We start from the raw sequence: 57671 nt of genomic DNA, 5'->3' as shown, positions 1-57671 counted from the left end.
CTCTCCGGCGCCCGGCGTCCCGGACACATGGGGCGGCGGTCACCAGACCGCCGGGACCTCGCCCAGGTGACCGAGGTAAGCCCGCACTTATTGGACACCGCGTCCACCAGGCCCGGGGGGCGGCGTGTACGCCGCGGGGGGCCAGCGGCTAGATTGCTGGTGACCGGTGAGTAACACCGTTGGCCGCTGAGAAGGAGTCCCGCACATGCCCGAGGCAGTCATCGTCGCAACCGCGCGCTCGCCGATCGGGCGCGCCTTCAAGGGGTCGCTCAAGGACATCCGGCCCGACGACCTCACCGCCCAGATGGTCACCGCCGCGATGGCGAAGGTCCCGCAGCTGGACCCGAGCCAGATCGACGACCTGCTGCTCGGCTGCGGCCTGCCCGGCGGCGAGCAGGGCTACAACATGGGCCGCGTGGTGTCGGTCCTGCTGGGCTGGGACAACGTGCCCGGCGCCACCATCACCCGGTACTGCTCGTCCTCGCTCCAGACGACGCGGATGGCGCTGCACGCGATCCGCGCCGGGGAGGCCGACGTCATCGTCTCGGCGGGCGTCGAGACCGTCAGCCGGTTCGCCAAGGGCAGCAGCGACGGCCTGCCCGACACGCAGAACCCGCTGTTCGCCGACGCCCAGGGCCGCACCGCGAAGACCGGCGAGGGCGGCGCCCCCGTGTGGCACGACCCGCGCGAGGACGGCGCGCTGCCCGACATCTACATCGCGATGGGCCAGACCGCCGAGAACGTGGCGGCCCTGCGCGGCGTGTCCCGCCAGGCGCAGGACGAGTTCGGCGTCCGCTCGCAGAACCTCGCCGAGAAGGCCCTCGCCAACGGGTTCTGGGAGAAGGACATCACCCCGGTGACGCTGCCGGACGGCTCCGTCGTGGCGAAGGACGACGGCCCCCGTCCGGGCACCACCTACGAGAAGGTGTCGCAGCTCAAGCCGGTGTTCCGCCCGGACGGGACGGTCACCGCCGGCAACTGCTGCCCGCTGAACGACGGCGCCGCCGCGGTCGTCGTCATGAGCGACACCAAGGCCGCCGAGCTCGGCATCACCCCGCTGGCCCGCATCGTGTCGACCGGCGTCACCGGCCTGTCCCCCGAGATCATGGGCCTCGGCCCGGTGGAGGCGTCCCGCAGGGCCCTCGCCAAGGCCGGCATGACGATCGACGACATCGACCTTGTCGAGATCAACGAGGCGTTCGCCGCGCAGGTGCTGCCGTCCGCCGACGAGCTCGGCATCGACCACGACAAGCTGAACGTCAACGGCGGCGCGATCGCCGTCGGCCACCCCTTCGGCATGACCGGCGCCCGCATCACCTCCACGCTCCTCAACGGCCTCCGCTTCCACGACAAGCAGTTCGGCCTGGAGACGATGTGCGTGGGCGGCGGCCAGGGCATGGCCATGGTCCTGGAGCGTCTCTCCTAGAGGTAAGACCGACCTTGCCTGGGGAAACGGAACCCAGACCGGTGCACGGTGGCCCGCGCGGAACCGCCCTCGGGCGGCTTCACGCGGGCCACCTGCGCGTTTCCGGGGATCATCCCCGTTACCGATGATCTACGTAACGTCATGGATAGGTCCCCGTTAGGGGGTTGTCACATGCGGAGAGGTGTTGCAGAGTCGGCAGGAAGAACCCCGCGACCTGGAGGTGCCGATGTCACTGAACCACTCGCCGGAAACGCACAGCAAGCTGATAGCCCGCATTCCGCAAGTCACCGGACGTGACATCCCCGAGTGGTTCACCACGATCGAGAACGGGCCCTCGTTCACCCGCTGCGAGGAACGCAGCACCTGGCTGGCCGAGGAGCACAACCTCTCCCACGGCTACGCCGCGGCCCTGGTCCGCGAGCACGAGCGCACGCGCCGCGCCCGCCACTACTGAGCACGCGCCTCCCCCGGGAGGGCGCGCCGATCGAACTTCACAACGTTGCGGGTTCCCGCCAACGGGTGTCCCCGCCGTCGTGCCGCTGCGCGCCACGACCCTGGCGCAGAGACCCCGCACAGATCAGCCCCACGCCGTCCGGCGCGGGGCTGATCAGCGTGTGGGCCGCTAGTCGCGCCCGGAGAAGTAGCTGAGCAGCCGCAGGACCTCCAGGTAGATCCACACCAGGCTCAGTACCAGCCCGAACGCGCAGAACCAGGCGAACTTCTCGGGCGCGCCGGTGCGGACGCCGGTCTCGACCGCGTCGAAGTCGAGCAGCAGGAAGAAGCAGCCGACGAGGATCGCGGCGACGCTGAAGACGTAGGCGAGCGGGTTGCCGGGGTCGCGGATCCCGATGCCGTGGTCGCCGCCGAACATGTGCACCGCCCAGTTGACGATCATCAGTCCGATCAGGGCGAGCCCGGCGGCCATGACGAACCGGGCGAACGCGGGCGTGACCCGGACGATGCGCAGCGCGTAGACGGCGAGGGTGGCGCCGAACGCCAGCGCCGTCCCGACGACCGCCTGGAAGACCACCCCGTGGTAGATGTCGTTGTAGGAGTGGCTGATGAGCCCGACGACGACACCGTAGACCGCGGCGAACGCCAGTACCGTCGCCGCGTTCGCCTTGCGGCCGAACGCGATGAAGGCCCAGATGCCGATCTCGGCGATGAGCGCCACGACCAGGACGGGCGGAACGAGCGAGGTCGGTACGAGCGCCCACGCCAGCGCCGCCGTGACCACCAGCGTCACGAGCGTCAGGAACCCGCGGACGACGACGTCGTCGATGGTCATCGTCCTGCCGGCGGGCGGCGCGTACACGGCCCCTCCGTGGGGCTGCGCGCCGTACCCCCCGACCCGCGGGTCGAAGGCACTCCCCCTGAACACGGGGTTTCTACTCTCCATCAGATCTCCACTTCGGCCGACACGACCCCCGTCTAATCCGCAGCAGTCCCCCCACTTGATCAGCCCCAAACCGCAGAACCCACACGACGACCTCACACAGGAGAACGCGAAGGCGAAGCCGAGCACACGCGAAGGCGAAGCCGAGCCGGGTGGGAACCTCAGCCGGGGGAGGGCGATGGCGAAGCCGAGCCCACGCGAGGGCGGAGCCCGAGCATCGGGGGTTCCAGGGGGTCGCCCCCTGGGCAGACACGGCGAGCCCCCGGCGAAGCCGACGAAGACGGCGAGCAGGGTTCGCCGCACGTGCCCCTGGTCGGACTCGAACCGACACACTGGCTCTTTTAGGGAGCCCGCCTCTGCCGTTGGGCTACAGGGGCGGGGTCATCATATCGAGTCAGTGGTCGTCGCCGCCGTCTCCAGGGGCCGTGATTGTGGAGCTCTGGCGGCCGGGTCCGGCCAGTGGAACGGTCCGGCCGGTCAAGCCCCGCTGTCAGATGTCGCGCTGGCGGCCTGCGGCGAGCTCGAACTCCTGGCGGGGCCATTCGAGTTCGCCCAGCGAGACGATCTCGCGGCGGAAGAACGCGGAGAGCGTCCAGTCCATGGTGATGCGGAACTTGCGGTTGACGGTGGGCATGCGCGACAGGTGGTAGGTGCGGTGCATGAACCACGCGGGGAGGCCGCGCAGTTTGAGCCCGTAGACGTTGGCGACGCCCTTGTGGAGGCCGAGGCCGGCGACCGAGCCGACGTAGGCGTGCACGTACGGTTTGCGGGGTTTGCCGCGCAGGTCGGCGACGATGTTGTCGGCCAGGCGTTTGGCCTGCCGGACGGCGTGCTGGGCGTTGGGCGCGGTGAAGTCCCCGGTGTCGGTGAGGTCGGGGACGGCGGCGTTGTCGCCGGCGGCGTAGACGCCGTCGAGGCCTTCGACGGTGAGTTCGGCGGTGGTCTTGATGCGGCTCTTGTCGTCCAGGGGGAGGTCGCTCTCCTTGACGACGGGGTGCGGTTTCACGCCGGCCGTCCAGACGAGGGTGCCGGCCTCGAACTCCTCGCCGTCGCTCAGCACGATGCGCCGCTTCTCGGCGGACTTGAGCAGCGTGTTCATCTTGACCTCGATGCCGCGGCGGCGCAGGGCCTCGGCCGTCCAGCGGCCCATCTCGGGGCCCACCTCGGGGAGGATGCGGTCGGTGGCCTCGACCATCATCCAGCGCATCTCCCGGTCGTCGATCGTGGGGTACCACTTGCAGGCGTCGCGGGCCATGTCCTCCAGTTCGGCCATGGCCTCGACGCCGGCGAATCCGGCGCCGACGAACACGAACGTGAGGGCGCGCCTGCGGACGGTCTCGTTGTCCGGGTTGGACGCGGCGATGTCGAGCTGGTGCAGGACGTGGTTGCGCAGGAAGATCGCTTCTTCGACGGTCTTGAAGCCGATCCCGCATTCGGCGAGGCCGGGGATGGGCAGGGTCCGCGAGATGGAGCCGAGGCAGACCACGATCATGTCGTATTCGATGTCCCGTTCCGGCACGCCGGCGGTGTGGGCTCCGGCGGGGCGGATGGTGACGCGTCTGGAGGCGTTGTCGATCCGTGTCACGAACCCGTTCACGATGCGGCAGCGGTTGAGGACCTTGCGCAGCGGCGCGACGACGTGGCGGGGCTCCAGGTTGCCCGCGGCCGCCTCCGGCAGGAACGGCTGGTAGGTCATGTAGGACTGCGGGTCGATGACGGTGACGGCGACCTCGCCGCGGCGCAGTTCGCCGCGCAGCCTCTTCTGCAGGCGCAGGGCCGTGTACATGCCGACGTAGCCGCCGCCGACGATCACGATCTGTTTCGTGCGCTGGATTGGCATATCCGGAGCGATACCCGCTTCTGTCGCGGCCTCACGTCTTGGGGTGAGTTGCGAACTTCCTCGCCACGCCCGACATCTCATTCGATGTTCCACCAGAAAGACACTGCGAGGTCAGGGCCCGACGGGGGCGCCAAGCGGACGCGGGCGGTGGACCGGTGCGGGGGCCGGTCCACCGCGACACGGCCGCTTGGCCAAGGCCCTGCCTCGCAGTCTCATTGGGGGACGCGATGTTACGGATCATCGGGAGCACCCTCGCCGTCGCGGCCGTCACCGCTCTCGCGGGGTGCGGCGAGGCCGGCTCGAACGCGGGGCGCACGTCGTCCGAGGGGGGCGCCCCGACGCTCGCGCCGTCCGGCGGGACGAGCGCCGGCACGCCCGGCCCGCCGAACCAGACCGAGTCCGTGGACGCGCGGTGGGAGTACGGGCCGGTCTGCCAGCACGGCGAGATCCGGCTGACGCCCCTCGGCACGACCCCTCCGGCCTAGTGGTGGTCGCGGGCGCGGACGAACACCGCGTCCAGCATGTCCTCGGTGACGCGGCCGGTGAAGGTGTTCTGCTGGCTCGGGTGGTAGCAGCCGAGGAGCAGGACGGGGTCGCGCCGGGAGGCCGACGGCGTCGGCGCCAGTTCGACCTCGGCGCCGTGGCCGAACTTCGGCCGCGGGCGCGGCACCGCGTACCCGGCCTGCTTCAGCGCGGGCCACACGCCCTGCCAGGCGAAACCGCCGAGGCACACGACGCAGCGGACGCTCGGGGCGACCTGCTCGACCTCGCGTGCGAGCCATGGCAGGCAGGTCGTCCGCTCCAGCGGCGTCGGCTTGTTGTCGGGCGGGGCGCACCGGACGGACGCCGCCATCCGCGCGCCGATCAGCCGCTGCCCGTCGCCCGCGCGGACGCTGGTCGGCCGGGCCGCCAGCCCGACCCGGTGCAGGGACGCGAACAGCCAGTCGCCCGAGCGGTCGCCGGTGAAGATGCGGCCGGTGCGGTTGCCGCCGTGCGCGGCGGGGGCCAGACCGACGATCAGGATGCGCGGCCGCTCGTCGCCCCATCCGGCGACGGGACGGCCCCAGTACCGCTCGTCCGCGAACGCCCGGCGGCGCTCGACGGCGACCTTCTCCCGCCATTCCACGAGCCGGTCGCAGGCGCGGCACACCGACTGCCGGGCGCACAGCTCGTGCAGATCCGGGGCCCCGGCGGCCAGTTCGGCGACGTCGCCGGCGTCGTGCGCGACGGGGGTCGCGGGGGCGGCGGGGTCTTCCGGCCACCCTGACCCGGGCGGCACGAACGGAGGGTTGGCGGGCGGCATACCACCGATCGTCCCACGCCACGGCCGGTGGCCGGGTTCCGCCCATGGCCGGTGGGAGGCGGGTCCGGTCGGTACGATGCGTTCGCCGGTCGGGGAGGCGGGTGTCTCGGCACGCGCGTTGTGCGAAGCGGGAGGCAGGAGTGTCGCAACCGGGCTGGTACCCCGACCCCTACGGCACGGGCAGCCTTCGCTGGTGGGACGGGGAGAACTGGACCGAGCGGCTGAACCCCGAGCCCGACCGCCCGCCCCGGCTCCCGCGCCGGGAGCGTCCGCAGGACACCGGGTCCGCGGGAGGGACGCACGACGCCGCCCCGCACGCGCCGACCTGGGACCGCGCCCCGTCCGTCCCCTCCCTGGACGTGCACGTGCGCGGCCTGCGCCTGCACGCCGACGACCAGGGCGTCGCCTACGGGGACGTCTCACTCGCCTGGCCCTACGTGGAGTGGGTGGCGTACTGGGCGGCGGAGCGCCCGGCGGCCCCCGGCCACGTCCCGGGCACCCAGTGGGTCTTCCAGGCGGGGCGGTACCCGTTCCGCGGCGGCCCCCGCGTGGAGGTGGTGATCGAACCGGGCGCGCTGCCCGGCCGCGCGGCGGGGCCGGACGGCGAGCCGGAGCGCGTGTGGGGGCGGTTGATCCAGCTCTGCCAGGAGTACGCGGAGTCGCGGCTCGTCGAGGAGCTGGCCGCCCGCGTCCGCGCGGGCGAGTCCATCGACGTGGCGCAGGGGCTGACCGTCCATCCGGGCGGCGTGCGCGGCGACCGGGTGTCGCTGAGCTGGTCGTCGATCTCCACCGCGACCGTCGACCGGGGCCGGGTCTGGATCCAGCAGGCCGGCGGCACCGCGCCGATCCTCTACGTCCCGCAGCAGAACCCGAACGCGGTGCTGATCCCCGCACTGCTGGCGCGGCTCAAGTACTGAGACCGAGCCCGTCTCGGATCACGGCCAGGGCCGCAGCAGCCGACACCCATCCTTGCCGGCCGAGGACTCACAGCCTGTCTCGAAGTGGTCTCGGCCACGCGCGCGAACGCGTGACCTGCCCGGTGGCGCGAAGCCGGAGGCGAGCGAAGTGGTCCGGGACTCGATCAACACAGCGGTCAGACCAGCGACCAGGCGATGCCGTCGAGGATGTCGTGCTCGCTGACGACGACGGCCCCGAACCCGTACTCGCGCATGATGCGGTCGAGGATGAGCGCGCCCGCACCGATCACGTCGACGCGGCCGGGGTGCATGACGCCGAACTCGGCGCGCTCGGCGCGGGTGGCGTGCAGCAGCCGCCGCGTCACCTCGTGCACCTGTCCGGCGGTGATCCGCGCCAGGTGGATGCGGTCGGGCTCGTAGCGCGGCAGGTCGAGCGCGATGCCGGCGACCGTGGTGACGGATCCGGCGAGCCCGACGAGGGTGCGCGCCTCGTCCACCGGGACGGTCTCGCGGACGGCGGCGAGCGCGGCGTCGATGTCGGCGGCGGCGTTGGAGATCTGCTCGGGCGAGGGCGGGTCGTCCCTGAGGTGCCGCTCGGTCATCCGCACGCAGCCGATGTCGATGGAGCGGGCCGCGTCCGCCGAGGAGCTGCCGAGCACGATCTCGGTGGACCCGCCGCCGATGTCCACGATCAGGTAGGGGCGGGCGGGGCGCAGCTTCGCCAGCTCGCGGGTGGCGCCGGTGAACGACAGCCCGGCCTCCTCGTCCCCGGTGATCACCTCGGGGACGACGCCGAAGATGTCGACGACGCCGCTGACGAAGTCGGCCCGGTTGGCGGCGTCGCGGGTCGCGCTGGTCGCCACCACCCGGGTCTTGACCGGCCCGTGCCCGTCGCCGTGCCGCTCGATCAGCTCGGCGTACCCGCGCATCGCGGTGAAGGTGCGCTCCAGCGCGGCGGGCGACAGCCGCCCGGTCTGGTCGACGCCCTCCCCCAGCCGGACGATCTCCATCCGGCGCTCGACGTCGGTCAGCGTGGCGACGCCCTCGCCGTCGCCGCCTCCGGCGGCGATGTCGGCGATCAGCAGGCGGACCGAGTTGGTCCCGCAGTCGATGGCCGCGACGCGCGTCACCGCGCCTCCCCCGGTTCAGGTTCCGATTCGACAGTTTCGGCGGTGTCGCCGGATTCGATCTGGACGCAGGCCCCCGAGCGCCACCAGTCGGGCAGCGCGTCCAGGGCCTCGCGGCCGAACGGGTTGACGCCCGGCACCGCCAGCTCGTGCGCGACGAGGGCGTGCAGGCACTTGACGCGCTCCGGCATCCCGCCGGCGCTCTGCATGCCCTCGGGAAGCGGTTCGACGCCGTCCTCGCGGGCGGCCTCGTCGCGGCGGCGCAGGTAGTCGTCGTGGGCGGCGGCGTACCGCTCCGCCAGGGACGGGTCGTCGGCGAGCCTGGCCTGCATGTCGCGCATGACGCCGCTCCCCTCCAGCGTGCCGATGGCCGAGGCCGCCTTCGGGCACGTCAGGTAGAACAGCGTGGGGAAGGGCGTCCCGTCCGGAAGCCGCGGCGCCGTCTCGATCACGGCGGGCAGCCCGCACGGGCAGCGTCCCGCCACGCGCCGGACGCCGCGCGGCTCGCGGCCGAGCTGGGCCGCGACCGCGGCCGTGTCACGTGCGTCGATCATATCCACCCGCGCATCCGGGGATCCGTTCTCCTCCGCGCCTCAAGGAACGTCAGCGGGGCCTGTCGGCGGCCTCCACCGACCGCCACAGCGTCTCGTACCAGGGCGGTCTGCTCTCCGTCCCGCCCCTGCGGGACTGCTGCCCGTCCCCTTCGCCGCCGTCCAGCACGATGTAGCACTTCACGTCAGGACGACAGTAATGGAGCCGCCGCGTCGCCTCACGCTCAATGTACGACTTGTCGCCCAGCTGTTGCTTGCGCTGGGCGAGGATCTCGACCTGGCGGCGGGACATCGCCTCCTGGCGGCGCAGGTCGGCGATCTCCTTGCGCTGGGCGATGTACTCCCGGACAGGGTAGGCGAGGCTCAGTGCGATCGCGCACATCACCACCGCGAGGATCGCGGCACGGCTCGTCAGCGCCGGGTTGGAGCGGCGGGCCCGGCCGCCGCGCGCCCCGCGCCCGCCCGGTCCGCGGTCGGCGTCGCCGCGGCCGGTCTCGTGGTCGTCGCCCTGCGCCATCGTGTCCCCTGCCTGTGACTCGGCTGCCGGAAACCGGTGCCCGGCGGGGCGGGGACGCCGCCCCGCCGGGCCGCGCGGCTCAGCCCTGCGCGTCGAAGCGCGGGAACGCGGCGGCGCCGGCGTAGCGCGCGGCGTCGTCCAGCAGCTCCTCGATGCGCAGCAGCTGGTTGTACTTGGCGACCCGGTCGCTGCGGGCGGGGGCGCCGGTCTTGATCTGGCCGCAGTTGGTCGCGACGGCGAGGTCGGCGATCGTGGTGTCCTCGGTCTCGCCGGAGCGGTGACTCATCATGCAGCGGTAGCCGCTGGTCTGCGCGAGCGAGACGGCGTCGAGGGTCTCGCTGAGCGTGCCGATCTGGTTGACCTTGACCAGCAGGGCGTTGGCGGCGCCGGACTTGATGCCGCGCCCGAGCCGCTCGGGGTTGGTGACGAACAGGTCGTCGCCGACGAGCTGGACGCGGTCGCCCACGGCGGCGGTGAGGCCCTCCCAGCCGGCCCAGTCCTCCTCGTCGAGGGGGTCCTCGATGGAGACGAGCGGGTAGTCGCCGAGCAGCTCGCCGTAGTAGGCGGCCATGTCGTCGGCGGACCGCTTGGTGCCCTCGAACGCGTACTGGCCGTCGGCGTGGAACTCGGTGGCGGCGACGTCCAGCGCGAGGGCGATGTCGCGGCCGGGGGTGAAGCCGGCCTTGCGGATCGCCTCCAGGATGAGGTCGAGGGCGTCCCGGTTGCTCGGCAGCTCGGGGGCGAAGCCGCCCTCGTCGCCGAGGCCGGTGTTCAGGCCCTTGGACTTCAGCACCGACTTCAGCGCGTGGTAGGTCTCGGCGCCCCAGCGCACCGCCTCGGCGAAGGTGGCCGCGCCGATCGGCGCGATCATGAACTCCTGGATGTCGACGTTGGTGTCGGCGTGCGCGCCGCCGTTCAGGATGTTCATCATCGGGACGGGCAGCAGGTGCGCGTTGGGGCCGCCCACGTACCGGAACAGCGGCAGGCCGGCGGAGTCGGCGGCGGCCTTGGCGACGGCGAGGCTGACGCCGAGGATGGCGTTGGCGCCGAGCGCGGACTTGGCGGGGGTCCCGTCGAGGTCGATCAGCAGCTGGTCGATCAGGCGCTGGTCGGAGGCGGGGTAGCCGACGAGCTTCTCGTCGATGGTCTCGTTGACGGCCTTGACGGCCTTCCGGACGCCCTTGCCGCCGTAGCGCTCGCCTCCGTCGCGCAGCTCGACCGCCTCGAACTGGCCGGTGGAGGCGCCGCTCGGGACCGCCGCGTGCGCCTCGGTCCCATCGGCGAGCAGCACCTCGACCTCGACGGTCGGGTTGCCGCGGGAGTCAAGGATCTCCCGGGCGATTACGGCCTCGATCGACGACACGGGGAACCCCCTGATGGTGCGGATGGTCGGTGCGGTCACCGAGCCTATCCGCGCGGCCCCGCCGCCGCCCAACCGCCTCGCCGTTGCCCGCCGGGAAACGAACATAGGGGACGGCGGTGACGAAACCCGCTACACCTCGGCGACCGCATCGCGCCAGGAAGACGACTTGACGCGGAGAACGCCCGCCTTATCTACTAAGCAGGTCAAACAGACTTGATTGATAGGGAAACATGACAATGCATCGTGGACTCCGCGGGCGCATCGCCGCCGTGGCACTGACCGCTCTCGTCGCCGCGGGCACGCTCGGCGCCTGCGGCGGCGGCGATGAGGAGTCCGGCGGGGACGCGGCCCCGCTCCGGCTCGGCTACTTCCCGAACATCACGCACGCGACCGCCCTGGTCGGCGTCGAGAAGGGCATCTTCGCCAAGCACCTCGGCGCCGCGCCGAAGACCGCGACGTTCAACGCCGGCCCGGCCGCCGTCGAGGCGCTGTTCTCCGGCGCGATCGACGCGACGTTCGTCGGGCCCAACCCGTCCATCAACGCCTGGTCCAAGTCGCACGGCAAGGCGGTCCACATCATCTCCGGCGCGGCCTCGGGCGGCGTCTCGCTGGTGGTCAAGCCCGGGATCAAGGGCGTCCAGGACCTGCGCGGCAAGAAGATCGCGACCCCGCAGCTCGGCAACACCCAGGACGTCGCGCTGCGGTACTGGCTGAAGAAGAACGGCCTCACCGCGAACAAGGACGGCAGCGGGGACGTCAAGGTCGTCCCGCAGGAGAACGCCCAGACGCTGCAGACGTTCGCGCAGGGCGACATCGACGGGGCCTGGGTGCCCGAGCCCTACGCCTCGCGGCTGATCCTGGAGAACAAGGGCGAGCGGCTGCTGGACGAGAAGTCGCTGTGGCCCGGCGGCAAGTTCGTCATCACCAACCTGCTCGTCAGCCAGGAGTACGAGAAGAAGCACCCCGACCAGGTCAAGAAGCTGCTCCAGGGCGTCGTCGAGGCCACCGACTACATCAACCAGAGCAAGGCCGACGCCGAGAAGGTCACCAATGACGCCCTCGCCAAGCTGAGTGGCAAGCCGCTGAAGCAGGACGTGCTCACCGCGGCCTTCAAGGAGATCGACTTCACCACGGACCCGGTCGCGTCCTCGCTGGTCGCGGGCGCGGCGCACGCCGAGGAGATCGGCCTGCTGGAGAAGACCGACCTGGCCGGCATCTACCACCTGGCCCCGCTCAACGACGTGCTCAAGACGGGCGGGAAGGCACAGGTCAGCGACCGATGACCGCGGACACGGCGGTCCGCCTCACCGAGGTCTCCAAGGCGTTCGGGACCGGCGGATCCGCGCTCCTCGCGCTCGACGGGGTCTCCCTGGACGTGGCCCCGGGCGAGTTCGTCTGCCTGGTCGGCGCGTCCGGCTGCGGCAAGAGCACGCTGCTCAACCTGGTCGCCGACCTCGACCGCCCGAGTGCCGGGACGATCGACAAGGACGGCGCGCGGGTCGCGCTGATGTTCCAGGAGCCCGCCCTGTTCCCGTGGCTGACGGTGACCGGCAACCTCGAACTCGCCCTGAGGACGCGCGGCGTCCCCCGGGGCGAGCGGCGGAGCCGGGCGGCCCGGCTGCTCGACTCGGTGCACCTCGGCGGGTTCGCGGGCAGGCGCCCGCACCAGCTGTCGGGCGGCATGCGGCAGCGGGTCGCGCTCGCCCGCGCCCTGGCCCTCACCGAGGACGACGCCGGCGAGGGGCAGGGGACCGTCCTGCTGATGGACGAGCCGTTCGGCGCGCTCGACGCGATGACCCGCGACCTGCTGCACGACGAGATCGAGCGGATCTGGCGGGAGCGCGCCCTGACCGTGCTGTTCGTCACCCACAACGTCAGGGAGGCGGTGCGGCTCGGCGACCGGGTGGTGCTGCTCAGCAGCCGGCCCGGCCGGGTCGTGGAGGAGTTCCCCGTCCCGATGGAGCGGCCGCGGCGGATCGACTCCCCCGAGGTCGCCTCCCTCGCCGGGACCATCACCGACCGGCTGCGCGAGGAGGTCGTCCGGCATGGCGCATGACACGGTGAAGGGCGAGAGGCGGCTCGACCGCGAGCTGGCGGGTCTGGACGCGCTGGAGCTCGGCGGCACCGCGCGCACCAGGCTCCTCCAGCGGGCGTGGTCGGCGGTGTGGCCGATGGTCGCGGCCGTGCTGATCGCGCTCACGGCGTGGCAGCTGGTCGTGTGGAGCGGCTGGAAGGAGCCGTGGGTGCTCCCCGGTCCCCGGGACACGCTCCCGGTGTTCTGGGACCAGCTCACCTCGGGGCGGTTCTGGGACGCCGTCGCCCTGACGATGCGGCGGGCCGTCGTCGGCTTCGCCTTCGCCGTGGCCGCCGGCGTGGTGGTCGGCGCGCTGGTGGCGCGGTTCCGGGTGCTGCGCCGGGCGTTCGGCTCGCTGATCACCGGCCTGCAGACGATGCCGTCGATCGCCTGGTTCCCGCTCGCCATCCTGCTGTTCCGGCTCAGCGAGAGCGCGATCCTGTTCGTGGTGATCCTCGGTGCGGCCCCGTCGATCGCCAACGGCCTGATCGCGGGCGTCGACTACACGCCGCCGATCCTGCTGCGCGCCGGGAAGGTGATGGGCCTGCGCGGCCTCGCGCTGTACCGGCACCTGATCATGCCTGCCTCCCTGCCCTCGTTCGTGGCGGGGCTGAAGCAGGGCTGGGCGTTCGCGTGGCGCAGCCTGATGGCGGGCGAGCTGCTGGTCGTCATCGGCGACACGACCTCGCTCGGGGTGCTGCTGTCGCAGGCCAGGGAGCTGAACAACACCGCCGACATGATCTCCTACATGCTGGTGATCCTGATCCTCGGCATCGTGATCGACCAGTTGTTCGGCCTGGTGGACGGGGCGATCCGGCGCCGCTGGGGCGTCGACGAGGGGTCCTGAGAATCTTTTACCCGCCGACCCGGATGGGGTTCGCCCAACGCAGGTAGGTACTCCCGGTACTGATCTGACGTGCAGCGCACCCGGGAGGTCGTCATAGGCGTCCGGCTCCGCCGGCCGTCGCCGAGCGGCTGGATCTGGCGAGCCGTGCTGCGCCACCCGGAGATCCGGTTCCGGGTGACGGCGGCGGCCTCGCTGATCGCCTTCGTGCTGTCGTCGGCACTGAGCGCGGTGCTGCTGATCCAGCTCAACCAGGACGCCTACCAGGACCTCGTGCGGGCGCTGGCGCGCGACAACCGGCGGACGGCGACGTCGATCGAGACCGGGCAGCTGACCTTCGACATCTCCCCCACCACCGACAGCCTTCAGCAGGTGGTGAACCAGCGGGGCGAGGTGGTGGCGGCCACCCCGCGGATGCGGGGCCGGCCCCGGGTCTCGTTCCCGCCGCCGGCGCCGTTCGAGGAGCGCCGTGTCGGGCGCGTCTGCGGCGTCGACGCGCCGGACGGGCACTGCTTCGTGATCGTCGAGCGTCGGGTGGGGTTCGGACCGGACGCGCTGTTCATCAACTCGCTCGCCCCGGCGCCGGGGATCCTGCCGCGCCCCGTCTCGGGGGTGCTGATACTCCTGGGCATCCCCTTCGTCACCCTGCTCGCCGGCTACGGGACGTGGCTGTCGGTGAGCCGGGCCCTGCATCCGGTCGAGGGGATCCGCCGCGAGCTGGACGAGATCACCGCCACGGACCTGGAGCGCCGCGTGCCGGAGCCGCACCGCCGCGACGAGGTGGGGCGGCTCGCCGAGAGCGTGAACGCCACCCTGGACCGCCTGGAGGAGGCGGTCGCGCGGCAGCGCGCGTTCGTCTCCGACGTGTCGCACGAGCTGCGCAGCCCCCTCACCGCGCTGCGCATGGAGCTGGAACTGGCGCTGTCGGCCCCCGAGGACACCGACGTCCCCGCCGCGCTGCGCGCCATCCTGGTCAACACCGAGCGGCTGTCGGCGGTGGTGGACGACCTGCTCGCGCTCGCCCGGCTCGACGCCGACCGCACCGCCTCCCACCTCGAACGGGTGGACCTCACCGAGATCACCGACCAGGAGGTGCTGCGCCGCCCGCGCCGCGTCCAGGTGACGGTGCTGGCGGAGGGCCCGGTGACGGTGCGGGGCGGGCGCAGCGACCTGGCGCGGCTGCTGACCAACCTGATCGACAACGCCGACCGGCACGCCGAGCACGAGGTGACGGTGATCATGCGGACGGAGCCGCCCGCCACCGCCGTGGTCGAGGTGATCGACGACGGCACGGGCGTCGCGCCGGAGGACCGCGAGCGGGTCTTCGACCGGTTCGCTCGGCTGGCCGAGGGCCGGCACCGCGACGCCGGCGGCACCGGCCTCGGCCTGGCGATCTCCCGCGACATCGCCGAGGCGCACCACGGGTCGCTGATCCTCACCGACCGCATCGACGGCGTCCCCGGCGCCCGCTTCGTCCTGCGCCTGCCCCTCGACGACTCCCCGGGGTAGCCGCCCCCGAGGGGGCGGCCGCCTCCGGGGGCGGGGACGTCAGGCCAGGTCGGCCGCGGTCACGGAGACCTCGATCTCCTCGGAGGGCTCGACGCCCATGGCGCGGGCGATCTTGCGGAAGGCGCGGGCCTCGTCCGCCCGGCTCCGCCGCTCCAGGGTGCGGGCCAGGGCCTCGTAGGCCCAGCCGTTGCCCGGGTCGAGCTCGACCAGGCGGCGGAGCGTCTCCTCGGCGCGGCCGAGCTGGGCGCTGTGGAAGTAGGCGCGGCCGAGCAGCTCGACCGCGGCGCGGTTGCCCGGGTCGTCCGCGACGATCGGGGCCAGCATGCGCGCCGCGCCCGCGTAGTCCCGGGCGTCGAAGAACAACGTCGCGCGCTCGAACTCCTCGTAGGTGGTCATGCCCGCTGAACCGGGGGCGGCCGGGCTTTGTTCCCGGCCCGGCCGCCCGGGGCGCTCAGGTCATCCCGAGGTCGGCGCGCAGCCGCTCGCGCTCGGTCTCCAGCAGGTCGATCTGCCCCTGCAGCTCCTCGCGCTGGGCGAGGTACTGGCCGGAGTCCACCATGTCCGTGGGGTCGCCGGACGGTTCGGGAAGGTCCGCGCGCAGCCGCTTCAGCGAATCCTCGATGTCGCGGAGCCGGGCGCGCCGGTCGTCTTCGGTCTCACTCTGGTTCATCGGCCTCCTCCTCCGTCCGGCTCTGCATGCCCGCGCCGGCGCCGTCCTCACCTCGGGGGCGGTGTCAGATCCGCAGGACGGTCTTGCCGCGCGCGCCGCCCAGCCGGTTGTCGGCCAGGGCGTCGGCCGCCCGCTCCAGCGGTACCTCCCGCTCGACCCGGACGCGCAGCGCGCCCGCGTCGATCAGGTCGGAGAGGCGTTCCAGCAGCTCGGCGGACGGCTGCGTCTGGAAGTTGACGCCGCGCAGCCCCCTGGCCTCCAGGGCGTCGGGGTTCACCGACCAGGTGGTGGAGATGTAGGTGCCGCCGGGCCGCAGCAGCTGGGCGAGGTGCTCGGCCGACCGGGTGTCGCTCGCCGTGTCGAGGACGGCGTCGATCCCGTCGGAGTGGACGGCGAGCACCTGCCGGTTGAGGTCGCCCGCGGAGTGGTCGACGGTCTCGTCCGCGCCGAGGCGCCGCATCGTGCCCGCCATGTCGTCGCGCGCGGTCGCGATGACCTTGGCGCCCGCGCGGGAGGCGAGCTGGACCGCGCCCTGACCGACGCCGCCGGTCGCGCCCACCACGAGGACGGTCTGGCCGGTGTCGATCCGCGCCTGGTCGACCATGGCGAGCGCGGTCGCGCTCGCGGTCGGCACCGCCGCCGCCTGCGTGTAGATCATCCCCTGCGGCATCCGCGCGACCGGGCCGTCCTCGCGGACGAGGGCGTACTCGGCGTAGCTGCCGAGCCCGCGCTCCACCATGGCGAAGGCCCCGTAGACCTGCTCGCCGTGCCGCAGCCGGGTCACGCCCTCGCCGGCCTCCTCCACGACGCCCGCGCCGTCCCGGCCGAGGACCAGCGGGAACGGCACGTCGACGGAGTCCTTGAGCATGCCCTCGGCGATCTTCCAGTCCAGCGGGTTCAGCCCGGCGGCGATCACCCGCACCAGGATCTCGCCGGGCCCCGGCTCCGGACGCGGCAGGTTCATGAGCGCCGGCGTGGCGCCGTACTCCGACACGGCGATGGCTCGCATGACGATCGTCCCCCGAAACGGATCAGCGCGGGTGTCGCGTCCCGCTGTCGATCTTCCCGTCTCGATCTACCCCGCGGCCGGACGATCACACGTCGGCGCAGGTCACGCCGGGGCCTGCTGCTGCGGTCCGCCCGGTTCCGGGGTGGGTGCGGCGGGCGGGAGGGTGGGCGGGCCGCCGCCGCGCCGCCGCCCGCCGGGCTCGCGCCCGGCGCCCTTGCTGAGGTGCAGCGTGATGGTGCCGCCGGGTTCGGCCGACGAGGGCGACATGCCGGCGACGGTCCCCTTCGGGAACCGGCGCGACCCCACCGGCGCGCCGATGCGGGCCCTGAAGCCCGCGGCGCGGAGCCGGGCGACGGCCTCGCCCGGCTTCATGCCGCGCACGTCGGGCACCCTCGCCCGGTCCTCACCGGAGCCCCGGCTGAAGTAGCGCGACGGCGGCCGGTGGAACGAGCCCGGATCGGTGTGCGACAGCGCTCCGAGCATGCTCTGCCGCCAGATCGGCGCCGGAATCGTCGCTCCGAACACCGAGCCGTAGCACCGGCCGTCCATGCACAGGTTCTCCATCGGGTGCTTGTAGCCGCCGCGAGGGTCGCCGACCCACACGGCCGCCGCCAGGTCCGGGGTGTACCCGGCGAACCAGGCGGCCGAGAAGTTGTCGACGGTCCCGGTCTTGCCGGCGGCGTCGCGTCCGAGGCCCATGCCGCGCGCGGTGCCCTTGGTCAGGACGCCGCGCAGGACGTGGTTGACGGCGTCCGCGACGCCCTCGTCCATCGCCCGCTCGCAGTGCCGCCCCGGCACCTTCAGCCTCTTCCCGGACGCGGCGCGGATCTCCCGGATCGCGATCGGCTCGCAGTAGCGGCCGCGGGCCCCGAAGGCCGCGTAGGCCGCCGCGAGCCGCAGCGGGGAGACGGGGTTGAAGCCCAGCGTGAACGAGGGGTACTGCTCCAGCGGCTTGCCGTTCGCCTGCTTCATCCCGAGCCGTTCGGCCATCTTGACGGTGTCGCAGAGGCCGACCCTCTTCTCCAGAGCGAGGAAGAAGGTGTTGACGGAGTGGTGCGTCCCGGTGACGAGGCTGAACTGCTTGCCACCCTCGCCGTCGGCCGAGTTGCGCAGGGAGGCGGACGGGTCGCCGACGCGGTCCCCGTCGCAGTTGCGGTAGCCGACGGGCGTGTAGGCGCGCGGCGCCATCATCCGGGTCCCGAACGGCATGCCCTCGTCGAGCGCCGCGGCCAGCGTGAACGCCTTGAACGTTGACCCGGCCTGCATGCCGATGCTGGAGCCGTGGCTGGCGTCGGCGGCGAAGTTGATCCACGTCCTGCCGCGGTCCCGGTCGGGGCCGAGCTCGCGGTCCACGACCATCGCCTTGATCTCGCCGGTGCCCGGCTGCACCATCGCCTCGGCGGCGGCCTTGTGCGCGGAGTTCTTCGGCGGGACGTGCCGGTCGACGGCGCGCTGCGCGGCCTTCTGGGCGCGCCGGTCCAGGGTGGTGCGGATCGTCAGCCCGCCGCGCTTGAGCAGCTTCTCGCGGTCCTCGGCCGTCCTGCCGAACACCGGGTCGGTGAGGATCTCCCGCTGGACGTAGTCGCAGAAGAACGGGGCGTCGCTGGTGACGCAGCCGCTGCGCACGTTGTCGACGTCCAGCCTGACGGGCGCCCGCTTGGCCGCGGCCGCCTTGGCCGGATCGAGCCAGCCGAGCTCGGCCATCCGGGTCAGCACGGTGTCGCGGCGCTCCCGGGCCGCGCCGGGATGCCGGATCGGGTCGTAGGCGTAGGGGTAGCGGACGACGCCGGCGAGCAGCGCCGCCTCGGGCAGCGTCAGCTCGGAGGCGTGCTTGGAGAAGTAGTGCCGCGACGCCGCCTCGACGCCGTAGGCGCCGTCGCCGTAGTAGGCGATGTTGAGGTAGCGGCGCAGGATCTCGTCCTTGGTGAACCGCTTCTCCAGCGCCACCGCGTACTTCAGCTCGCGGATCTTGCGGGCGGCCGAGACCTCCCGGGCCTCCTGCCGCTCGGCGTCGGTGTCGGCCTGGGTGAGCAGCAGGTTCTTCACGTACTGCTGGGTGATCCCGGAGCCGCCCTGCGTCACCTGGCCGCTGCTGAGGTTGCTGGCGAGCGCCCGCAGGGTGCCCTGCGCGTCGATGGCGCCGTGCTCGTAGAAGCGGCTGTCCTCGATCGCCAGCACCGCCTGGCGCAACACCGGGGCGATTTTGTTGAACGGGACGTCGACGCGGTTCTGGTAGAAGAACGTGGCGAGGGTGGAGCCGTTCGCGGCGAGGATCTTCGAGCGCTGCGGGACGCCGGAGGTCGACAGCCCGTCCGGCTCGGACTCGAACCAGCCGGCGGCGTCGCGGGCGCCGACGCCCGCGGTGCACGCGGTCGGCAGCAGCATGAGCGCGACGAGCAGGCCGGCCAGGCCGCCGAAGGCGCCGAGCCCGCGCACGGCGCGGACCTTCTCGGCACGGGTCGTGGACGGGGTCAGCAGGCGGCGCGGGCGGCGGCGCCGCGCGGCGGGGGCTCCCGTCCCGGGATCCCCCGCTTCACTTCCGGCCTCGGTCGGCACGGGCTCAGAGTAGACGCGCCTTCCCGAGCGGACCACCCCATCGGTGAGGTTCCGCCCGTTATCCCCCGATTCAGGCGTCGCGCCGCTCGCGCCGCTCCCACGCTCGGACACGGTCCCGGAATACCCGGGAAACGGCGCGCAATTCCGACTCCGCGTCCACGCCTCGCTCAGTCGCCTCCCGGACCAGCGCGAACAGCCGTCCGCCCAGCTCGGCCGCGGCCTCCTCCGCCACCCCGTCGGCCAGGCCGGACGGGGCGTCCATGCGCGCGGCGCGGCGCTGCAACTGCGCGGCCAGCGACAGCGCGGGCTGGCCCATCGGCACGCCGTCGAGCGCCGAGGCCTCCGCGCCGCTCTTCTCCGCGCGCTCGGCCGCCTTGATCTGCTCCCAGTTGGCGTTGACCTCGTCGGCGCCGGAGACCGTGACGTCCCCGAACACGTGCGGGTGCCGCCGGACGAGCTTGTCGACGATCGCGCCCGCCACGTCGTCGATCGTGAACGCGGTCCCGTCGTCGCGCTCGGCGGCCACCACCGAGTGGAACGCCACCTGCATCAGCACGTCGCCCAGCTCCTCGCGGAGCGCGCCGTAGTCGCCGGCCTGGACGGTGTCGAGGACCTCGTAGGCCTCCTCCAGCAGGTACGGGACGAGGGTGGTGTGCGTCTGCTTGCGGTCCCAGGGGCATTCGCGGCGCAGCGTCTCCATCACCGACACCAGGTCGAGCAGCCGCGCGCCGGGCAGGTCGTAGGAGCCGTGCAGCACCTCGACGTCCAGCGGGTCGTCGACGACCAGGGCCCCGATCCCGCGCATCAGCGCCTCGTCGCCCTCGGGCGCGGCCACCCACAGCACGTCCGCGCGCCGGGCGTCGGCCACCAGGAGGGCAGGGTCGGGCTCCTCGACGAGGTCCGGGACGACGCCGGCGTCGAGGAGCGCGGGCAGCAGCGGGTGCCCGTCCCGGAGGCGGACGGCGTCGGCCGACCGGAGCGCGTCCCAGGCCCGCCACGTCAGCAGGCCCGGCGCGACCCGGTGCGTGGTCGCCAGCAGGGTGAGGCTCATGGGCCTCAGATACCCGAATCGGGGCTGGACAGCCGGTAGACGATCGGGGCGACCTCGAACTTGGCGGGGTCGTAGTGCCCGTAGCGCGGGTTGACCTTGATGTGCATGCCGGCGGCGGTGCGCTGGAACAGCTCGTTCCACTGCCGGCCGGCCTGCTCGGTCGCCGGGTTCAGCCGGTTGTTCAGGTCGGCGCCGAACCGCTGCATGACCGCCAGCTGCGTCGCCACCAGCCGGGCCAGGTCGCGGGAGTGGGCGCGGGGCAGCCCGCTCGCCAGGGTGATCGACTGGGCCCCGCCCTGGTGGTCCAGGGCCTGGAGGGCGCCGTCGACCTGCCCTCCGGTCACCTCGACCCCCGCCCGGCGCGCCACCTGGTCGGCGACCCGGAAGTTGATCAGCAGGGTGAGCGCGCCCTGCAGGTCGGACTCGGAGTCGCCCGCGACCTGCGGCGCCGGGTTCGCGGGGTTCGCGCGCAGCTCGTTGGCCGCCGGGTCCGAGCGGAACTGCACGCGCCAGTCGCGGACGGTCTGGCTGAGGGTGGTGACGGTGATGCGGTCGTCGCCGACGAGTGCGGCGGTGCCGACCTTCGGGGAGCCGCCGCAGCCGGCCAGCGCGGCGGCCGCCAGCACGGCCGCCACCGCCGCCTTCACGGACTTACCAGGCACGGATTCCTCGTCTCGTCGCTCGATCGGGGCGGCGCCAGCCTAGCGCCGCGCCGCGGACTCCAGGAACAGGGCGTCCACCAGGTCGGTCGCCCACCTCAGCAGCTCCTGGTCGCGCAGCGGGCGGCCGCCGAGCGGCGCGGTCTTCGGCGCGGGCACGAGCAGGGTGTCGGTCGCCGGCTTCAGGATGCTCTTCGGGTACAGCCGCTGCAGCCTGACCTGCTTGGAGTCGGGCAGATGCACGGGCGTGAACTTCACGAAGGTGCCCTGGAGGGTGACGTCGCTCAGCCCCGCCCTGCGGGCCTTGGCCCGGAACCGGGCGACCTCCAGCAGGTTCAGCACCGGGACGGGCAGCGGACCGAACCGGTCCTTCAGCTCCTCGTGCACGGCGGCGATCTCGTCCTCGGAGGTGATCGCGGCGATCCGCCGGTAGGCGTCCAGCCGGAGCCGCTCGCCCGGCACGTACTCGTGCGGCAGGTGCGCGTCGACGGGCAGCTCGACCTTGGTCTCGACGGCCTCGGGCTCGACGCCGCCCTCCTTCAGCTCCCGCACCGCCTCGCCGACCATCCGGACGTACAGGTCGAACCCGACGCCCGCGACGTGCCCGGACTGCTCGGCGCCGAGGATGTTGCCCGCGCCGCGGATCTCCAGGTCCTTCATCGCGACGTACATGCCGGCGCCGACCTCGGTGTGCTGCGCCAGCGTCGCGAGCCGCTCGTGCGCGGTCTCGGTGAGCGGCTGCTCCGGCTGGTAGAGGAAGTAGGAGTAGGCCCGCTCCCGGCCGCGCCCGACGCGCCCGCGCAGCTGGTGGAGCTGCGACAGCCCGTACATGTCGGCGCGGTCGACGATGAGGGTGTTGGCGTTCGGCACGTCCAGGCCGGACTCCACGATGGTGGTCGCGACGAGGACGTCGTAGTTCTTCTCCCAGAAGTCGACCATGACCTTCTCGAGCTCGTTCTCGTTCATCTGGCCGTGCGCGACCGCGACCCGCGCCTCCGGGACGAGCCGCGCCAGGTTCGCCGCCACCTTGTTGATGGAGCGGACGCGGTTGTGCACGAAGAACACCTGGCCCTCGCGCAGCAGCTCGCGCCGGACCGCCGCGGCGATCTGCTTCTCCTCGTACGGGCCGACGAACGTCAGGACGGGGTGGCGCTCCTCCGGCGGGGTGAGGATCGTCGACATCTCCCGGATGCCGGTGAGGCCCATCTCCAGCGTCCGCGGGATCGGCGTCGCCGACATGGCGAGCACGTCCACCTGCGTCCGCAGCCGCTTCAGCTCCTCCTTGTGCTCGACCCCGAACCGCTGCTCCTCGTCGATGACCACCAGGCCGAGGTTCTTGAAGCGGGTCTGCGACGACAGGATCCGGTGCGTGCCGACCACGACGTCCACCGAGCCCTCCGCCAGCCCGCGCAGCGTCTCCTCGATCTCCTTGTCGGCCTGGAACCGGCTGATCGGCTTCACCGCGACCGGGAACGCCGCGAACCGCTCGCTGAACGTCGACATGTGCTGCTGCACCAGCAGCGTCGTCGGCACGAGCACCGCGACCTGCCGCCCGTCCTGGACGGCCTTGAACGCCGCCCGCACGGCGATCTCGGTCTTGCCGTAGCCGACGTCGCCGCAGATCAGCCGGTCCATCGGGACGGCCCGCTCCATGTCGCCCTTCACCTCGTCGATGGCGGCGAGCTGGTCGGGCGTCTCGTTGTAGGGGAAGGCGTCCTCCAGCTCCCGCTGCCACGGGGTGTCGGGCGCGAACGCGTGGCCGGGGCTCGCCATCCGCGCCGAGTAGAGCCGGATCAGCTCCCCGGCGATCTGCTTGACCGCCTTGCGGGCGCGGGACTTGGCCTTCTGCCAGTCGGCGCCGCCGAGCCGGTGCAGGCTGGGCGCCTCGCCGCCGACGTAGCGGGTGAGCTCCTCCAGCTGGTCGGTCGGGACGAACAGCCGGTCGCTCTTGGCGTACTCCAGGATCAGGTACTCGCGGGTGGCGCCCTGCACCGTCCGGCTGACCATCTCCACGTACCGCCCGACGCCGTGCTGCTCGTGCACCACGTAGTCGCCCTGCTTGAGCTGGAGCGGGTCGATGCCGCCGCGCCGCCGCGACGGCATGCGCCGCGCGTCCCGCGTGGACGACTTCTGCCCCGACAGGTCGGTCTCGGTCAGCACCGCGAGCCCGACCGACTCCCAGACGAACCCGTTCTCCAGCAGCCCGGTCGTGACGGTGACCACCGCGGGCTCGGGCGCGGCGGCGACGTCGGCGAGCCGTGCGCCGACGCCCTCCTCGCGGGCGAGCTGGGCGAGCCGCTCGGCCGGCCCGTGCCCCGCGGTGACCAGCACGACGCGCCAGCCGCCGTCCGTCCAGCCCTTGAGGTCGCCGACGACGCGGGAGGTGTCGCCGCGGTACGCCTCCGCCGGCTGCACGCCGAGGCTCAGCGTCTCCGCGGAGCCGCCGGGGGACTCGCCGTCCGGGAGCTCGCCCTCCGCGCCGCCCGCCGCCAGCGGGCTCAGCGCCGTCACGCTCCAGCGCGGCAGCCCCAGCTCCGTGCTGTGCTCGCGGACCTCCTCCAGCGAGCGGAACGCCGCGGCGCCGAGGTCGATCGGCGCCTCTCCCCCGGCGGCGGCGTTGACCCAGCTCGCCTCCAGGAACTCCTGGCTCGTGCGGACCATCTCGACCGACCGGGTGCGGATCCGCTCCGGCTCGCACACCAGCAGCGCCGACCCGTCCGGCAGCAGGTCGGTCAGCAGCTCCATGCTGTCGGCGAGGACGGGCGAGAACGCCTCCATGCCCTCGACGGTGTCGCCGTCGGCGATCCGGCCGAGGATCTCCTCCAGGGCCGGGTGCTCCCGCGCGAGCAGCCTCGCGCGCTCGCGCACCTTCTCCGTCAGCGGCAGCTCGCGGCACGGCGGCGCCCACAGCCCGCCCTGCGCGACCTCCAGGGAGCGCTGGTCCGCCGCCTTGAAGTAGCGGATCTCCTCGACGGTGTCGCCCCAGAACTCCACCCGGAGCGGGTGCTCCTCGGTGGGCGGGAACACGTCGAGGATGCCGCCGCGCACCGCGATCTCGCCGCGCTTCTCCACCAGGTCGACGCGGTGGTACCCGGCCTCCACCAGGCGCCGGACCGTGTCGTCCATGTCGGCGTCCTCGCCGGAGGCGAGCCGCACCGGCTCCAGGTCGGCGAGCCCGGACACGATCGGCTGCAGGACCGCGCGGACCGGGGTCACCACGACGTCCAGCGCGCCGCCCTTCTCCGAGCCGTCCCCGGCGGGCGGGCCGCCCGCGCCCGGGTGGACGAGGCGGCGCAGCACCGCCAGCCGCTGCCCGACCGTGTCCGAGCGCGGCGACAGCTTCTCGTGCGGCAGCGTCTCCCACGCCGGGAAGTGCGCGACGCGCTCGGGGGCGAGCAGGCTCGACAGGGCGGCGGTCAGGTCCTCGGCCTCGCGGCCGGTCGCGGTCACCGCGAGCACGGCGCCCCCGCCGTCCTCGCGGAGGCGGCGGCTCAGCGCGGCGGCCAGGATCGGCCACAGCGCGGCGGGCGCGACGATCTCCCGGTCCGTGCGCGGCCGCGCGAGCGCGTTCCGCAGACCGGGGTCGGTGCATGCAAGGTCAACAAGTCCAGAAAGCGTCATTATTCGCCCGATATTCGCCCGCGTTTTGGCCGATCACCCCGAGGCAGGGCAGCCCGAAAAGCCGGAATCCTGCCGGACCCGGTACCGCGTACCAGCGTACGCGCCCCCGGCGGCGCTCGTTCAGGCGGCGCCGGGGCCGCCCTTGCGGGGCCGCGGCTCGCCGTCCGCGCCCCGACCGGCACGGACGGCGACACGGCCGTCGCCAAGGAAGGGCAAATAGCGGACGGAGCGCAGCCAAGCGATTACGCTGCGAGATTGTGACCGATCTGCGTACGTCGCCGGTCAACGGCGGCGATCTCTTCTCAGAACGCGCCCGCCAGTACGCCCTAGAGAAGCCCCTGCAGCGGATCCACGTCCTCGAAGCGGGCTGCGGCTGGGGGACGGGGCTGGACCTCGGCGACCGCGAGCGCGACGTCACGGGGGTCGACCTTGAGTCCCCGGAGCTGCGCGCCTACACCTGCGAGCGGCCCGACCTCGACGCCTGGCACCTCGGCGACCTGCGCACCGTCCCGCTGCCGCCGCGCGCCTTCGACATCGTCCACGCCTCGTACCTGATCGAGCGCGCCCCGCACGCCGAGCTGGTGCTCGACCGGTTCGTCGCCGCGCTCAAGCCCGGCGGGCTGCTGCTGGTGCACCTGCGCGACCGCGACACCGCGTTCGGGTTCCTGGACCGCACGCTCCCCCGCTGGCTGCGCTCGTCCGGCCGGCGCCGCCTCCGGCCGGGGCGCGCCCCGGCCGCCGACCGCCCGCGCCGCGCCCGCGGCGCCCACGCCCGCGTCCCGTATCCGGCGGGCGAAGGCGGGGCGGCGGCCGCCGCCGCCGGGCAGGCCCCGGCCGGACAGGCCACGCCGGCCGCGTCCCGGCCGGTGCCGGTCGTCCGGACGAGCCCGCCTCCGGCGATCTACGACCGGGTCGCCTCCCGGTCGGGCCTGCGCTGGTACTGCGTCATGCGCGGGCTGGTCGTGGCCGAGGAGTACACCTCGCGGCAGGCGCTCGACGCCCTCGGGGCCGGAACCGGCCTCGCCGACCTGCTGTGCCGGCTGGTGTCGGCGGTCACCCGGGGGCGGCTGACGGCCGACCACAGCGAGGTCACCTTCGTCATCCGCAAACCGGAGAACCGCTTCGCGCGGGTCATCTGAGCGGGGGCCGGGGGCCGCCAGGCCCGGGGCTGACGTGCGCGCCACCAGGCCGGGGCAGTATTTTTCCTGCGAAAACCCTGCTCGCCATGGACGAGCCCGGCCGCCCCGCCGGGCGGGATCGGAGATCGCGGTGACCGCCGAAGCCGGCCTTCCCGACACGCTGCGCGACCTGCCCGCCTGGACCCCGGACCCGGTCGAGCTCGCCGACCTCGAACTCGTCCTCGCGGGGGTGTACCGCCCGCTGACGGGCTTCCTCGGCTCGTTCGACACCGCCATGGTGATCGCCGGGGGGCGGCTCGCGGACGGCACCCCGTGGCCGGTCCCGGTCACGCTGTCGGTCCCCAAGGAGCTGACCGGCCATGAGCGGGTCGTCCTCCAGGACCCGGAGGGCGTGCCGCTCGCGGTGCTGCGGGTCGGCGAGGCGTGGCAGGACCCGACGACCCAGGGCTGGCGGCTCGCCGGGCCGCTGGAGGCCCTCCGCTCCCCCGCGCACGGACCGTTCCACCGCCTGCGCCGCCGCCCGGACGAGCTCGACGCGCCCGAGGGCGACGTACTCGCGGTGGCCACCCGCGAGCCCCTGCACCGCAAGCAGCTCGGCCAGCTCCGCCAGGTCGCCGAGCGGCTCGGCGCGAAGGTCCTCGTCCTGCCGCTGCTGGGCGGCGAGCACGACGAGTCCCTCGTCCGGGCGCTGCTCGGGGTCCGCCGGGAGCTGCCGGACGGCGCCCAGATCATCCCCGTGCCGCTGCCGTCGCGCGGCGACCGGGAACGCGACGTCCTGCTCCGCGCGCACGTCGCCGCGGCCTACGGCGCCACCCACCTGCTCGCCGAGCGGGAGACGGAGGGCACCGCCGTCCCGCTCGTCGTCCCGGAGCCGTGGGCCTACGACGCCGACGTCGAGGTCTGGCGGCCCGTCGCGCGCATCGAGCCCGACCACGTCCAGGCGGAGCTGACCCCCGAGCGGCTGAACGAGCTGCTGGACGCGGGCGAGCCCGTCCCCGACTGGTTCACCCCGCCCGCCGTCGCCGCCGAACTGGCGCTGGCGCGCCCGCCGAAGCGCTCGCGCGGCATCACGGTGTTCTTCACCGGCCTGTCGGGCTCCGGGAAGTCCACGGTCGCGCGCGGCCTGGCCGACGCGCTGGTGGAGCGCGGCGGCCGGACGGTCACGCTGCTGGACGGCGACGTCGTCCGGCGGATGCTGTCGGCGGGCCTGACGTTCTCCCGCGCCGACCGCGACCTCAACATCCGCCGCATCGGGTTCGTCGCCGCCGAGATCACCCGGCACGGCGGCACCGCGATCTGCGCGCCGATCGCCCCCTACGCGGCCACCCGCGCCGAGGTGCGGCGGATGGTGTCCGCCGTGGGCGACTTCATCCTCGTGCACGTGGCGACGCCGCTGGAGGAGTGCGAGCGCCGCGACCGCAAGGGCCTGTACGCCAAGGCCCGCGCCGGTCAGATCCCCGAGTTCACCGGCATCTCCGACCCCTACGAGGAGCCGGACGACGCCGACCTGACGCTCGACACCTCGCGGTCGACGCCGGACGAGGCGGTCGCCCGGGTCCTCGACCTGCTGGTCGGCGGCGGCTGGGTGCGAGCGGAATAACCCCACCCGTCCCACCCGTCCCCCTTGCCCGGTATTTCCCGATCCGGAGGGCATCACCTATCGTGTTAACCATAATTCCTACATGACAGGTAGGTCATGCCGATGGACTTCGATTGGACGATGGCGCTCGGCTCGTTCCTCGTCGCCATCATCGTCGGGCTGACCGGGATGGGCGGCGGCGCCCTGATGACGCCGATGCTCGTCACGTTCTTCGGGGTGAGCCCGCTCGCCGCCGTGTCCAGCGACCTGGTCGCCGCCGCCGTCATGAAACCGGTGGGCAGCGCCGTCCACTACCGGCAGGGCACCATCAACATGCGGCTGGTCGGGTGGCTGTGCGCGGGCTCGGTGCCCGCCGCGTTCTCCGGCGTCCTGCTGGCGCGCGCGCTCGGCCACGGCGACTCCGTGGAGAACGTCATCGGCAAGGCGATGGGCGCCGCACTGATGATCGCCGCCGCGGGCCTGGTGCTGCGCGGCTACCTCGCCTACCGGGGCCGCGGCGGCTCCGCCGGAGACGGCGACGGGTCCGCGGAGATCACGATCCGGCCCGTCCCGACCGTGCTGATCGGCGTCGTCGGCGGCCTGGTCGTCGGCATCACCTCGGTCGGCTCCGGCTCCCTCATCATCGTCGCGCTTCTCGCGCTCTACCCGGCGCTCAAGGCCAACCAGCTCGTCGGCACCGACCTGCTCCAGGCCGTCCCGCTGGTCCTCGCGGCCGCCATCGGCCACCTGCTGTTCGGCGACTTCCGCATGGAGGTCACGGCCGCGCTGCTCGCCGGCTCGATCCCCGGCGTCTACCTCGGCTCCAAGATCTCCTCCCGGGCCCCGAGCACCCTGATCCGGCGGGTGCTGGCCCTCGTGCTGGTCGCCTCCTCGCTGAAGATGTTCGGCGTCGCGGCCGTCCCGCTCGCCTGGACCATGGTCGTCCTCACCGCGGCCACGGCCGGCGCGTGGCTCGCGCTTCGCCACCGGGCCGCGCCGCGCCGGGATACGCTCTCCTCTCCGGTCGTTTCCCCCGGCGTCGCCGGTGCCTCAGGAGAGCAGAGCGAACGTGGACCCACGATGGCCGCATGACACCGTCGACGTCCTCGGCGTACGGGTCAGCCGCGTGGACACCGCGCGGTTCCGCTCCTTCGTGGCGGAGGCCGTCAAGGAGCGGTCGAAGCTGACGGTCACCTTCGCCAACCCGGACTACGTCCTCAGGGCGCAGAAGGATCCGGGGCTGCGCGACCTGATGAACGGCTTCGACCTCAACCTCCCGGACGGCTGGGGCGTCGTGCTGGCCGCGAAGATCTTCGGGCGCCCCGTCCCCGGCCGGATGGCCAACGACGACCTCACCGACGACCTGTTCGGCCAGCCCGCCGAGGAGGGCTGGCGCGTCTTCCTGTTCGGCAACGCGCCCGGCGTCGCGGAGGCCGCCGCCGCGAACGTCCGCGCCTGGTACCCGGGCCTGGACGTCGCGGGCACCCAGCACGGCCACTGGGCGGACGGGCAGGGCCGCATCCCCGCCGAGACCGCCGAGCGCCTCGTCGCCGAGATCAACGACGCGGCCCCCGACATCCTGCACGTCGGCCTCGGGACGCCCCTGCAGCAGCGGTTCGTCGCCGAGTACCGCGACCGCCTCACCGCACCGGTCGTCATCACGTGCGGCGCCTACTTCGAGCACCTCGCCGAACGGCGCGACTACTACCCCGCCTGGGTCCTGAAGCTGCGCGTGGGCTTCCTCTACCGCCTGGCGCGCGAACCCCGCCGCCTCTGGCGGCGCTACACCGTCGAACTCGGCGCCTATCTGGCCCGGGTCCTCTACCATCGCCTGCGGCACGGCAGGGCCCCCGCCGACTGAGCGGATGCCTCCTATGCCGCACTTGCCCGGAACCCCTACTCGTCCTCTAGCCATGTGGTAGGACAAGATGCCATCAGCGTCCCCGGCCGCATCCCGGAGCACCTTCATGCGCCCCACCATCGCCCGCCTCACGGCCGCCGCGCTCGCGGTGCTCGCCGTCCCCGCCGCCGCCGGCACGGCCTCGGCCGACATCTCCCAGCCGGCGGTCGTCTCCGCCAACCCGGTGAACATCACCCCGCACGTGCTGGACGGCACCGTCCGCGCCATCACCACCGTCGGGAACTGGGTCGTCGTCGGCGGGAACTTCGAGGAGGTCCGCGAGGCCGGCAGCGGCAAGAAGACGCTCAAGCGGCACAACCTGTTCGCCTACGACATGCGGACCGGGAAGATCAGCACGGCCTTCGTCCCGAAGGTCAACGGGACCGTCCACGCCCTGCAGCCCGGGTCCAGCGACTGGATCTACGCGGCCGGGACGTTCACCACCGTCAACGGCGTCAAGACCGGTACGGTGACGGCGCTCAAGATCTCGACCAACAAGGTCCACACCGGCTTCAAGCCGAACGTGAACTACCGGGTCTACACCATGGTGGTGCGCGGCGCCCGGCTCTACATCGGCGGCATGTTCACCAAGGCGGGCGGCAAGACGCGCACCGGCCTCGCGCGGGTCGACAGGCTCACGGGCGTCGCCGACAACGCGTTCAACTTCACCGTCACCGAGCCCCGGTCGGGCGACCTCAAGGTCTACCGGATGGCGGTCGACCCCACCGACACCCGCATGGTCATCAACGGGACGTTCACCCGGGTGAACGGCCAGCGCCGGGTGCAGATCGCGATGATCAACCTGGGCAAGGGCACCGCGAAGCTGTCGACCTGGTCGACCGAGCGCTACTCCACCCCCTGCAACCTCGCCGCGTTCGACACCTACATGCGCGGCATGGACTTCTCCCCCGACGGCAAGTACTTCGTGGTCGTCACCACGGGCGGCCCCTACGGGCAGAGCCAGCTGTGCGACTCGGCCGCCCGCTGGGAGTCGTCCACCACCGGGTCGGGGCAGAAGCCGACCTGGGTCAACTGGACGGGCGGCGACACGCTGCTGTCCACCTCGGTGACCGGCGCCGCGGTCTACGTCGGCGGGCACCAGCGCTGGCTGAACAACCCCTACGGCCACGACTCCGCCGGCCCCGGCGCCGTGTCGCGGCCCGGCATCGGCGCGCTCGACCCCAAGACCGGCAAGGCGCTGGCGTGGAACCCCACGCGGACGCTCGGCCACGGCGTCGAGACGCTGGTCGCCCACCCGAAGGGGCTGCTCGTCGGCAGCGACACCGACCAGCTCGGGCACGAGTACCACGGCCGCCTCGGGATGTTCCCCGCGGGATGAGCCGGCGGCTCGCATGAGATAAAGGGCGGGGGACGTTCTGCGGAGGGGGCGGGGGCCTTGGTCCATCACGAACAGCGCGAGGTGGTCCGCGGCGGCCACCACCGGCCCGACGCGCGCCGCTCGCTGCCCGTCCCGCCGGACGGGCCGCGGCGGCGCCGCCCCCGCCCGTTCTTCTACGTCGCCTCCGCGAGCGCCCTGCTGGTCCTGGGCGGCTCCGCGGGCGCGGTCGCCCTGTCGGGCCCCGGCACGACCCTCAACGCCCGGACGGCCGCCGCGGGCGCGAACACGGTCGTCCCCGCCTCGGCCGACACCTACGTCGTGCGGGAGATGCCCGGCACGACGTTCGGGGACGCGCGGAAGATCACCGCCTCCGCGTGGCCCGGCTGGCACACCGAGGCGTATGTCGCGTTCGAGGTGCCGCCCGGCACCCCGGCCGTCACCAGGGCCCGCGTGGAGATGACGTTCGACCGGATGGAGAACCGGCCGGGGCGCGTCGAGCTGCGCACGCTCCCCGGCGCGTGGACGGAGAACGGCACCTCCTGGGGCAACCGCCCCGTCGCCGGGTCCGTCGTGGCGAGCGCCCCCACCGGCCCGGAGGGCACGGTGTCCTTCGACGTCGGCGACGTGGTGACCGGCCCCGGCCTCTACGCGTTCGCCATCACCGGGCCGGGCTCCCGGACGGCGGTCTCGCTGCGTTCGAGGGAGACCGCCGAGGGCCCGCGCCTGGTCCTGCGCACCCGGCCGGGCGCGCCCCCGCCGACGCCGAGCAGGTCGCCGGAGACGTCCGGCACGGCGCTTCCCGCGCCCGGGCCCGAGCCCACCTGGCAGGCCCCGCAGCCGGTGAAGACCCCCGGGACGTCCCCCGCGGGCGGGCGGACGCTCTGCGGCCTGTCCCTCGAACTGAAGCCGGGCGAGACCTTCCAGAAGGCCCTCACCCGCCTGGACGCCGCCTACGGCGGCCTGGAGACCGTCCGGCTGTTCTACCAGGGCGTCCCGCCGGCGTGGCCGGGCAAGCCCGACACCGGGAACCGCCCGCCGATCATCTCGTTCAAGCTGGCGCCCAAGGACGTCCTCGCCGGCAAGTACGACCGGGAGATGACCCGCTGGTTCGCCACCGCGCCCCGCGACCGCGACCTCTACTGGGTCTACTACCACGAGCCCGAGGACAACATCGCCTCCGGCGAGTTCACCGCCGCCGACTACCGCGCCGCGTGGCGCCGGCTGCGGTCCCTCGCCGACAAGGCGGGCAACCCCCGCGTCCACGCCACTCTCGTCCTGATGGGCTGGAGCCTCGACCCGCTGTCCAAGCGCGACTGGCGCGACTACTACCCCGGCCGCGACGTCATCCAGGTCCTCGGCTGGGACGTGTACAACCTCGGATGGAAGAAGGGCCGCTACGACGACCCGGCCGCCATGTACGACCGCGTCGTCGCCGTCAGCACGGGCGAGGACCTGCCGTTCGGCATCGCCGAGACCGGCAGCTACCTCGTCGCCGGCGACAACGGCGACAGGCGCGCCGCCTGGCTGAACGCCACCAACGCCTACCTCGCCAAGCACCGCGCCCTGTGGGTGGCCTACTTCGACCTCGACTGGAGCACCGGCGACTTCCGCCTCCTCGACACCCAGAGCCGCAGGGCCTGGAGCGAATTCTGCTGAGGGCCGCTCCGCCCCCGACATGCCGCGCCCCCCGCCGGAGATCCGGCGGGGGGCGCGGCGCGTGCGGGTGACGCGCCCTACTTGCGGGCCAGGATGATGGTCCACAGCGCGGCGCGGCTGGCGGCGTCGGTCGTCGCCGTCTTGCCGCCGTAGGTGCCGGTGGCGACCGTGCCGTTGCTGTCGGCGACCAGGGCCGTGATGCGGCCGCTGCCCGAGCCGATCCCGGTGCCGCGCGTCTCCACTCCGGCCGGGGCCGTCCAGGACGTGGTGCTGGACGACTTGTCCGCCCAGTACGTCAGCGCCCAGGACCCGGCCGCGTCCACCTGGGCGGACGGGCTGGTGTGGTCGGTGACGGTGGCGGCGTCGCTGCTCTTGGCCACCGCCGCGACCGGGTCGGTCGCGTTGGTGCCCTCGTAGGCGAGCAGCCGGACGTCGGCCTTGGTGTAGGCGCTGAACCCGATGCCGACCTGCGTTCCGGCGTCACCGGCCTGGGCGACGCGCTTCCAGACCACGGACGTCGCGGTGCCCGCCGCCTGCGTGCCGACCTGCGTCCAGCCGGCCGGCGGGGTCGCCAGGGTCGCCTCGCTGCTGTTGAACGTCAGCATCAGGATCAGGCCGTCGCCGGGCTGGACCGCCGGCGGGACCTGCGCCGTGGCGGTCTGGACGTTGCCGTTGCCGCCCGACCCGCCGCGGTAGCCGATGTTCACCTGGTTCGAGGCGACCGTCACGTCCTGGGACCTGGTGCCCTTGCCGCCGCGGTCGTCGGTGACCGTCAGCTTGACCGTGTAGGTGCCGGCCGCGGTGAACGCGTGCTGCGGCGCGGCGCCCGTGCCGGTCTCGCCGTCGCCGAAGTCCCAGGCGTAGGAGGCGATCGAACCGTCGGGGTCGGAGGACCCCGCGGCGTTGAAGGTGCAGTTGAGCCCGTCGCAGTCGCCGGTGAACGCGGCGTGCGGCAGCTGGTTCGGCGTCCCCGCGTACAGGAAGACCGTCCGGCCGCGCCAGTCGGCGGCGCTGACCTCGGTCGACGAGCCGGACGGCACACCCGCCGCGGAGAACGCGACGCGGTAGAGCCGGCCGTTGCCGTTGTCGACGTAGTAGAGGTCCGCGCCGTTGACGAACATGCCGCCGACCGAGCTCCAGCTCATGCCCGGCAGGTTGCCCACCGCGGTGAACTCCTGCGCGCCGACGACGTTGCTCTCCGGGTTGAACGTCCGGTAGTAGAGCGAGGACTGCCCGCGCGTGTAGTAGATCCGGCCCTTGGCGAAGAACATGCCGGTGATGTTCTGCACCTGCGAGTGCCAGGTCGTCATGGTGGTGAGCTGGTCGGCGGTGTCGATGGTGGTCGGCGTGCCGAGCGCGGTGCCGTCGAACGAGCGGCGCCGGAACAGGCCGTCCGACGAGCCGTAGAAGAGCTCCCCGTTGACCATGAAGGCGCCGCGCGCGGTCCGCCAGTCGACGCCCGCGGTGCCGTCGTCGACCGCGGCGCCGGCCGTGGTGCCGTCGAACGAGCGGTGCCTCAGGTAGTTGGCGGCACCGAAGCCGATGCCGCCGCCGGAGTAGACGTTCCCGGGCAGTTCGCCGGTGCTGTAGGCGGGGACGGCCGCGCCGCCCGCGACGGGGAACAGCGCGAGCTTCTGGTGGAACTCGCCGCCGACGTTGTCGGTGTCGCTGCCGATCCACAGGCCCTCGTCGGTGGCCAGCATGTCGAAGACGCCGACGCCCTTGTCGCGGCCGGGGTTCCAGCTGAAGGGCAGGCCGCTGACCGGGTCGAGCGCGACGATGCCCTCGCGGCCGACGGCGCCCTGGCCGGGGCTGTCGCCCGCGAACGGGTTGTTGGCCCACCGGAAGTGGCCGCCGGTGTAGACGGCCGTGTCGGTGATCTCCACGGCGTAGGTGGTGTCGCCCCCGGTGTAGTTCACCCAGGTCGGCTGCTGGCCGCCGCCGGCGGCGGCGCTCTCCCAGCGGGCCTGGGTGTCGCACAGCTTCGCGGAGCCGCCGTACGCGCCGGTGGTCGTCACCACGAAGTACCCGCCGTCCGGCGAGAACTCGACGTCGCGCATGTAGGTGTCGAACGACTGCGAGCACTGGTCGGCGTAGCGGGTGGTGTCCCAGTTGGCGAGCTGGGCGGACGGGCCGGTGAGGTCCACCATGACGATCTGGCGCCGGGTGCTGCCCGCGACCGAGCTGAAGTTGCCGATGCCGACGAGCTTGGAGCCGTCCGGGCTGACGTCCATCTTGTAGAGCTGGGTGACGCCGTCGCCGGTCTGGGTTCCGGTGACGTTCAGGTCCACGAAGTCGTCGCGGGCCCCCGTCTGGGGGTCGAGGGTGGCGAGGGCCGGCCGCGCGGCGCCGCCGACGGTCGCGAAGGTGCCGCCGACGTACAGCCGCCCGCCCGCCAGCCGCAGGTCGCGGACCTTGGCGTCGAGCTGCGGGTCGAACGAGGCGACCGGGGCGCCGGTCTGGGCGTTGATCCTGGCGAGCACGAAGTGCCGGACGCCGTTGATCTGGCCGAAGCTCCCGCCGACGTAGATCGACTGGCCGTCGGGGGCGGGCAGGAGCGCGCTGGCCTCGCCCTTGTCGAGGCTGGGCGCGAAGTCCGGGTCGATGGCGCCGGTGGAGGCGTCGAAGGCGAACAGCCGGTTGCGGACCAGCGTCGGCTTGTTGGCCCCGGGCTCCTTCACCTGGGTGAACGAGCCGCCGACGTAGATCTTGCCGCCGATCTTGATGATCGACTTGACCTCGCCGTCCAGCACGTTCGGCGTGTAGTTCGCCGGATCGGCGCTGACGACCTTGCCGTGCCCGGGCTCGGATCCCCTCTGGTCCGCGCTCGCCGGGGCGCTCGCCGCGAGGCTGCCCGTCAGCGTCCCCAGCGCGAGCGCCGCCCCCACGGCCAGAGGCCCCCACCTGCGTCTGCCCATCGACCCCTCCGTGCAAGATAGAAGTAAGCCGCCATGTTCCCCGTAGAGGCACATAGCGCCGCGCAATCGTAGCCAGCGGGCCATCGGTACCGCCGTTTGATCGCTGAATCTCGGTTCCGGCCACCGGCCCGCACGGCGGTCCGCCTGCCGCAGGACCTCCGGACGCGCCCCGGCGGGCACGCTCATCACGTCTCGCGAGGTACGCTGCGCACCTCGAAAGGACGCTTGCCGGGTCTCACCGGAGGACCGGATCGCGTGGCCGAAATCGGCCACCGTCCGCTGTCGCCCCTGGTAAGAGACAGGACGTCCTTCCATGGGCGACGTGCCTCCGGGACCGGACGGCGCGGTCCGCGCGCCCGCAGGCGCGTCCCACGGAAACGGAGCGGTGATTGGCCGGGATGCGAGGGATCGCGGGGAGCACGCCTCTCGCGACGCCGCGGCTGCTGCCCTGGCGCCTGCGGCCGGGCTGGCCGCTCGCCGTGGCGCTGCTCGGCTTCCCGCTGTGGTGGATCCTCGGCCTGGCGAACATCATGCTGCTCCTCATCAGCGTGCCCATGGCGATGACGCTGTGGCGGCGGCGCGGCACCCTGGTGGCGCCCGGCGGCTTCGGGGCGTGGCTGTTCTTCCTGCTCTGGGTCGTGCTGGGCGTGCTCGTGCTGTGGGCCGACGCGCCCCTCGCCGAACCGGGCGGCGGGTTCAGCCGGGTGCTGGTGTACGGCTACCGGCTCGCCTGGTACCTGTCGTCCACCATCGTGCTGCTCTACGTCGGCAACATGAGCGAGCGGGAGCTGCCGTCGGGCAAGATCGGCCGGCTCCTCGGCTACATGTTCATCGTGACGACCGTCGGCGGGCTGATCGGGTCCTTCTTCCCGTCGATCCAGCTCACCTCCCCGGTGGAGATGGTGCTGCCGCACGGGCTGACCTCCAACTCCTTCGTCCGCGACATCGTCCACCCGCGGGTCTCCGAAGTGGAGTCGATCCTCGGGTTCGAGCAGTCGCGGCCCATGGCGCCGTTCGCCTACGCCAACACGTGGGGCGCCGCCTACGCCTTCTTCCTCCCGTACTTCCTGCTGACCTGGATCGTCCGCGCCGACATGCGGCGCCGCGCGTTCGCGCTGGCCGTGCTCGCCGCGTCGCTGTGGCCCGTCGTGTACTCGCTGAACCGGGGGCTGTGGGGGGCGCTCGGCGCGATCGGCCTGTTCGGCGTCGCCAAGCTGCTCCAGGTCGGCGGTCCCCGCGTGATCGCCTGGACGGCCGGGATGGCCGCGGCCGGCGCGATCGTCGTCGCGCTGTCGCCGCTGCCCGGCCTCGTCCAGGACCGCCTCGACAACCCGCACAGCAACAACCGCCGCACGATGCTGGCCGAGGAGACCACCCGCAGCGCCCTGACCGGCTCCCCGCTGGTCGGTTTCGGGTCCACCCGCAACGTCCAGGGCGACCTCGGCCAGGTCTCCGGCGGCGACAAGATCGGCTGCAAGGCGTGCGGCTCGCCGCCCCTCGGCACCCAGGGCCACCTGTGGCTCCTGCTGTTCGCCAACGGCGTCGTCGGGACGATCGCGTTCTGCGCGTTCTTCGCCGTCCGGTTCCTGCGGCACTGGCGGGAGCGCGGCGCGTACTCGCTGGCGGGCTGCGCCGTCCTGATCGCCTGCGGCCTGTTCATGATCACTTACGACATGGTGGAGGTACCGCTGTACACGGTGATGATCGCTGTGGGCCTGATGTGGCGGGCGAGCCGGGACGCCCGCGCCGAGGCCCGGCCGCGCGCCCGTGCCCGGGTCGCGGCGCCGGCCGGCGCCGCCGCGGAGGCGCCGCTGTGAGCGCACCGGAGGAGACGCGGGCCGCCTGGATCGCGGCCGTGCGGGACCTGTGGCCGGACGCGCGGGTGGAGGCCGTCGGACCGGGGAGCTCCGAGGGGGCGCGCCGGGAACTGGCGTTCCTGCCGGACGCGGAGCGGCCGCGGCTGCTCGTCCCGGCGGGGATGCCGCGCGCCACCGCGGCCGCGCTGCGCCGCTACAGCCACGACCTCGGCCCGAAGCAGCGCGCCTCCCGCGGCCTGACCGCGGCGGCGGTCCGCACCGGGCTGCCGGAGCGGACGCTGCGCGACCGGCTCCGCGTCACCGGCGGCGGCCCCTCCGTCGAGGACCGGCTGTCGGAGCTGCTCGGCCGGCCGGTGGTGGTCAGCGTGGGGCTCGGGAGCGCCCGCGCCAACCGCAAGCCGATCCTGCACGTGCTGACGCCGCGCGGCGAGCCCGCGGCCTTCGTCAAGATCGGCGACACCGGCACGGCCCGCGCCCTCCTGGAGGGCGAGGCCGCCGCCCTCACCTACCTGAACGCCCGCCTGCCCGCTTCCGGGGCGCGCGGGCTCCCGCACGTCCCGCGGCTGCTCCACCACGGCACGTGGAACGGCCTGGACCTGCTCGTCCTCGAACCGCTCCCGACCAGCGCGCTCGGCTGGCGCCCCCGGGGGCGGGCCCCCGTCCCCGAGATGCGGGCGCTGTTCGAGGTCGGCGGCGTCGAGCGGGCGCCGCTGCGCGGGAGCCCCTACTGGGACGAGATGACCGCGAGCCCCGGCCTGGTCCTGGACGAGCGGCAGCGCGCCGTCTTCGGCGAGGTCGTCGAGGGCGTCGGCAAGGCGCACGGCGACCTGGTCCTGGACTTCGGCGCCTGGCACGGCGACTGGACGCCGTGGAACATGGCCTGGCACCGCGGCGTGCTGCGCCTGTGGGACTGGGAACGGTTCTCGCGCGGCGTCCCGAACGGGTTCGACCTGCTGCACTATCGTCTCCAGGAGGCGATGCGCACCGCGTCCGGGCCGCCCTACGCGACCTGGCCGGACGGCGCCGCGGCCCTCCTGGAGCCGCTCGGGCCGACGGGCCCCGCCGCGCGGGCTACCGTCCGGCTCTACCTCCTGGAGCTGTGCCGCCGCTACCTGCTGGCCGCCCAGGAGCCGATCGGAGGGCCGCTGCGCGCCGACACCGAGCGGCTGCTCGCGCTCCTGCACACCCATCCACCGGAGACGGTTTCGGGAGGAACCCCGTGATCTCACGTCGTGACGCCCCCCCGTGGGTCAAGGAGGCGGGACGGGCCGCGACCCGCGCCGGAGGACGGCTGACCTCGGGCGCCCGGATGCTGCCCGACTTCCTCATGGTCGGCACGCAGCGCGGCGGCACCACCTCGCTGTTCCGCGCCCTGGCCGCGCACCCGGCGACCGTCCAGCCCAACTTCCACAAGGGCGTGCACTACTTCGACGTCAACTACCCGCGCGGTCTCGCCTGGTACCGGGGGCACTTCCCGGTCCGGGCGCTCGCCGAGCGCCGCGCGCGGGGCGCCGTCCCGCAGGCGTTCGAGTCCGCCGGCTACTACATGCACCACCCGCTGGCGCCGGAGCGGATCGCCCGCGACCTGCCCGGGGTGAAGCTCGTCGTCCTGCTGCGCGACCCGGTGGTGCGGGCCTACTCCGCCCACAAGCACGAGCTGGCGCGGGGGTTCGAGACCGAGCCGTTCGAGCGGGCCCTCGACCTGGAGCCCGAGCGGCTCGCCGGGGAGATCGACAAGATCCGGGCCGACCCCGCCTACGTGAGCCACGGCCACCGCCACCACTCCTACCTGGACCGCGGCCGCTACGCCGAGCAGATCGAGCGGCTGTTCGCCCTCTTCGGACGGGACAGGGTGCTCGTGGTGTTCGCGGAGGACTTCTTCACCGAACCCGAGCCCTGCTACGACTCCATCCTGCGGTTCCTGGGGCTGCCGGCGTGGCGGCCCGCGTCGTTCGAGCGGCACAACGCCCGGCCGGGCTCCCCGCTGCCGGACCACCTGCAGCGCCGCCTGGCCGACTACTACGCCCCCTGGGACGACAAGCTCGCCGCGCTCCTCGGCACCGAGCCCGCCTGGCGGCGATGAGGCGGCGATGAGCAAACGCACCCTCGGCCCGGCCAGCGTGCAGGCGGAACCGCCGCTCGCGCCGGACTCGGTCCCGGTGACCCGGTACGCGGGCGTGGTCCGCCGCCACCTGGTCGCGCTGCTGGTCGCGCTGCTGGCCGGGTGCGCGGTCGGGGTCGTGAAGATCGTGCTGACGCCGACGACCTACACCGCGCAGATCTACGTGCTGGCGCCGCCGGTCGCGCTCCACCCCTCCATCGACATCGGCTCGGCGATCGACACCAACGCCCGCGCCCCCCGCGAGACGACGATGGACACCGAGGCCCAGCTCGTCTGGTCCCGCCCGGTGCTGTCCAAGCTGGCGGAGCGGCCCGGCTTCGACGCGTCCGACGCGGACCTGCGCGACCGCATCGGCCTGACGGTGCCGTCCAACACCCACGTGCTGACGATCTCGGTGCGGGCCGGCACGCCGCGGACCGCCCAGGACGGCGCCCGGGTCGTCGCCGACACCTACCTGGCGCTGCGGAACCGGATCCTGGGCCAGGTGCTGGAGCACAACCGCCAGGCGCTGGAGAACAACGCCGAGCTGCTGAAGAAGCAGCTCGCGGCGCTCCCCGGCGACGAGGACGAGCTGCGCCGGCTCACCACCCGCACGCGCCGCCAGGCGCTCGTGAAGCAGATCCGCGACGTGGAGAAGCAGGTCGCGACCATCAAGAGCAAGCAGGAGCAGCCCGGCGAGGTGCTGCGCGGGGCCCCGCTCCCCCGCCGGGGCGACGATCCCGGCCGCGACGTCGCGATCGCGTCCGGGCTCGGCGTCGGCCTGCTCGGCTGGATCGGCTACGTGGTGGTCAGGGAGGCGCGGCCGCGCCGCATCCGGCGGCCCGCCGACCTGCGGCTGCACAGCCGGCTTCCGATCATGGTGGAGGGGACGGCGCTCGGCACCGGGCACCGCGAGGTCGCGCGGCGGCTGCGCAACCTCGTCTTCGACGCCGACGCCACCACCGTCCTCGTCGCCGGGGTCCCGGGCTCGGCCGGCACCGAGATGGCCTACGAGCTGGCCGAGCTGTGCACCGAGGGCGGGTCGGCGACGACGGTGCTGCGCATCGTCGCCGACGGCGAGCCCTTCCACGAGCCGCCGGCCGCGGCCGAGACCGGCCACTCCTTCAACGTCCGGCTGGTGCGCAGCGACGACGACCGGCAGCTCACCCGGGCCGTCGACAAGGCCGGCCGCGTGTCCCGCATCGTCGTCATCACCACACCCGACATCAACGGCGCGGACACCATCGCCGCGGCCGCGGCGAGCGACATCGCCCTGGTCGTCGTCGAGCGCGGCCGGGCCCTGGACCGCGAGGTCGCGAGCGGGGTGCTGGCCCTCGACCAGGCCGCCAGCCCCGCGCGCGTGATCGTTCTGACCGCGCCCGTCCTGCGCGGGCCCGCGTCCCCGGCTCCGCGGCGCGCCGCCCGCCCGTCCCCGGTCGGGGCCGCCGCTCCTGGACAAGGTTGAGATGAACAGAACCGTCTTCTTGCAAGGCGCGGTTAAAGTCGAGATGAACACTCCGCCGAGCACGAGCCTGATCGATGAGGGGGATCGTCGTGGGAGCTGACCAGACGGCCGACGCCCAGGGGGGGCACCTGCTCGCCCTGGTCCGGCGCTATCTGGGGGCGCTGATCGGGCTCGCCGTGCTCGGCACCGCGCTCGGTGTCGTCCTGGAGATGGCCGTGCCGCCCCCGTTCAAGGCGACCGCGACCGTGCTGGTGAGCCCGCTGGAAGGCAACCCGTACTCGCCGGAGGGCCGCGGGGACGACCTCGTGAACCTCCAGACGGAGGCGCAGCTGGTCGCCACCGACAGCGTCGCCAAGATCGTCCAGAAGAAGCTCGGGCACGAGGCGGAGGGCGACATCGGGGTCACGGTCCCGCCCAACACCCAGGTGCTCAACCTGACCTACACCGCGAGCAGCTCCGGCAACGCCCGCGCGGGAGCGCAGGCCTTCGCCGACGCCTACCTGGAGTACCGCACGCAGCGCGCGCAGGCCGTGGTGAACAACCAGCTCGCCAAGCTGAAGGCGCAGTCGGCCAGGGTCGAGCGCCTCCTGCAGCGGGCCAACAACGAGCTGGCCGCCTCCTCCGGCTCCCGGCGCTCCACCCTCCAGCAGCGCGTCACGGCCTACACCAACCAGCTCGGCGTCATCGACGAGCAGTCCAACGACATCGCCAGCACCCCCCTCGACCCCGGCCAGGTGATCACTCCGGCGGACGCGCCGGCCGGGCCCGGCATCGTCCGGCCCGCGATGTACGGCGCGGGCGGCCTGATGCTCGGACTGGTCGCCGGCTTCGTGGTCATGCTGCTGCGGGAGCGGCTCAACCAGCGGCTGCGGAACGCCGAGTCGATCGAGGGCCTCGGCGTCCGGACGCTGTCCACCATCCCGGCGGGCGGCCCGTCCGGTGACACGCTCGCCCTGGTCAGCGCGCCCAAGAGCCCGGTCGGCGAGGCGTACCGGCGGCTGCGCGCCGCGGTCGTGGCGACCGCGCCGCAGACCCCGGTCGCGCTGCTGATCAGCAACGCCACCCCCGGGGGCAGCGCCCGCATGGCCAGCGCCAACCTCGCGGTCTCGCTCGCCTTCGCCGGCGCCAAGACGATCATGATCGACGCGACCACCGAGGACGCCGACGTCAGCACCCTGTTCGGCGCGCGGCCCGGCGGCAAGGGGCTGTCGGACACCCTGCTCAGCGGCACCGACCCGGCGACCCTGCTGATCCACACCGACTCGCAGCTGCGGCTGCTGCCCCGCGGCCCGCGCGCCCGCGAGGCCGCCCACCGGTTCAGCGGCCCGCGGATGCGCGAGACCGTCAAGGTGCTTCGCCGCCGCAGCGAGTACCTCATCGTGAACGCGGCGAGCCTGCACGACGCGGACGCGCAGGCCCTGTGCACCTTCGTGGACGCGGTCGTGCTCGTGATCAACCAGGGCGTCACGACCCGCGAGGAGCTGCGGCAGGCGTACGTGGAGGCCGAGCGCGCCGGCGTCACGGTGCTCGGCGCCCTGCTGGAGCCGCCGGAGCCGCGGGGAGGGCGCGCGGCGCGGCAGGCTCCGCCCGCCCGCCAGTCCCACCCGCCCCAGGGCGGCGCTCCGGAGACGCGTCCCGGCAAGCGCCGCGCCCCGGAGCCGCCCCTCGCGTGGGCCGAGGACCAGCCGCGCGGCCCGCAGGACGAGCCCGACGACGAGCCGGCCGACTCCGGTTCCCTGGTCACGCAGGCGCTGCCGCAGGTCAAGCAGCCGCAGGTCAAGCAGCCGCCCCGCGCGGGCGAGCCGCGGCCGGGGCCGACCGGGCGGCGCGGGGCGCCGCAGCCGGAGCCGCAGCGCCGTCCCCTTCCGCCCGCGCTCGACCCCCCGTCGGGGCCGGGCAAGCCCGTCGCCCCCAAGCCCGTCTCCCCCACGGAGGTCACCCAGGGCACGGGAGGGGCGCGTCCGCGCCCGGCGGCGCCCGCCGGCCCCGAGCCTTCCGAGCCGGCCGACGCGGCCGCCGACGAGGCGCTGGAGTCGGCCGCGACCCGCACGCAGGAGGACATCTCCAAGTTCCTGCCGCCGGATCTGCCGGAGGACGGCTCGGACGGCACGCCCCCGGCGGGGCCGAAGGACGCGGCGCCGGACGTCTCGCCCCGCTACGGCAAGAAGCCGCACAAGGCCGGCCGGCATGCCGGCCCCTGATTCCGACGCGTCCGAGGCGGACGAGCCGAAGTCCTCCGGGCCGGGCGGGCCCGGGCAGACCGGGCCGGGCGGGCCGAACCTGAACAGGCTGGCCAGAGGCGGTGCCCTGAACCTCGTCGGCGCCGCCGTCGCCGGTGTCCAGGGCCTCGCGCTCGTCTTCCTGGTCGCGCACCTGTACTCGCAGCGGGTCGCGGGCACGTTCTTCGCGGCGACGTCGCTGTTCATCATCCTTCAGGCCGTGTCGGGGCTCGGCACGGACGCGGGCCTGCTGCGCTGGCTGCCCCGCCACCTGGCGCTCGGCGACCGCGGCGCCGCGCGGCGGACGGTGCCGCTGGCGCTCGTGCCGGTCGCGGCGACGGCGCTGGCCGCCGGTCTCGTGCTGGCCCTCACCGCGCCGTGGACGGCGGGCCACATCGGCGCCGACGACCCCGGCCAGGCCGTGGGCATGGTGCGGGTTCTGGCGCTGTTCCTGCCGCTCGCCGGGGCGCACGACGCGCTGCTCGCGGCGACCCGCGGGTACGGCTCGATGCGGCCGACCGTCCTCGTCGACAAGATCCTGCGGCAGACGCTCCAGGTCGCCGGGGTCGTCGTGGCGGCGCTGCTGACCGACGACGCGGTGTGGCTCGCGCTGGCATGGGCCGCGCCGTACCTGCCGTGCCTGGTCGTCGCCCTCCTGTGGTACCTGAAGATCAGCCGGAGCGGCCGCGCCGGGGCGCCGGCGGCCGCGGAGGCCGGGACGCCGTCCGGGTGGCGTCCGCTGGCCGGCGACTTCTGGCGCTTCACGGCTCCGCGCGCGTTCGCGCAGATCTGCCAGACGGCGTTCCAGCGCGCCGACATCGTGCTCGTCGCGGCGCTCAGCTCGCCCCGGGAGGCGGCGATCTACACCGCCGCGACCCGGTTCATCGTGATCAGCCAGCTCGTCACCCAGGCCGTGCAGAACGTCATGCAGCCCGCGGTGAGCAGGCTGATGGCGCTCGCCGACCGCGCGGGCGCGCAGCGGGTGTTCGCGGTGTGCGCGTCCTGGAACCTCGCACTCGCCTGGCCGGTGCACCTGTCGATCGCGGTCGGCGCGCCGGTGTACGTGGGCTCCTTCGGCGAGGGCTACCGCGGGTCCGGCGAGGTCGTCACGGTCGTCCTGGCGATGGCGATGCTGGTGGCGACCGCGACCGGCGCCCGCGACGTGATGCTGCTGATGGCGGGCCGAAGCGGGCTCAGCCTGGTCAACCAGAGCGCCGCGCTCGGGGTGAACCTGGTGCTGAACGTGCTGCTGATCCCGCCGTTCGGGATCGCCGGGGCGGCGGTGGCGCGGGCGTGCGGACTGCTCGTGCGGACGCTGCTGGCCCTGGTCCAGGTCCGCCGGATCCTCGACATGACACCGGCGAGCGCGGGGCTGTTCTGGGCGGGCGGCTCGGCGCTGGTGAGCTTCGCGGCGGTGCCGCTCGCCGTCCGGCTGGCCGCCGGTTCCAGCGAGGCCGCCCTCGCGGGCGGGCTGGTCCCGGGCGCGATGCTGTACCTCGCCCTGCTGTGGGCCGGCCGCGAGCGGCTGTCCCTCACCGCCTTCGCCTCCCTGCTGCCGGGGAGACGCGGCCGCGCCGCACTCGCGGGCGCCGCCGTCTCACCCGCCACCGAAACGACATCTGCCAGGAGCATGCATGCCCACGGGAATTGACCAAGTGCGCCGCAAGTCCCGCGCGGTGCTTCGCAAGAGCGGGCTCGCCCCGAGCGGCCCGGTGTACGGGCGGCTGGTCGACGCCGGGCGCTCGCTGCCGATCCCGGCCGCGGCCCGCGTCGCGGTGTCCACCGCCGTGCTGCGGCGCCCGTGGAAGGTGCCGGTCCGGTTCGACCAGCTCCTCGTCGGCGCGCAGGGCGGCTGGACGGCCCGCGAGTTCGCCGACCGCACCGGCGACCTGCTGTGGCCGTCGACCCCGTTCCTGGACGGCCCGCACGTCGCGCTGCTGCGGCTCGCCGACGAGCGGCCGGAGCTCACCGACGCCGAGATCCTGTCCAGCGCCTACGGCAGGCTCGGGCTGCGCTGCATCGAGGCGGGCGGCAACTACTTCGGCGGCACCGACGAGGCCGGCGTCCTCGCGGCCGCCCGCGCGTTCGTCGCGCGGTACCGCGGAGAGGAGGCGCCCGGCGCGGCGCCCCGCCCGCAGCAGAGCGGGCCGCAGGACCCGGTGCTCGTCGCCCCCGTCCGCGGCTCCGACCAGTACCAGATCCTCGACGGCCACCACCGGCTCGCCATCGCCGCGATGAGCGGCGCCGACGGCGCCAACGTCGTCGCCAAGTGGCTGCCGGTCACCACCCCCTTGCAGGACCTCCTGCTGAAGATGAGCTGGCTCGACGGCACCCACGAGCTCTACCAGCCGATCGACGCGCCCGAGCTGAGGACCGGCTGGACCACCGTCCGGCAGTGCACCGACCGGCTCGCGAAGATGGACGCGTTCCTCGCCGAGCGCGGCATCGCCGGGGGCCGCTACCTGGACGTCGCGAGCTGCTACGGCTGGTTCGTCGCGAAGATGGCCGAGCGCGGCCTCGACGCCGAGGGCATCGAGCGCGACCCGCTGGCCGTCCCGCTCGGCCGGGCCGTCTACGGGCTCCCGGAGGGCGTCGTCTCCACCGGCGACTGCGTCGAGTTCCTCGGCGGGCACGACGCCGGCCGCTGGGACGTGGTGTCCTGCTTCAGCCTCCTGCACCACTTCGTCCTCGGCCGCGGCTCGGTGAGCGCCGAGGAGCTGATCCGGCTGCTGGACCGCGCCACCGGCCGGGTCCTGTTCTTCGACACCGGCCAGGACAACGAGGCGTGGTTCGCCGAGTCGCTGCGCGGCTGGGACCCGGCCCGCGTCGCGGCGTTCCTGCGCGAGAACACCGGCTTCGACGAGATCGTCGACCTCGGTCCCGACGAGGACGCCCGGCCGCCCTACGAGGACAACTACAGCAGGCACCTGTTCGCCTGCGTCCGCTCGGCGTGACCCCGGCGCGCCGCCCGCTCGCCGCGCTCATCGCCCTCCCGGTGCTCCTCGCCGCGGCGGCGTGCGGGGGGTCGCCCGCGCCCGCGAGCGTGCCGCGGGTCTCCCCGCCGCCCGCCGCGGGCTCCGCCGGAGCGCGCAGCGGCACCGTGTGGACCAGCGGGTTCAACGCCAGCGGGCAGCTCGGCCGGCCGGGACCGGCCGCCGATCCCCGGCTGGCCCCCGTCACCGGCGCCGGCGGCCGGGGGCGGCTCGACCGCGCCGTGGCCGTGGCCGGAGGCGGCCGCCACTCGCTGGCCGTCCTCGACGGCGGGCAGGTCGTCGCGTGGGGGGCGAACGACGACGGCCAGCTCGGCGACGGCACCACCCGCGACAGCGGCGTGCCCGTCCGCGTCCGCGCCCCGGACGGGCGGCCCGGCCGGCTGGACGACGCCGTCGCGGTCTCCGCCAACAACGACTTCTCCATGGCGCTGCGCCGCGACGGCACCGTCGTGACCTGGGGCGAGGGATCGTCCGGGCAGCGCGGCACCGGCGAGCGCACCGCTCCAGCCGCCCCCACGACCGTGCGTGCGCCGGACGGGCGCGGGCCGCTCACCGGCGTCACGGCGATCGCGGCGGACGGGCACACCGAGCTGGCGCTGCGCGGCGACGGGCAGGTGCTCGCGTGGGGCGCCAACGCGAACGGCATGGTCGGCGACGGCACCCGTGAGGACCGGTCCCTGCCCGTCCCGGTGCGCGGCCTGGACGGGGCCGCGCGGCTGGACGGCGCCGTCCGCATCGCGGTCGGCGGCCAGCACGGGCTGGCGCTGCTGCGGGACGGGCGCGTCGCGTCATGGGGCCACAACGAGCTCGGGCAGCTCGGCGACGGCACGCGCCAGGACCGGCTCACGCCCGTCCTCGTCTCGGGAGTCGGCGGGAAGGGCGTCCTCGACGGCGTCGCCGCCGTGGCCGCGGCGGAGAAGCACAACTACGCGCTCCGCGGGGACGGGACCATCGTCGCCTGGGGCAACAACACCGCCGGGCAGCTCGGGGACGGCACGCTCAAGCCGCGTACCGCCCCGGCCACCGTCGTCGGGCGCAGCGCCCCGAAGCTGCGCGGCGCCACCCGCGTGTTCGCCGGGGAGGCCTACGGCGCGGCGATCCTGACCGACGGGACGCTGCTGACCTGGGGCGCGGGCGGCAGCGGCCAGCTCGGCTCCGGGAAGAGGACGCCCCGCAGCCGTCCCGGCACGGCGCTGACGGCCGCCGGCACGGTACCGGCCGGCGCCCTGTCGGTGGGCGTCGGCGAGCGCCACCTGATCCTGCTGCTGAGGTCCGGAGCGCCGTAGCCTCCGGAAGGCCCTCAGTGGCTCTGGGGCGGTTCCGGCCGGGAGTCGCCGGGCTTGGGTCCGTCCATCGGGGGCTGGGCCGCGGGAGGCTGGGCCGCGGGCGCGGGAGGCGGCGCCGCGGCGGCGCCCGGGGCTCCGGTCCCGCCGGCGGGAGCGGGGGTCGCGGAGCGGCGGCGCCACAGCACGAACCCGGCGCCGGCGGCCACCACGACCACCGCGGCGCCGCCGCCGAGCAGGTACGGCATGGCCGACCCGTCGTCCTCGGGGGCCTCGTACCCGGTGGCGCGGCCGGTCGGCTGCGACTGGGCGAGCGTGCGCTCCTCCTGCTCCTGCTTCTGCTGCTTCTGGACGGACGTCTCCGGTGCGGGCTTGCCGTTGTTGCCGGGCCTGCCGGTCTTCGGCGGCGCGTACTTCGACTCCGGGAGCGTCTGCACGAAGCGCAGCAGCGCGAGGTCGGGCTTGCCCTTGCTGCCCTTCACTGCGCCGTCGTAGATGGACTTCACGCGGGCGCCGGGCAGCGCCGTGGAGGACACCCGGAGCTGGTCGCCGGCCAGCACCGCGTAGGTGCCCTTGCGCTTCATCAGGCCCGGCAGCCGGCTGAGGACCTGTCCGGGGTCGTTCCCCGGCGGCAGGATCGCGATGAAGACCGCGACGGACCGGCCCTGCGCGCTGCGGAGCAGCTCCTGGGCGCCGTCCGACTGGTAGTACTTGGCGTGGGAGTCGACGTAGTAGCCGCTCTCGCTGATGCCCTCGGCGACCGCGTCGAGGTCGACGCCCGCGAAGGCGGGCGCGGCGGTCATTCCGAACGCCGGCACGAGGGCCAGCGCCAACGTCCCGGACGCGACGATGCGGCGGGAGAAGTGGTTCACGGAAGAGGCTCCTTCAACGCTGGGAAGGCCATCGACATTACCGGCGCGACTTGGGGAAAGGTGGCCAAAGCCGGGGAATCGGCATCGCCTCGGTCAGATGCCGCGGCCCCGGGTGTGCAGGGCCAGCAGGACGCGCTTGCCGGACACCACCCCCGACGCCACGGCCAGCGCGAACGGGACGCGGCGCTCGGCCGGGTTCGCCCTGAGGGCGCGCGCCGACCAGCGCAGCGCGTCCCTGCGGCGGCCCACGGTCGCGCAGCCGAAGGCGAGCTGCCCGTAGACGCGCCCGGCCGCGCCCGGTTCCCTCCCGATCTCCGGGTAGTGCTCCAGGAACCACTCCAGCGCGGCGACCTTCGTCTCCCACGCCTGCGCGTAGTAGGACGTCAGCCCCCACAGGACCCGGACGAGCGGCTCGTCCACGTTCACCACCGGGTGGCGGCGGGCGGCGCGGAGGGCGAGGTCCCAGTCCTCGCCCTGGCTGCCGGGGATCGTCTCGTCCACCATGCCGATCTCGATGAGCGGCTCGCGGCGCGCCACGTAGGTGGAGGAGTGCACGCTCATCATCCGGTCGCGGATCAGGGCGTCGTAGGTCACCCGGTCGGTCCCGGCCAGCCGGGGCAGTTCCCGCCCGTCGAAGTCGATCATGATCCCGGAGCTGCACAGCACGGCGTCCGGCTCGCTCTCCAGGGCCTTCACCTGCGCGGCGAGCTTGCCGGGCAGCCACAGGTCGTCGTCGTCGCAGAAGGCGACCAGGTCGGTGCCGAGGGCGAGCACCCCGGAGTTGCGGGCGCCCGCCAGGCCCGGCGCCCGGGTGTTGCGGATCACTTCGACGCGGTCCCCCGCGAGGGACGGGTCGGGCTCGGCCCGGTCGAAGACGACGACCGCGCGGACCTCGCCCCCGTACTCCTGGGCCAGCACCGACTCCAGCGCGCGGCGCAGCAGCTCCGGCCGGTTGTGCGTGGGGAGCACGACTCCGACGGATGGGGGCATCCAGGGCCTGCCTTGTCGTAGGGGGTCGGGGGACGCGGACCGGCGGCCGCCGCGGGGCCCGCCGGGCCCCGCGGGCCGGGTCAGCGCGTGCCGGTGATCATGCCGGCGGCGACGGTGTTGTTGGTGGCCTCGTCGATCAGGATGAAGCCGCCGGTGAGGCGGTTGCGGCCGTAGTCGTCGACGAACAGCGGCTGCGTCACCCGCAGCGAGATGCGGCCGATCTCGTTCAGGCCGAGGGAGTCGGCCTGGTCGTCGCGGTGCAGCGTGTTGACGTCCAGCCGGTAGTGCAGCTGCTTCACCATCGCCTTCGCGGTGCGGGTCGTGTGCTTGATGACCAGCTTCGAGCGCGGGGTGAGGGCGCGGTCCGGCGTCATCCAGCAGACCATCGCGTCGATGTCCTGCGCGACCTCGGGCCGGTTGTTCGGACGGGCGATCATGTCGCCGCGGGAGATGTCGATGTCGTCGGCGAGGCGCAGCGTCACCGACATCGGCGCGAACGCCTCCTCGACCGGCCCGCCCGGCCCGTCGATGTGCGTGATCGTCGTGGTCAGCCCGGACGGCAGGTGCACCACCTCGTCGCCCGGCTTCAGCACGCCGCCCGCGACCTGGCCCGCGTAGCCGCGGTAGTCGTGCAGGTCGGGATCCGTCGACGCGTGCGGGCGGACCACGTACTGCACCGGGAACCGCACGTCGATCAGGTTGCGGTCGGAGGCGATGTGCACGTGCTCCAGGTGGTGCAGCAGCGACGAGCCCTCGTACCACGGCATGCTCACGCTGCGCTCGACGACGTTGTCGCCGTGCAGCGCCGAGATCGGGATGAACGTCAGGTCCGTGACCTCCAGCTTGGAGGCGAACGACGTGAACTCGTCCACGATCCGCTCGTACACGCCCCGGTCGTAGTCGACCAGGTCCATCTTGTTGATCGCCACGACCAGGTGCGGGACCTGCAGCAGCGTGGTGAGGAACGCGTGCCGGCGCGACTGCTCCAGGATGCCCTTCCGGGCGTCCACCAGGATGATCGCCAGGTCGGCGGTGGAGGCGCCGGTCACCATGTTCCGGGTGTACTGGATGTGCCCCGGCGTGTCGGCGATGATGAACTTGCGGCGCGGCGTCGCGAAGTAGCGGTACGCCACGTCGATGGTGATGCCCTGCTCCCGCTCGGCCCGCAGGCCGTCGGTCAGCAGCGCCAGGTTCGTGTACTCCTCGCCGCGGTCGGCGCTGGTCTTCTCGACCGACTCCAGCTGGTCCTCGAAGATCGACTTGGAGTCGAACAGCAGCCGGCCGATCAGCGTGGACTTGCCGTCGTCGACGCTGCCCGCGGTGGCGAACCGCAGGAGGTCCATCTGCTTGGCAGGCCGGTCCCCGGCGGGCCGGTCGTTCGTGCTGGCCATCAGAAGTAGCCCTCCTTCTTGCGGTCCTCCATCGCGGCCTCACTGGTGCGGTCGTCGGCGCGGGTCTGGCCGCGCTCGGTGATCCGCGTCGCCGCGATCTCCTCGATCACCTCGTCGAGCGTCGCCGCGTTCGACTTCACCGCGCCCGTGCAGGACGCGTCGCCGACCGTCCGGTACCGGACGGTCGCCGCGAACTCGGGCTCGTCCTCGCCGCGGTTGGCGAAGCCCGTCTCGGCGTCCAGGAGCAGCCCGTCGCGCTCGAACACCTGCCGGGTGTGGGCGAAGTAGATCGGCGGGAGTTCGAGGTCCTCGCGCCGCACGTAGTCCCAGATGTCGAGCTCGGTCCAGTTCGACAGCGGGAACACCCGCACGTGCTCACCCTGCACGATCTTGGTGTTGAACAGGTTCCACAGCTCCGGGCGCTGGTTCTTGGGGTCCCACTGCCCGAACTCGTCCCGGAAGGAGACCACGCGCTCCTTCGCGCGGGCCTTCTCCTCGTCCCGGCGCGCGCCGCCGAACGCCGCGTCGAACTGGTGCTCCTCGATGGCGTCCAGCAGCGGGGTGATCTGCAGCCTGTTGCGGGACGCGCGGCGGCCCTTCTGCTCCACCACCCGGCCGCTGTCGATCGCGTCCTGCACCGACGCCACGATCAGCCGGACGCCGAGCTCGGCGACCCGGCGGTCCCGGAACTCGATCACCTCCGGGAAGTTGTGGCCGGTGTCGACGTGCATGACCGGGAACGGGATCGGGGCGGGCCAGAACGCCTTCTGGGCCAGGCGCAGCATGACGATGCTGTCCTTGCCGCCGGAGAACAGCAGCACCGGCCGCTCGAACTCGGCCGCCACCTCCCGGAAGATATGGATCGACTCGGCTTCGAGGATGTCCAGCTGGGACAACAGGTAATCGCGACGCTGCATGGTCTGGGGCTCTTTCAACGCTGTTCTGGCAGTGGCAACCGGTGGCACGGAGACGGGCGCATGCCTTCCCACCGGGTCGAAACGCCGGCCGCGCCGGTTCAGTCCCGTCCTGGGGACGGACTGGTCAGGGCAGCGCGCCGCTCACTTCCCGAATGCCGGTCAGCAGCGTTGACGCCGACATGGGATGGCACACCAGGATATCCGGGAGCCGGGGGTCCTCGCGGTTGTAGCGCAGCGGCGACCCGTCGATCCGGGACGCGTGCGCCCCGGCGCCGAGCGCGACGGCCGCCGGGGCCGCCGAGTCCCACTCGTACTGGCCGCCCGCGTGCACGTAGGCGTCCACCTCGCCGAGCAGTACCGCGGAGATCTTCGCCCCCGCCGACCCGATCGGCACCAGCTCCACCTCCGGCTCGATCGCCTCCGCCAGCCGCCGGACGAACTCCGGCGGCCGCGTGCGGCTCACGGCGATGCGCAGCTTCTCCCCCTCGGGCGCCGGGACGTGCAGCGGCACCTCGCGGGGCGGCGGCGCCCCGGCGGGCCCGCGCCCGGCCGTGACCGGGTCGGGGTCGGCGAGGTCCGTCCGGACGAGCGAGGCGCCGCCCACCGCGTCCGTGCGGAGCGTCAGGCCCTGCGCCGGCAGCGCGACGGCGCCCGCGGCCAGGCGGCCGGCTCCGGACGCGTCGCGTTCCCACAGCGCCACGTGCACGGCCCAGTCGCGGCGGCCCTCCTCGGAGAACTCGCGGGTGCCGTCCAAGGGGTCCACGATCCAGACGCGGGAGGCCGTGAGCCGCTCCGCGTCGGCGGTGTTGCGGGTCGGCGCCCGGTCGTCGCCCAGGGACCGCTTCCCGGCGACCGAGGACCGCCCCTCCTCGGACAGGACGGCGTCGCCGGGACAGCGCTCGGCCAGCGCCGCCATCAGGTACTCGTGCGCACGCAGGTCGCCGGTGTCCTTCAGGGCCCGCGCGTCGGCGAAGCCCGTCTCGTCCCGCACGCCCAGCAGCAGCCGGCCCGCCGTCCCGGCGAGCTCGGCCGCGAGCGAATGATCGTCTCTGGCCCCTGGCTCGGTCATCTGAGATCACATTCCCGACTCGACTGGTCTGCTCGGTCTACTTTCTCATGGGGCCCGCGCCGGCCACGGGACGAGGTCCCGCTCAGCGGCCCGAGGCCGCGGCCCGCGCGCCGCCCGCCGCGGCGGGCCCGCTCAGTACGCGCCGGAGCCGCGGAAGACGGCCGACCAGGTCTTCCACATGATCTGCAGGTCCAGGGCGAGGGACCAGTTGTCCACGTACCGCAGGTCGAGGCGGACCGACTCCTCCCACGACAGGTCCGAGCGGCCGCTCACCTGCCACAGCCCGGTCAGGCCCGGCTTGACGACCAGCCGGCGGTAGACGTCCCCGCCGTACTGGGCGACCTCGCTCGGCAGCGGCGGGCGCGGCCCCACCAGCGACATCTCGCCCCGCAGCACGTTGAACAGCTGCGGCAGCTCGTCCAGCGAGTACCGGCGCAGCCGGCGCCCCACCCGCGTCACCCGCGGGTCGTGCCGGATCTTGAACAGCACGCCGTCGTTGTCGTTGGCGGCCAGCAGCTCCATCCGGCGCGCCTCGGCGTCGGCGACCATCGTGCGGAACTTCAGCACCGTGAACTCCCGGCCCCCGCGGCCGACGCGCGTCTGCCGGAACAGCACCGGGCCCTCCCCGGACATCTTGATCAGGACGGCGATCAGCAGCAGCAGCGGGCTCAGCACCGCGATCCCCGCCAGCGCCGCCACCCGGTCGACCAGGCCCTTGAGGACCTTGCGGCCGCCGTCCAGCTCCGGGTGCTCCACGTGCAGCAGCGGCAGGCCGGACACCGGGCGGATCGAGATGCGCGGGCCGGTCACATCCATCAGCGCGGGCGCCACGACCAGCTCGACGTCGTTGCGCTCGATCTGCCACGCCAGCCGCCGCAGCGCGACGCCGTCCATCTCCGGGCACGCCAGCACGGCCACCGAGTCGGCGCCGATCCGGTCGGCGACCGCCGCCGCCTGGCCGAAGTCGCCCAGCACGGGGACGCCCTCCACCTCGGCGACCGCGTCCTCGCCCGCCGCGAGCACGGGCGGCAGGCACACGGCGACGATGTCCATCCCGTGGTACCGCTTCTTCTGCAGCAGCCGGATCAGGTCGGACACCGACGTCCGGTGCCCCACCGCGACCACCCGCCGCATGCACTCGCCGTGCCACCGCTTCTTGTGCAGCCACTTGCGCAGCCGGTACCGCGCCAGCAGCGCCAGGAACGTCCCCAGGGGCAGCGCCATCACCACGTAGCCGCGCGCGACGTCGGTCTTGGTGGCGTACGCCACGATCGCGACCACCGCCGTCAGGATGAAGCCGGCGCGCAGCACCCGGTGGAACTCCTCGTACCCGACGCCCACGTACCGCGGCTGGTACGCGCGGCACAGCATCAGCGCCGGGACCCACACCACCGGCAGGGCCACGGTGAGGACCACGTACGGCGCGTCGAGCTCCGTCGGGACGCCCGGGAACCTGAGCACGAATGCGATGACACCGGCCATCAGCATGCTGGTGAAGTCGAGAACCCGCGCGATCCGCCGGTAGGAGCGGCTCCAGTTCTGCGACGCCGCGCGCTCGTGCTCATGGCGGATCGATGACTCGGCCTGAACCTTGTCAACGACGGCCATAAATCACTCACCAATCCTGTGTAACGCGCGCCCCGTCAGCGCGATTCACACCGAAGACGGCTGAACGTCGCCCGAGGTTCACATTGAACCTGAACCTCGATCGGCCTGCATCTTACGGTCGCTTTGCCGTGGTCACGGACGGAACGCGGCCACCACTTGGACAACGCGCCCGGAGCGGCCCAGGCGCACACGAAAAAGACGTCACTCCGCCTTGATCACGGCCATTCACCCTGAGTGAGGCCGGATCCGGTCACCCGACCGAATGCGTCCGGTCACCCCGGGTGAACCACTTCTCGCCCTGCACCGGCAGTCATGGACAGTGACGCAATTGCGGGGCCGAAAAAGCGGGTCGCGCTCGATTCGCCCCTCCTCGCCGCCGATCGCGCGGCGGATCCGGTCAGCCCGCGTGGAAAGCGTTCTGCGCCGCGGCCAGCCCGTCGGTCATCAGCGCCTCGACCGCGTCCGCCGCCCGGTCCACCTCCAGGTCGAGCTCCTTGCGCTCCCCCGCGGAGAAGTCCTTCAGCACGAACGCCGCCGGGTCCATCCGCCCCGGGGGTCGGCCCACCCCGAACCGGACGCGCGGATACTCCTTCGCGCCCAGTGACCGGGTGATGGAGCGCAGCCCGTTGTGGCCGTTGTCACCGCCGCCCTGCTTCAACCGCACCGCCCCGAAGGGGATGTCCAGCTCGTCATGGACGACGACCACCCGCTCCACCGGCACCTTGTAGAAGTCGCGCAGCCCCTTCACCGGGCCGCCCGACTCGTTCATGAAGGTGCGCGGCTTCGCCAGCACCGCCCGGGCCCCCGCCAGACGGCCTTCCAGCACGTCCGCCCGCGCCCGGTGCGACTTGAACCTGCCCCCGGCGCGCGCCGCCAGGACGTCCAGCACCATGAACCCCGCGTTGTGCCGGTTCTTCGCATACGACGGCCCCGGGTTGCCCAGCCCCACCACGAGCCAGAGATCCGCGTCCACCCGCACTCCTCACACGCGAGCACGGCCCCCGCGGGTGCGCGCACCCGCGGGGGCCGTGGAAGTACCCTGCGGCCCGCCGTCCGGCGCGGCCGCGCGCCGGGCGGCCGGGCCCGGCGGCACCGCCGTCACTCGGCGGCGGCCTCGCCCTCGGGGGCCTCGGCGGCGGCCTCAGCGGCCTCGGCGGCCTCGGCCGCCTCCGCCGCGGTCTCGGTCGCGCCGGCCGACGCGGTCGCGTCGGCGATCTGCAGGACGAGGGCCTCCTCGTCGACCTGCAGCGTGACGCCCGACGGCAGCTTCAGGTCGCCGGCCAGCACCTGCGTCCCGACCTCCAGGCCCTCGATGGACAGGTCCACGGCCTCGGGGATGTGCGTCGCCTCGGCCTCGACCGACACCTGCACCAGCTCCTGCTGGACGACGCCGCCCGCGACGACGTCGCCGACCAGGTTGACCGGCAGGTCCACGACGACCTTCTCGCCGCGCTTCACCAGCAGCAGGTCGACGTGCTCCAGGAACCCCTTCACCGGGTCGCGCTGGACGTCCTTCGGCAGGGCCAGCTCGGAGCCGCCGGACAGGCCCTCGATGGTCAGCAGCACGTTCGGCGTCTTCAGGGCGAGCATCAGGTCGTGGCCCGGCAGCGCGATGTGCTGCGGGTCGGTGCCGTGACCGTAGAGGACGGCGGGCACCTTGCCGGCCCGGCGGGTGCGCCGCGCGGCACCCTTACCGAACTCGGTGCGCGGCTCGGCGGCAATGCGTACCTCGGACACGGCGAAAACTCCTCGTTGTTGCTTCCACGGCCGTCCGCCATCGGACGTCCGCTACGGACGATGCGTTGCGTTCCTGGCGCGCCGTCGAAGGCGGGCGCGCTCAAAGATTCGTTTGCGTTCCCCGGGGAGTGCGGCCCCTGCGCGGGCACCGCACTTGAACGTCCTGGGGCATACGCGGTTGCACAAGTCTAGCCCAATACGGCAACGCCCAACGCCACGGCCCTGCCGGCGCCATGGCCCCCCGCCGGGGGCTCCTCCATGCCGCCGGCACGCGCCGTGCCGTGCCCGAGGCGGAGATCTAGCTGTGGCCGCCGAACAGGCTCGTGACCGAGCCATCGGAGAACACCTCGTTGATCGCACGCGCGACCAGCGGCGCGATCGACAGCACCGTGAGCTTGTCGAACTGCTTCTCCTCCGGGATCGGCAGCGTGTTGGTCAGCACCACCTCGGAGATCCTGGAGTTCTTCAGCCGGTCCACCGCCGGGCCCGACAGCACCCCGTGCGTCGCCGCGACGACGACCTTCGTGGCGCCCTGGTCGAACAGCGCGTCCGCCGCCTTCACGATCGTCCCGCCGGTGTCGATCATGTCGTCGACCACGACGCAGGTCCGGCCGGCGACCTCGCCGACCACGTCGAACACCTTGACCTCGTTGGCCACGTCCGGGTCGCGCTTCTTGTGGATGATCGCCATCGGGACGCCGCCCAGCCGGTCGCTCCACCGCTCGGTGACCCGCACCCGGCCCGCGTCCGGCGCGACCACGGTGACCTGGGAGGTGTCCAGCCGGCTCTCGAAGTGCCGGGCCAGCAGGTCCAGCGCGAACAGGTGGTCCACCGGGCCGTCGAAGAAGCCCTGGATCTGCGCGGTGTGCAGGTCCACGGTGATCAGCCGGTCGGCGCCCGCCGTCTTGAACAGGTCGGCCATCAGCCGCGCCGAGATCGGCTCGCGGCCGCGGTGCTTCTTGTCCTGCCTGGCGTAGCCGAAGAACGGCGCGACCACCGTGATCCGCTTGGCCGACGCGCGCTTGAGCGCGTCCACCATGATCAACTGCTCCATGATCCACTGATTGATGGGAGCCGTGTGACTCTGGACCACGAAGGCGTCGGAGCCGCGGACCGACTCCAGGAACCGCACGAACGTCTCGCCGTTGGCGAAGTCGTAGGCGGACGTCGGCGTCAGCTCGACCTGGAGGTTGTCGGCTACTTCCCTGGCCAGGTCAGGGTGGGCTCGGCCGGTGAAGAGCATCAGCTTCTTCTGACCGCTCGTTTTTATCCCACTCACCTCTGACAACTCCCCCTCAATGGAACTGTGCCCTACATGTGGGTTGTTGTCCCCACCTCCCACGCGCCAAAGAGCCGGCGCGCGGGTCGTCTTGTCGTCGGGCCGCTCTCCGGTCGGGCGGCCCCGTGTTGTTCCGGAAGACGCCGTCGTCCTCCACCTCCCCGCCCTGAGGCGGGGCAGTCCTCATGGGGCGCGCTAAGTCGCGCTCTCCTCGCCGGCCCTGGCCCGGCGGGCCGCCTCGGCGGCCGGCGTCCCCGGCCGCTTCCGCTCGACCCAGCCCTCGACGTTGCGCTGCCGTCCCCGCGCGACCGCCATCGCCCCCGGCGGGACGTCCTGGATGATCACCGAGCCGGCCGCGGTGTAGGCGCCGTCCCCGATCGTCACCGGCGCGACGATCATGTTGTCGCTGCCGACCTTCACGTGGGACCCGATGACGCTGCGGTGCTTCTCCACACCGTCGTAGTTGACGAACACCGAGCTCGCGCCGATGTTCGAGCCGGCGCCGATCTCGGCGTCGCCGACGTAGGTCAGGTGCGGCACCTTGGTGCCCTCGCCGATGTCGGCGTTCTTGGTCTCGACGTAGGTCCCGATCTTGGCCCCGGGGGCGAGCCTCGTCCCCGGCCGCAGGTAGGCGTAGGGCCCGACCGAGGCCTCCGGCCCGATCTCCGCCCCGGCGCACACCGCGTTCGTCACCGAGGCTCCGGCGCCGACCGTCGTGTCGGTCAGCGTGCAGCCGGGACCGACCCGGGCGCCCTCGCCGAGGTGCGTCCGGCCGTGCAGCTGCGTCCCCGGGTGGATCTCCGCGTCCGGTTCGGCGGTCACGTGCACGTCGATCCACGTGGAGGCCGGGTCGATGACGGTGACCCCGGCGCGCATGTGCGCTTCGAGGATCCGGTCGTTCAGCTGCCTGCGCGCCTGCGAGAGCTGGACCCTGTCGTTGACGCCCTGGGTCTCCACCCAGTCGGC

At 73.3% G+C, this 57671-nt stretch carries 48 protein-coding genes and 1 tRNA gene (2 of these 49 running past the window's edge); 23 read left to right on the top strand and 26 right to left on the bottom strand.

What is annotated here, in order from left to right:
• From BKA00_RS34970 to BKA00_RS34960, 3 genes are all read left to right on the top strand, one after another.
• A protein-coding gene (locus tag BKA00_RS34970; RefSeq protein WP_185032365.1) for an SGNH/GDSL hydrolase family protein crosses the window boundary here: on the top strand, nt 1-70 show its final stretch. It extends 1142 nt beyond the left edge of the window; the window shows 70 of its 1212 coding nt (coding positions 1143-1212); its start codon lies off the left edge, out of view; it ends in the stop codon at nt 68-70.
• 135 nt (nt 71-205) lie between these two features.
• Nucleotides 206-1426, top strand: a complete 1221-nt coding sequence (locus tag BKA00_RS34965; RefSeq protein WP_185032363.1) for an acetyl-CoA C-acetyltransferase — start codon at nt 206-208, stop codon at nt 1424-1426.
• Nucleotides 1427-1652: 226 nt separating this feature from the next.
• On the top strand, nt 1653-1880 hold the full coding sequence (locus BKA00_RS34960; protein ID WP_179843986.1) for a DUF4287 domain-containing protein: 228 nt from the start codon (nt 1653-1655) through the stop codon (nt 1878-1880).
• Nucleotides 1881-2048: 168 nt separating this feature from the next.
• On the opposite strand, the gene BKA00_RS34955 is transcribed toward BKA00_RS34960, so the two are convergent.
• The 3 genes from BKA00_RS34955 to BKA00_RS34945 form a co-directional block, all read right to left on the bottom strand.
• On the bottom strand, nt 2049-2825 hold the full coding sequence (locus tag BKA00_RS34955) for a Bax inhibitor-1/YccA family protein (protein ID WP_185032361.1): 777 nt from the start codon (nt 2823-2825) through the stop codon (nt 2049-2051).
• A gap of 301 nt (nt 2826-3126) precedes the next feature.
• A tRNA-Leu gene (locus tag BKA00_RS34950) sits at nt 3127-3199 on the bottom strand.
• Between the two features lie 113 nt (nt 3200-3312).
• Nucleotides 3313-4662 carry an NAD(P)/FAD-dependent oxidoreductase gene (locus tag BKA00_RS34945; protein WP_185032359.1) on the bottom strand — a complete coding sequence of 450 codons (1350 nt, stop codon included), beginning with the start codon at nt 4660-4662 and terminating at the stop codon, nt 3313-3315.
• A 227-nt stretch (nt 4663-4889) separates the two neighbouring features.
• Here BKA00_RS34945 and BKA00_RS34940 point away from each other — a divergent pair, with 227 nt between their 5' ends.
• Entirely contained in the window at nt 4890-5147 is a 258-nt protein-coding gene (locus BKA00_RS34940; protein ID WP_185032357.1) for a hypothetical protein, read from the top strand.
• Here BKA00_RS34940 and BKA00_RS34935 read toward each other — a convergent pair.
• A complete protein-coding gene (locus tag BKA00_RS34935) occupies nt 5144-5965 on the bottom strand; it encodes a uracil-DNA glycosylase (RefSeq protein ID WP_185032355.1) in 822 nt (273 codons plus the stop codon). The genes BKA00_RS34940 and BKA00_RS34935 overlap by 4 nt on opposite strands.
• Nucleotides 5966-6105: 140 nt before the next feature.
• Here BKA00_RS34935 and BKA00_RS38445 point away from each other — a divergent pair, with 140 nt between their 5' ends.
• The gene (locus BKA00_RS38445) at nt 6106-6882 is read left to right on the top strand and encodes a DUF2510 domain-containing protein (protein ID WP_221493422.1); all 777 of its coding nucleotides are present in this window, start codon (nt 6106-6108) and stop codon (nt 6880-6882) included.
• A gap of 176 nt (nt 6883-7058) precedes the next feature.
• Here the strand turns inward: BKA00_RS38445 and BKA00_RS34925 are convergent, their stop codons facing one another.
• From BKA00_RS34925 to eno, 4 genes are all read right to left on the bottom strand, one after another.
• On the bottom strand, nt 7059-8012 hold the full coding sequence (locus tag BKA00_RS34925) for a Ppx/GppA phosphatase family protein (RefSeq protein ID WP_185032353.1): 954 nt from the start codon (nt 8010-8012) through the stop codon (nt 7059-7061).
• On the bottom strand, nt 8009-8563 hold the full coding sequence (locus tag BKA00_RS34920) for a DUF501 domain-containing protein (protein WP_185032351.1): 555 nt from the start codon (nt 8561-8563) through the stop codon (nt 8009-8011). Before BKA00_RS34920 ends, BKA00_RS34925 begins: the two co-directional genes overlap by 4 nt.
• Nucleotides 8564-8612: 49 nt before the next feature.
• Nucleotides 8613-9077, bottom strand: a complete 465-nt coding sequence (locus BKA00_RS34915; protein WP_185032349.1) for an FtsB family cell division protein — start codon at nt 9075-9077, stop codon at nt 8613-8615.
• Between the two features lie 79 nt (nt 9078-9156).
• Nucleotides 9157-10440, bottom strand: a complete 1284-nt coding sequence (gene eno, locus BKA00_RS34910; protein WP_185035223.1) for a phosphopyruvate hydratase — start codon at nt 10438-10440, stop codon at nt 9157-9159.
• A gap of 236 nt (nt 10441-10676) precedes the next feature.
• Between eno and BKA00_RS34905 the strand changes: the two genes are divergently transcribed.
• The 4 genes from BKA00_RS34905 (at nt 10677) to BKA00_RS34890 (ending at nt 14867) form a co-directional block, all read left to right on the top strand.
• Nucleotides 10677-11723 (top strand): ABC transporter substrate-binding protein, encoded by a 1047-nt coding sequence (locus tag BKA00_RS34905; RefSeq protein WP_185032347.1) that lies wholly within the window; start codon nt 10677-10679, stop codon nt 11721-11723.
• Entirely contained in the window at nt 11720-12496 is a 777-nt protein-coding gene (locus BKA00_RS34900) for an ABC transporter ATP-binding protein (protein WP_185032345.1), read from the top strand. The genes BKA00_RS34905 and BKA00_RS34900 overlap by 4 nt, the downstream gene beginning before the upstream one ends.
• Nucleotides 12486-13361: an ABC transporter permease gene (locus tag BKA00_RS34895; RefSeq protein WP_185032342.1), complete on the top strand. Its 876-nt coding sequence runs from the start codon at nt 12486-12488 to the stop codon at nt 13359-13361. Before BKA00_RS34900 ends, BKA00_RS34895 begins: the two co-directional genes overlap by 11 nt.
• Before the next feature lie 69 nt (nt 13362-13430).
• Complete coding sequence (locus BKA00_RS34890; protein ID WP_230298960.1) at nt 13431-14867, top strand: sensor histidine kinase; 1437 nt, start codon at nt 13431-13433, stop codon at nt 14865-14867.
• Nucleotides 14868-14906: 39 nt separating this feature from the next.
• Here the strand turns inward: BKA00_RS34890 and BKA00_RS34885 are convergent, their stop codons facing one another.
• The 7 genes from BKA00_RS34885 to mfd all read right to left on the bottom strand — a co-directional run bounded on the left by BKA00_RS34885 (nt 14907) and on the right by mfd (nt 24433).
• Nucleotides 14907-15263: a tetratricopeptide repeat protein gene (locus tag BKA00_RS34885; protein ID WP_185032339.1), complete on the bottom strand. Its 357-nt coding sequence runs from the start codon at nt 15261-15263 to the stop codon at nt 14907-14909.
• Nucleotides 15264-15318: 55 nt separating this feature from the next.
• A complete protein-coding gene (locus BKA00_RS34880; protein WP_185032337.1) occupies nt 15319-15537 on the bottom strand; it encodes a hypothetical protein in 219 nt (72 codons plus the stop codon).
• A gap of 64 nt (nt 15538-15601) precedes the next feature.
• Nucleotides 15602-16546 carry an NADP-dependent oxidoreductase gene (locus tag BKA00_RS34875; protein ID WP_185032335.1) on the bottom strand — a complete coding sequence of 315 codons (945 nt, stop codon included), beginning with the start codon at nt 16544-16546 and terminating at the stop codon, nt 15602-15604.
• Between the two features lie 102 nt (nt 16547-16648).
• The gene (locus BKA00_RS34870) at nt 16649-19102 is read right to left on the bottom strand and encodes a transglycosylase domain-containing protein (protein ID WP_185032333.1); all 2454 of its coding nucleotides are present in this window, start codon (nt 19100-19102) and stop codon (nt 16649-16651) included.
• Nucleotides 19103-19172: 70 nt separating this feature from the next.
• Nucleotides 19173-20153, bottom strand: a complete 981-nt coding sequence (gene mazG, locus BKA00_RS34865) for a nucleoside triphosphate pyrophosphohydrolase (RefSeq protein WP_185032331.1) — start codon at nt 20151-20153, stop codon at nt 19173-19175.
• A gap of 5 nt (nt 20154-20158) precedes the next feature.
• Nucleotides 20159-20815 (bottom strand): hypothetical protein, encoded by a 657-nt coding sequence (locus tag BKA00_RS34860; RefSeq protein WP_185032329.1) that lies wholly within the window; start codon nt 20813-20815, stop codon nt 20159-20161.
• A 39-nt stretch (nt 20816-20854) separates the two neighbouring features.
• Nucleotides 20855-24433: a transcription-repair coupling factor gene (mfd, locus tag BKA00_RS34855; RefSeq protein ID WP_185032327.1), complete on the bottom strand. Its 3579-nt coding sequence runs from the start codon at nt 24431-24433 to the stop codon at nt 20855-20857.
• 257 nt (nt 24434-24690) lie between these two features.
• On the opposite strand from mfd, the gene BKA00_RS39550 reads away from it, so the two are divergent.
• The 6 genes from BKA00_RS39550 to BKA00_RS34825 all read left to right on the top strand — a co-directional run bounded on the left by BKA00_RS39550 (nt 24691) and on the right by BKA00_RS34825 (nt 32046).
• Nucleotides 24691-25572, top strand: coding sequence for a class I SAM-dependent methyltransferase (locus BKA00_RS39550; protein ID WP_230298959.1), 882 nt, complete (start codon nt 24691-24693; stop codon nt 25570-25572).
• Between the two features lie 130 nt (nt 25573-25702).
• Nucleotides 25703-27172 carry an adenylyl-sulfate kinase gene (gene cysC, locus BKA00_RS34845; RefSeq protein ID WP_185032325.1) on the top strand — a complete coding sequence of 490 codons (1470 nt, stop codon included), beginning with the start codon at nt 25703-25705 and terminating at the stop codon, nt 27170-27172.
• A 102-nt stretch (nt 27173-27274) separates the two neighbouring features.
• Nucleotides 27275-28243 carry a sulfite exporter TauE/SafE family protein gene (locus BKA00_RS34840; protein WP_185032323.1) on the top strand — a complete coding sequence of 323 codons (969 nt, stop codon included), beginning with the start codon at nt 27275-27277 and terminating at the stop codon, nt 28241-28243.
• The gene (locus BKA00_RS34835) at nt 28221-29012 is read left to right on the top strand and encodes a WecB/TagA/CpsF family glycosyltransferase (RefSeq protein ID WP_185032321.1); all 792 of its coding nucleotides are present in this window, start codon (nt 28221-28223) and stop codon (nt 29010-29012) included. Before BKA00_RS34840 ends, BKA00_RS34835 begins: the two co-directional genes overlap by 23 nt.
• Nucleotides 29013-29118: 106 nt before the next feature.
• On the top strand, nt 29119-30390 hold the full coding sequence (locus tag BKA00_RS34830) for a hypothetical protein (RefSeq protein ID WP_185032320.1): 1272 nt from the start codon (nt 29119-29121) through the stop codon (nt 30388-30390).
• Between the two features lie 57 nt (nt 30391-30447).
• Complete coding sequence (locus BKA00_RS34825) at nt 30448-32046, top strand: CBM96 family carbohydrate-binding protein (protein ID WP_185032318.1); 1599 nt, start codon at nt 30448-30450, stop codon at nt 32044-32046.
• 77 nt (nt 32047-32123) lie between these two features.
• Here the strand turns inward: BKA00_RS34825 and BKA00_RS34820 are convergent, their stop codons facing one another.
• Nucleotides 32124-34964 carry a PKD domain-containing protein gene (locus BKA00_RS34820; RefSeq protein ID WP_230298958.1) on the bottom strand — a complete coding sequence of 947 codons (2841 nt, stop codon included), beginning with the start codon at nt 34962-34964 and terminating at the stop codon, nt 32124-32126.
• A 398-nt stretch (nt 34965-35362) separates the two neighbouring features.
• On the opposite strand from BKA00_RS34820, the gene BKA00_RS34815 reads away from it, so the two are divergent.
• From BKA00_RS34815 to BKA00_RS34780, 8 genes are all read left to right on the top strand, one after another.
• Complete coding sequence (locus BKA00_RS34815) at nt 35363-36781, top strand: hypothetical protein (RefSeq protein WP_230298968.1); 1419 nt, start codon at nt 35363-35365, stop codon at nt 36779-36781.
• Nucleotides 36778-38004, top strand: a complete 1227-nt coding sequence (locus BKA00_RS34810; protein WP_185032315.1) for a protein kinase family protein — start codon at nt 36778-36780, stop codon at nt 38002-38004. The genes BKA00_RS34815 and BKA00_RS34810 overlap by 4 nt, the downstream gene beginning before the upstream one ends.
• On the top strand, nt 38001-38864 hold the full coding sequence (locus BKA00_RS34805; protein ID WP_185032313.1) for a sulfotransferase domain-containing protein: 864 nt from the start codon (nt 38001-38003) through the stop codon (nt 38862-38864). Before BKA00_RS34810 ends, BKA00_RS34805 begins: the two co-directional genes overlap by 4 nt.
• Nucleotides 38865-38871: 7 nt before the next feature.
• On the top strand, nt 38872-40347 hold the full coding sequence (locus BKA00_RS34800) for a hypothetical protein (protein WP_185032311.1): 1476 nt from the start codon (nt 38872-38874) through the stop codon (nt 40345-40347).
• Between the two features lie 89 nt (nt 40348-40436).
• Nucleotides 40437-42548, top strand: coding sequence for a tyrosine-protein kinase domain-containing protein (locus BKA00_RS34795; protein WP_185032309.1), 2112 nt, complete (start codon nt 40437-40439; stop codon nt 42546-42548).
• Nucleotides 42535-44217 (top strand): MATE family efflux transporter, encoded by a 1683-nt coding sequence (locus BKA00_RS34790; RefSeq protein ID WP_185032307.1) that lies wholly within the window; start codon nt 42535-42537, stop codon nt 44215-44217. Before BKA00_RS34795 ends, BKA00_RS34790 begins: the two co-directional genes overlap by 14 nt.
• Nucleotides 44201-45520: a ParB N-terminal domain-containing protein gene (locus BKA00_RS34785; protein ID WP_185032305.1), complete on the top strand. Its 1320-nt coding sequence runs from the start codon at nt 44201-44203 to the stop codon at nt 45518-45520. Before BKA00_RS34790 ends, BKA00_RS34785 begins: the two co-directional genes overlap by 17 nt.
• A complete protein-coding gene (locus BKA00_RS34780; protein ID WP_185032303.1) occupies nt 45517-46845 on the top strand; it encodes an RCC1 domain-containing protein in 1329 nt (442 codons plus the stop codon). Before BKA00_RS34785 ends, BKA00_RS34780 begins: the two co-directional genes overlap by 4 nt.
• 14 nt (nt 46846-46859) lie before the next feature.
• Here BKA00_RS34780 and BKA00_RS34775 read toward each other — a convergent pair whose 3' ends face one another.
• The 10 genes from BKA00_RS34775 to glmU form a co-directional block, all read right to left on the bottom strand.
• Complete coding sequence (locus tag BKA00_RS34775; protein ID WP_185032301.1) at nt 46860-47714, bottom strand: hypothetical protein; 855 nt, start codon at nt 47712-47714, stop codon at nt 46860-46862.
• A gap of 93 nt (nt 47715-47807) precedes the next feature.
• On the bottom strand, nt 47808-48704 hold the full coding sequence (locus tag BKA00_RS34770) for a glycosyltransferase family 2 protein (protein WP_185032299.1): 897 nt from the start codon (nt 48702-48704) through the stop codon (nt 47808-47810).
• Nucleotides 48705-48784: 80 nt separating this feature from the next.
• Nucleotides 48785-50047 carry a sulfate adenylyltransferase subunit 1 gene (locus BKA00_RS34765; protein ID WP_185035217.1) on the bottom strand — a complete coding sequence of 421 codons (1263 nt, stop codon included), beginning with the start codon at nt 50045-50047 and terminating at the stop codon, nt 48785-48787.
• A 47-nt stretch (nt 50048-50094) separates the two neighbouring features.
• Nucleotides 50095-51012 (bottom strand): sulfate adenylyltransferase subunit CysD, encoded by a 918-nt coding sequence (gene cysD, locus BKA00_RS34760; RefSeq protein ID WP_185032297.1) that lies wholly within the window; start codon nt 51010-51012, stop codon nt 50095-50097.
• A gap of 124 nt (nt 51013-51136) precedes the next feature.
• Nucleotides 51137-52081 carry a 3'(2'),5'-bisphosphate nucleotidase CysQ gene (locus tag BKA00_RS34755; RefSeq protein ID WP_185032295.1) on the bottom strand — a complete coding sequence of 315 codons (945 nt, stop codon included), beginning with the start codon at nt 52079-52081 and terminating at the stop codon, nt 51137-51139.
• Nucleotides 52082-52213: 132 nt separating this feature from the next.
• Nucleotides 52214-53689 carry a sugar transferase gene (locus BKA00_RS34750; RefSeq protein WP_185032293.1) on the bottom strand — a complete coding sequence of 492 codons (1476 nt, stop codon included), beginning with the start codon at nt 53687-53689 and terminating at the stop codon, nt 52214-52216.
• Nucleotides 53690-54086: 397 nt separating this feature from the next.
• Complete coding sequence (pth, locus tag BKA00_RS34745) at nt 54087-54662, bottom strand: aminoacyl-tRNA hydrolase (protein ID WP_185032291.1); 576 nt, start codon at nt 54660-54662, stop codon at nt 54087-54089.
• Between the two features lie 125 nt (nt 54663-54787).
• The gene (locus tag BKA00_RS34740) at nt 54788-55426 is read right to left on the bottom strand and encodes a 50S ribosomal protein L25/general stress protein Ctc (RefSeq protein WP_185032289.1); all 639 of its coding nucleotides are present in this window, start codon (nt 55424-55426) and stop codon (nt 54788-54790) included.
• 298 nt (nt 55427-55724) lie between these two features.
• Nucleotides 55725-56705, bottom strand: a complete 981-nt coding sequence (locus BKA00_RS34735; RefSeq protein WP_141578287.1) for a ribose-phosphate diphosphokinase — start codon at nt 56703-56705, stop codon at nt 55725-55727.
• Between the two features lie 195 nt (nt 56706-56900).
• Nucleotides 56901-57671, bottom strand: the 3' portion of a protein-coding gene (gene glmU / locus BKA00_RS34730; RefSeq protein WP_268248232.1) for a bifunctional UDP-N-acetylglucosamine diphosphorylase/glucosamine-1-phosphate N-acetyltransferase GlmU. The gene runs 675 nt beyond the window's last position; only the last 771 of its 1446 coding nucleotides appear in the window; its start codon lies beyond the right edge, outside the window; its stop codon occupies nt 56901-56903.

The organism is Actinomadura coerulea (genome assembly GCF_014208105.1).
GTDB classification, from domain to species: Bacteria; Actinomycetota; Actinomycetes; order Streptosporangiales; family Streptosporangiaceae; genus Spirillospora; species Spirillospora coerulea.
This window is presented reverse-complemented; position numbering and strand designations above follow the sequence as displayed.

Bases quoted from the DNA above. Each gene is read 5' to 3' on its own strand.
- BKA00_RS34965 (WP_185032363.1), top strand. From the start codon at position 206: ATGCCCGAGGCAGTCATCGTCGCAACCGCGCGCTCGCCGATCGGGCGC.
- BKA00_RS34960 (WP_179843986.1), top strand. From the start codon at position 1,653: ATGTCACTGAACCACTCGCCGGAAACGCACAGCAAGCTGATAGCCCGC.
- BKA00_RS34955 (WP_185032361.1), bottom strand. From the start codon at position 2,825: ATGGAGAGTAGAAACCCCGTGTTCAGGGGGAGTGCCTTCGACCCGCGG.
- BKA00_RS34945 (WP_185032359.1), bottom strand. From the start codon at position 4,662: ATGCCAATCCAGCGCACGAAACAGATCGTGATCGTCGGCGGCGGCTAC.
- BKA00_RS34940 (WP_185032357.1), top strand. From the start codon at position 4,890: ATGTTACGGATCATCGGGAGCACCCTCGCCGTCGCGGCCGTCACCGCT.
- BKA00_RS34935 (WP_185032355.1), bottom strand. From the start codon at position 5,965: ATGCCGCCCGCCAACCCTCCGTTCGTGCCGCCCGGGTCAGGGTGGCCG.
- BKA00_RS34920 (WP_185032351.1), bottom strand. From the start codon at position 8,563: ATGATCGACGCACGTGACACGGCCGCGGTCGCGGCCCAGCTCGGCCGC.
- BKA00_RS34915 (WP_185032349.1), bottom strand. From the start codon at position 9,077: ATGGCGCAGGGCGACGACCACGAGACCGGCCGCGGCGACGCCGACCGC.
- BKA00_RS34905 (WP_185032347.1), top strand. From the start codon at position 10,677: ATGCATCGTGGACTCCGCGGGCGCATCGCCGCCGTGGCACTGACCGCT.
- BKA00_RS34900 (WP_185032345.1), top strand. From the start codon at position 11,720: ATGACCGCGGACACGGCGGTCCGCCTCACCGAGGTCTCCAAGGCGTTC.
- BKA00_RS34895 (WP_185032342.1), top strand. From the start codon at position 12,486: ATGGCGCATGACACGGTGAAGGGCGAGAGGCGGCTCGACCGCGAGCTG.
- BKA00_RS34885 (WP_185032339.1), bottom strand. From the start codon at position 15,263: ATGACCACCTACGAGGAGTTCGAGCGCGCGACGTTGTTCTTCGACGCC.
- BKA00_RS34880 (WP_185032337.1), bottom strand. From the start codon at position 15,537: ATGAACCAGAGTGAGACCGAAGACGACCGGCGCGCCCGGCTCCGCGAC.
- BKA00_RS34875 (WP_185032335.1), bottom strand. From the start codon at position 16,546: ATGCGAGCCATCGCCGTGTCGGAGTACGGCGCCACGCCGGCGCTCATG.
- mazG (WP_185032331.1), bottom strand. From the start codon at position 20,153: ATGAGCCTCACCCTGCTGGCGACCACGCACCGGGTCGCGCCGGGCCTG.
- mfd (WP_185032327.1), bottom strand. From the start codon at position 24,433: ATGACGCTTTCTGGACTTGTTGACCTTGCATGCACCGACCCCGGTCTG.
- BKA00_RS34840 (WP_185032323.1), top strand. From the start codon at position 27,275: ATGGACTTCGATTGGACGATGGCGCTCGGCTCGTTCCTCGTCGCCATC.
- BKA00_RS34830 (WP_185032320.1), top strand. From the start codon at position 29,119: ATGCGCCCCACCATCGCCCGCCTCACGGCCGCCGCGCTCGCGGTGCTC.
- BKA00_RS34820 (WP_230298958.1), bottom strand. From the start codon at position 34,964: ATGGGCAGACGCAGGTGGGGGCCTCTGGCCGTGGGGGCGGCGCTCGCG.
- BKA00_RS34815 (WP_230298968.1), top strand. From the start codon at position 35,363: ATGCGAGGGATCGCGGGGAGCACGCCTCTCGCGACGCCGCGGCTGCTG.
- BKA00_RS34800 (WP_185032311.1), top strand. From the start codon at position 38,872: ATGAGCAAACGCACCCTCGGCCCGGCCAGCGTGCAGGCGGAACCGCCG.
- BKA00_RS34790 (WP_185032307.1), top strand. From the start codon at position 42,535: ATGCCGGCCCCTGATTCCGACGCGTCCGAGGCGGACGAGCCGAAGTCC.
- BKA00_RS34785 (WP_185032305.1), top strand. From the start codon at position 44,201: ATGCCCACGGGAATTGACCAAGTGCGCCGCAAGTCCCGCGCGGTGCTT.
- BKA00_RS34770 (WP_185032299.1), bottom strand. From the start codon at position 48,704: ATGCCCCCATCCGTCGGAGTCGTGCTCCCCACGCACAACCGGCCGGAG.
- BKA00_RS34765 (WP_185035217.1), bottom strand. From the start codon at position 50,047: ATGGACCTCCTGCGGTTCGCCACCGCGGGCAGCGTCGACGACGGCAAG.
- cysD (WP_185032297.1), bottom strand. From the start codon at position 51,012: ATGCAGCGTCGCGATTACCTGTTGTCCCAGCTGGACATCCTCGAAGCC.
- BKA00_RS34755 (WP_185032295.1), bottom strand. From the start codon at position 52,081: ATGACCGAGCCAGGGGCCAGAGACGATCATTCGCTCGCGGCCGAGCTC.
- BKA00_RS34750 (WP_185032293.1), bottom strand. From the start codon at position 53,689: ATGGCCGTCGTTGACAAGGTTCAGGCCGAGTCATCGATCCGCCATGAG.